The organism is Paludibaculum fermentans, from assembly GCF_015277775.1.
Taxonomy (GTDB): Bacteria; Acidobacteriota; Terriglobia; order Bryobacterales; family Bryobacteraceae; genus Paludibaculum; species Paludibaculum fermentans.
The window spans coordinates 8,206,775-8,264,445 of sequence record NZ_CP063849.1; the positions used below are offsets into that span (position 1 = coordinate 8,206,775).

The window sequence follows — 57,671 nt, forward strand, 5'->3', positions numbered from 1 at the left end:
GAGCAGCGCGAGAAACTCATCGTCCGTCGGAGCGTAGGAGAACTCCCGGAAAGTGGAGCCCGGAGCGGCCTTCAGCCGCGGCACGCCCAGGATGTTGCAGCCGCGCCCATAGGTGTCCCGCAGCCATTGCTGATGCCGCAGCAGCATCGACCAGTCGCGCCGCCAGTCCGCCAGGCCGCTCAATACCCCGTACCCCACGCCTTCCAGCTCCGCCTGGATCATCCGGTCAAAACTGTCCAGCCGGTACCCGAAATCGGACTTGATGTGCGTCCCGGGATGCAGCTCAGCATACCGCACGGGATCGTAGGTCTCCTGCCAAACCACTGAAAACGTGAGGCCCACGTCCTTCAGCGCCCGGTACTCGTCGACGCTCATCGGCTCCGCGCTCAGGCCCACCGTGTGCCCTCCATGCCGCTCGACAATCCTCCGCGTCAACGCAATATGCCGCACGATGTCGGCGTGCGTCAGCAGGGGGTCGCTCGCATAGACCAGTTCCACCGCGCGCAGCCCCTCGGTCTCCACCAGGAACTCCACTTCCCGCGCCAGGTCGTCATCGGACAGCCGCACGCGCTTCAGGCCCGGATCGCTGCTGCCCGCCCGGTAGTTGCAGTAGGTGCACTTCTCCTTGCAGATGCTGGTGACATACAACGGCGAGACCGGGAAGACAGTGTTTCCAAACTGCGAAAACTTGGCCTGGCGGCTCTGGGCCAGCAGGGCCTCCAACTGCGCCGGGTCGGAGCCAAACCCAGCACTGTCCAGCGGTTTGTCGGGGGCTGAGGACACTGCCCCCCAGAAGGAATCGAACGCTTGGGAGAACATAGGAATCGGTTACGTACCTGCTTCCAGGCTAACGGATTCCGGCCTCCCCGTGCTGATTCCGGACCCGCTCCCTCCGCAGGTCCGCCGCTCGCCTCAGCGGACCAGGTTCAGCCCGCTCACCGCCAGGTCCGGCGACTCTTCAAAGGTGATCGCCCACGGCTCCTGGAAAGCCTGGTGCCTGCGCCATCGCAGCCAGGCCAGGGTCCCCAGCAGGATAGCGCTGAAAACCGCGGCGCTCCGCGGCGAGTGTTGCAGCAGGATCTGGGACTCCAGCACCCCGGCCATCGAAGAAGTGAAGCCGAACAGGATGAAGTAGGCCCCCAGCCGCACCTTCAGGTTGGCCTTGCCCGGCAGCCACGAGCACGTGAATGGGATCTTGTGGAATTGCCGCATCAGGATCTCCAGCAACAGCGTGGTCTCCAGCAGGTAGAACCACGTGTGGATCAGCGCATTCACCCAGCCCCATGCCTGCGCATAGGCGGGCAGCGCCAGCAGCGCGATCGGCAGGATCCCGGCGCAGATCAGAAACTTCCGCGTGCCGGCCTCCACCGCCGGAGTCTTTTCGCCCACCGTCAGCCGGAACATCCAGTTGGCCCGCAACTCCACCGGCAGCGTGAACAACACCCGCAGCCCCGCCAGCAGGAAGAACGCGAGATCCAGCGGGATCGTGCACGTCACGGGATCCACCCGCAAGGTGCTCGCGGTGAAACCGGAGCGCGTCATGTTGGAAGCCTCCGTCAACACCCACGAGAGCCCCAGCCCGATGTAGACGGCCAGCAGCAGCCGGTGTCCGCGATGCCGCGAAATCGTTCTCCACGTGAACCAGAACACCGCGCTCTCCCGCTGATCCCGCAGCAGCGTGGCATTCAGCAGTTTTCGCACCGCATGGTGCACCGGGCCCGGACCGGCCGGAGCTTCCTCCTGCCCCTCCACGGCTTTGCGCATCGCCCGGCGATACCCCCAGGCGAAAGCGACAAACGCCACCGTGGCGGCGCCCGTGGTGCCCCAAACCGCCCGGGCCGCCAGCCCGCTCTCCAGCAACGGCGGCTGGTTCATTAGCGACTGCCACAGCGCCAGGAACCAGTAGGCCGGCAGCCAGTGCGTCCAGTTCACCGCGCCGCTGACCGCGGCCTTCAGGCCCGGAGTGAGGAACACCACCCCGAACGACGCCAGCAGCGTGCCGATCTGCAGTACCGCCGACACCTGACGGAACCGGGAGTAGCTCAGCACCAGCAGCAGCAGACCCTGCAGGGCCATCGCTCCGAAGAAGACAAACGCGGCCGACGACGTCAGCACCGCGGCCTGCACGGCAATGCCGCGGAAGACGCTCTGTTGGAACATCACCGCCGGCAGCAGCACGGCCGAACAGATCTGCATCGCCGTCACCAGCAGGAAGAAGTACAGCAGGATGGCGTAGAGCTTGGCCTCGAAGATCGTGCGCGTGGGAATCGGCAGGGAGCCGAGGATAAAGGCATCCCGCCGGTCCGTAAACAGCGCATCCCAGCCCAGCACGACAAAGAACCCGGTCCCCGCCATCACCAGCAGCAGCAGCGTCATCTGGTCCGAGGTGATGATCGCGTTCCTCACCGCCGCCGAGAGCTTGTCCGGCAGGAACGTGTGGCGCAGGAACAGGATCAGCGTCAACGTGAATCCGAAGCCGCCCAACAGGCCGAACGCGGTGACAAACACCTGGTGCAGTTCGCCGCCCGCCGCCACCAGTTCGTGATCCACGAAGCGGTGGACGAAATGCCGCACCAGCCGGTTGAAGCGGATCTGCTCCGTGCGTGTGGTGGGCCGGCTCATTGCCGCATCGCCTCCGCCAGGCGCTGGGCCATCTCGTCCGGATCCTGGCGCAGGGCCAGTTGCGTGAAGATCGCCTCGAGTGTCGGCAGTTCCATCAGGCCGCGCAGATTCTCTACGGAGTCGTTCGCCACGGCCTTGCCCTTGTGCAGGATGACGACGCGCGAGCAGACGCGTTCCACCGTCTCCAGTTCGTGCGAGCTGAACAGCACCGTCTTGCCCGACTCCGCCAGCGTCTGGATCAGCCGCCGCAGCACCAGCGCGGAATGCACGTCCAACCCGGAAAACGGCTCGTCCAGGATCACCAGCGCCGGGTCGTGCAACAGCGCGGCCGCCAGCAGGATCTTCTGCCGCATGCCCTTCGAATACGAGGCGATGGCGGTATAGCGGTCCTCCCACAGGCCAAACTCGCGCAGGAAGGCTTCAATCTTCAGCCACAACCGCTGGCGCGGGATCAGGCGCAATTCGCCGGTCAACTCCAGGTATTCGGCGCCGGTCAAATGCGGATAGAGGTACGGCTCCTCCGGGACATAGCCCAGTTGAGCCTGGAAGGCCGTCAGATCGGCGCGCACATCGGTGCCCTGCCACAACACGTGCCCCTCACTGGGTTCCAGCAGGCCGGTAATCATCTTCACGGTAGTGGATTTCCCGCTGCCATTCGGCCCGAGATACCCCGTAACCTGGCCGGGCAGGGCAGTGAAGCTGACATCGTCGACAGCGGGAATCCCGCTGAATCGTTTGGTAAGGCTGCGGAGTTCGAGCAATTCTGACCCTCCGCCGCGATTAGACTCCACCCGCCCCCCATCAGTTCCAGCCGCCCACCCCCCGCACCTCGCGCCGCAAACGGAGCCGCGAACGTGAGTGAGCGGATAGTCCAACGAAAATCCCCAGCTCAAACACCAGGTCGCCGCCCATCCCCGCGAATCGAGCTGCGAATCGCGCCGCGAATTGAGCCGCGAATGTAAATGAGCGGATAGCCCAACGAAAATCCCCAGCTCAAACATCAGGTCGCCGCCCATCCCCGCGAATCGCGCCGCGAATTGAGCCGCGAATGTAAATGAGCGGATAGCCCACCGAAAATCCCCAGCTCAAACACCAGAGCGCCGCCCGTGCCGCGCGCGTCTTGCATGCGTGTCCCACCCGCCAACCACCGGAACTCGCGTTCAGAACCGCGTACAGAGCCGCGACTAAAAGGAGCGGGGGAGCAACGCCAAGCCTCCAACCAACCAGCGAAAAAGCCGTTCTTCCCAACCCCCGCCATCCTCACCAGAAACACAAACAAGGGGCTTCAGCCCCGCTTCTTCCGCTTCTCTCGACTCTCCAAAGCCCCCCACTTTACCGGTCCCACACCGCCAGGGACCCTCCGTCCGAATATCGCCCGCAGGGCCCACCCCACCGCGTCCTCCCGGCCATCCCCCCGAGCCGCCCCCAACTCCGCAAACAGTGTGGACTTAGGAAGCGAGGGCCTGCATCCGGACCCGTCCACCCGTCCGACCCGGCCCACCCCCGCCCAGTCCCAGAGCGTCAGCGACGGGCTACTCGGACCCGCCCCCGTGATCGCCCGCAACCCCGCCATCCCGCCAACCCCGCCCGCCCCCACCCCAAGCCCACCGGGTCCCTCGCCTAATCCGGAACACCCCGTTGCAGCCAGTAGCCAAACGGAATCACCTCGCCGTGGCTCAACTGCAGTTCAAGGTACTTGGCGTATTGCACTCTCGCGATAACCGTCTCCGCCAGCAGGCGAAGCTCTGGCTCCTCGAGTTCGCTGACCGTCTTCGTGCCCGCCAGATAGTCGGTGGACGAACCGGCGTACTGCGCCAACAAGGTGCTGGACCAAGCCTCCATCTCTGGATCCGCGGGTAGCAATTGGCGGGCTTGAAACTCGGCCAAAAGGCGCGCGTAATACCCCTCCGCCTTCTCTCGCTCGACCCGGACATCCCAAGGCATCACCCTCGCCACCGGAGCCAGTGCCCTCTCGTGCAGGCCTTCCACAATCCGCAGGTCGGGACGTGGGAAGTGCTCCAGCGGCTCCGACTGCAGATCCATTCCGACCACCCAGCGAAGAATCCGGAGTTGCTCGCACCAGACGACTATCGAATCCTGGTCCGCACGTGCCGACTCGGTCTGACTCCGCTCTGTTGATACCCGCTCAGCCGCGTTTCCGTAGACACACCTATGATGGATGGTGAAGCTGCAGATCATTTCGGAAACTCGATGTTGAAGGCACTGGTGGCTTTTCTCGTAATGCTCCCAAGCTCGGGATGGGCCTGTTCCCTGGTCGCGTGCATAGACGGCGGCCCAGCGTTTTCTAGCAGCTTCACGGTCCAGCTGAAGTACGAGCGGAAGCCCTTGCGTGGCGGGACAGTGAGAATCATGTCCAACGGCGACCTCAGGTTCTCAGGCGCCACGGACGCTGACGGGACCCTGCGCGTCAGCAAGCTCGCGCCAGGAGAGTACTGGATGGAGGTAGAGTTCCTGGGTATCAATGCCGCCTATCACTGCTTTCACATCGCCCAGGATGTTTCCGTATTTGCAAAGCGGCGTGCCAGCTATGAATGGGGTCGCTTCGGGACCCCCACTCGCAGGGTGGCCGGCACTCTGGTCGATTCTCAGCCAGGAACCGGAGAATCCCCTCTGTGGAACCAGGTCCACAGGGTCAAGCGTCCCATTCGCGGATCGACAGTGATAATTCAGAATCCATTGACTGGGGTGGTGTTGAAGACGAAGTCTGACGCGGACGGTAACTTCGTCTTCGACCCGTTGCGAGACGGTCAGTACGTGTTGCGGGTCGAGGGCGGAGCCAGCAATCGAGATTTCGCCTTCGTCGATATGCTTGTTCACGTCAGCTCGAAGGCTCAGGGCGACAGGCTAATCCTCACGAAGTCTGATGCTGGCGCTGGCACTTGTGGGGGCACCTCAGTTCAAATAGATGCGGTGAACTGAACTCCTGCGGAGCGGCGGTCTCACGTCGCCAAGATCAATCTGATGCGCAGGTGCAATACTCAGGGACATACTGAAGGGCGCCCGAAGAACTGGCATTCTATGCAGGTCCTCCTGCCGCAGGCGCTGCAGTACAATGCAACGAGGCAATAAATGACAAGTCTATCGGTTTGTGGTGCTCCAAATGAATCGGAATTGCGGGAGGCTGCCCGGTACACCACATGGCGGCGATCACATGCGATTAAGTTCATGTTCGGCCTAGGGTGCTTCCTGATCCTAACGGGAATCGCCTCTTTTGCGTTGGGTCAACGCGAGAACGCCGTGGGGGTCACCGTCTTGGGCTCATCCTACGTCGCATTTCTGCTACTATCGCCTCGAATCTCAATCAGAAAGCAGATAAAGTCCACTCCGCATCTCTTCGAGGAAGGAGAGTATGACTTTGACGATAAACAGTTCCAGATCATACGCCCATCGGTACAGTTAGCGATGTCCTGGAACAACGTCCACAGCGCGGTTGAGCTCCAACGCCAGTTCGTAATCTATACGACCAAGACCTGCTTTTTTTCAGTTCCCAAGCGTTTCTTCTCGGATGACCAGCTCAGCTCAGTCCGTGAGCTCCTCACGCAGGTACTGCAGGCGCGAGGCAAGACTTTCCATGCCGCCTGAATAGGAACTGTTGATGTCTCCGGGCAACTCGCCCCTCACGCCGGAAAAACATCTTTGCTGGATCGGATCCTGCTCCCAGGAAATCCTGGAGTTCAAAGCTCTATCCCGTGCTGAGTGCATTCGGTTCGGGATCGCGAATGCCACTTGTCGCCACCCGCCCCCCTCAGTGCGTCATCGCATAAGCAATATAATTAATCCCCAGCCGGATCGCCAGATCCGCGCACCGCTCCGGATACTGCGGCTCATCCGCCCACTCCCACGCATCCCCCACATCCGAGTTATACGAAATCGCCACCATCAGCCGCCCTCGGTCGTCGTAGATCCCCCGCCAGTGCGCACCCTTTCCATCCTCCGGCCCCAGCGCATGAATCGGCCGCTTATAACCCTGCCGCAAGTGCGCCCAGCCCGGCAACTGATATCGCTCGTCCAGGTCATACACCGTGTGGAAAGCCGCGTCCCCATCCTCGATATCCACAATCGGCCGGTCTGGAAATGCCATCTTCATGGTCCGCGCAAAGAGGTCCCATTCATACTGGCCATGCAGGTCGTCGGCCATGAAGAAACCGCCGCGCAACAGGTATTCCCGCAACACCAGCGCCTCTTTCTGGGTCAGACCCCACTCCCCCACCTGCACGGCATAAATCCACGGCCAGTTGTAGACGTCGTTCGAATCCAGGTCCACCACCTGCTCGACCGACCGCGTATGAATCCGCGTCAACCGCCGCACAGCAAGCGAAAAATGCCGGTCCGCCCGCGGGTAGTCCTGCGTCCACAGCGACAGCCCCAGTCGGTAGTCGCCCTGGTAGCGCGGGTAGTACCCGTCGTCCACCCCGCCGCCGGGAAACATCAGCCGGGCAAACGCAAACTCCGTCTTCTCCTGGTGGTCGGCAGGTAGCGGAATCTCTCCGGGACTATACTCAACACCGGGAAACTCACGAAACGGCCGTTGGAAGGCGCAAAGCGAGGCAATCACGGCAAGACCGGAAACAGCGGCCCGGACTGGCTTGGTCCACTCCATCCCTCTCCGTTCCACAGCACAAGGACTCTGCCCCCTCCTGATTCGTGCCGCACGCCCATCGACGCCCATCTTTCGGATCGGGCGGGACGAGCCGGCGCCGGCGGCCCCCATTCCGCCGCGGACCGGCACTGCCCGGACCGATCCTCACCCCAGTTGGACCCTTGCCCCATAAATAAACTGTTGCAAGCACGAGGTTGCAATGAGTGTTCCGTGTATACTCGACTGATCCCCTGGGGATGAAAAAGAGGAGGAGATCCAATTTTGAAAGCTGTATTTCTGTTGGCAACCCTGGTTGTCCCTGGCTTGAGCTACGGAGCAACTCTGAACGCCGCCTCTGTGGCGAATAACGGAGCTGGCGGCATTTTCATGGCGATCACTGCCGCAGGTTCCGCGATCACAGTGACGAGCTTCGATCTGTTCTTTGATGGAGCGGCACCGGGTACATCTCCGGTGGAGGTTTACACACGACCCGGTACATATACTGGGTTTGAAAATAGCAACGCAGGCTGGACCCTGACACAGACGGTGGTCGCCAACACGCCGGGCACGACGGCGACTTTGGCCCCACTGACGCTGACAACCGGGATTACGATCGGGGCGGGACAGACTCTGGCGGTGTATTTGCAATCGACCAGCTTTCTAAACGGGATCTACTACAACGGGAATTTCCAGGCACCGCCGACGACGACCTGGAGCAATGTGGATTTGAGCCTGTTTAGTGACACAGCGATGATCGGCGATGTCGCGTTCAGTGGCAGTTTATTCACGTCGCGGACGTTGGCGGGCAACGTGAACTACTCGCTGGGCACGGCGGCGGTTCCGGAGCCAGGCACGGTTTCCCTGTTGGGCTTGGGCTTCGCGGGTTTGGTTTGGCTGCGGCGCAGGCGGGCCTAGTAATACCGGCGGGCGGGGGGCTCAGGCCCCCCATTCGCGCCGCCCCATCGACGCCGATCGTCCGGCTGTGCGGGGCCCATCGGCTCATGCACCGCTCCTTCCGATTTCGAGCCGGCGCTGTACGGACCGGCTGATTCCTCTCCTCTCCTCCCCTCTCTACTCCACGGCACATGGAACGGCCAAAGCCATCTGCGGCGGAAGGCCCGCCGCCCCACTTCCGCCCAGGCTGGCCAGGTAGTGCGACGGCGCCCACCCGGCCATTGCAGGCAAACCGCGAGCGGAGTGGCAAATCCTTGAAAATTGATCGCCAAAAAGGCGCGGTAGACTCCACGAATCGGCAGCACCGTGCGTCTTATGGGTTAGCCATGAGACTGCCTGTACTCGCCTGCGTCTGCCTGACCTGCTCGTTCGCCCAGAATGGCGGGGAACCGCCGCAACTGCTGCAACTGGTGAGGCGCGCGGGCGGCGACGCGCGGCCAATGCGGCCCTATGCGGAACTGCAGGCGCCGCTGAACGTGTGGGGACTGACAACCCTGACCGGCGTCTCCGAGGCTTGGGCGCTGGAAGCCCACGACTCCTTTGCCAGCATCGAGGAGTTGGACAAACGCCTGAATCCGGTGGACGGGCCGCGCGCGGGCAACGGCGACAGCGGGTTTGTCGCCGACGAGATTTTAGGGCCCAGCAAGGCGATGGTGGCGATCTATCGTCCGGACGCCAGTTACCGGCCGGACCAGGCTTTAAAAGCTCTGGCGCGGGCGCGCTATGTGCACATCACCATTTACCGCATGCGGCCCGGGATGGAGAACGGATTTGCGACGGTGGCCGGATACCGGCGCAATGCGTTCGACACGATGAACCTGGACCGCCCCGATATGGCCTATCAGGTGCTGGCCGGGGCGCCCTCGGGGACCTTCCTGCTCTTGGCGCCGATGGCTTCGCTACGAATCCTGGATGAAGGGCTATCGCGGCGTGAGGCGAGCGGGCGCGGGGTCGACAGTCCTGCCGCCAAGACGGTCTCGGAGACGATGCTCGTGCGCGAGCAGCGGCTCCTGCGCGTGGAGCCGGCCATGAGTTGGGTGTCAGATGAATTTGCGGCGCCGGATCTGGATTTCTGGCGAATGCGCTCCAGCCCCAAACAGTAGTGGCCCGGCTGCGGGCGCACAATCCGGTCCCATCTGTGTGGTTGCCCGCGAACTCGGCCATACTTGCTTCTCTCCACCAAGGGAATCACTTGGCATTCGCTATCAGATGAAGCCCCCAAACGTCCTACATTGGCGCGAGAGAGGAGTTTATCGGCTTATCTTCACCACTTCAAAGGCTGCTCCGCCGATGCCGAAATTGTGGGGACTAGAGGAATAGGCCAAATACTCGTTGCCGAGAAAGGCGGCCTTCACCCAGCATCGGCGAGGAAAGTACTTCCGAAACAACTCTTCGCCCGTGACAGCGTCCAGGACCACTGCTGACGATTCGATTGCACTGCCCGGGTAATCTCCATCCGTGCCGATAGCGATGAGACGCCCGTTGGGGCTGAGGTCCACCGAGTTGATTTGAGTCCCGCTCTCGACGCGGTGCCGGCCACTTCCTTGGGGTAAGTGCCATTCAACCATATTGCAGACGGGCAACCCGTACCAACCGATCCAGCCGCCTTGACGTAGCAAAACGCGCTGGACGACACTCTCAGGATCCTCCGGGTTTCCGATTGCAATCGGGCCGAGTCGCAACGCACCGTCGAAGCCCACAACCACCGCATCTCGATACCCCTTTCGAGCAACGATTACTGACCTTGCATCCGTGTCAATCCCGAGCAACCAGAATCGGTCCGGACTGAACTCCTTCGAATTGATACTCAACATCTCGCCAGTACGCATGTCTTTGAGGGCCACCTGTGCTGGGCCGCTCGAAGGTGACTCAATCATCCAGCCAACCCACTCACCATTTGCGGAAAGAGCCGGCCGCGAGGCGTCCGCGCCGTGTGGGGGTGAGATCAAGCGAGGGGTGGAGTTCGGTGCTGGCACGTACCACCACTCCTTGAAGTTCGGTGCCATACCCTCCCCAGGATCGCGGACAAATATCGCTGCCCCGCCTGTTGCGCCATAGAACTGGGTCTCCGAAACCTGTCTGATGCTGAGTCCGGCTTCGCGAACACTGCAGCCAGGCATGCTAAGGACTGCGAAGGTATGATCACGGCGATGCCGAACCCACACTTGGCCGTAAGTGGTCAATGAGCCGTAAGGTGGTATGTACAGGAATGGAGCTATTTCAAAGTTGGCGACATGACATTCTTCCTCCCACGCTGCCCGTTCCGGAGCAGGTCGATGCAGCCGTGTGAATGCTGGCTCAGCGACTCGAAACGACATCAGAAGAATCGACTGGCAGGCAACCGCGATGACAATGGGACTGGTGAGACTCAGTACTGCGATGCCTAAGACTGCAGTCCGGAACTGGCGGCGGAGAAGTTGGTGCACGACCAAGGCGGCGGAGACCTGCGTTGCCAGGATTACGCCGAGCACCGCTGGCAGAAGCAACCCTTCGAATCCTCCCGGCACTTCGATGAGGAATGAGCGCCGTCCCTCCGCAAAAGGATCGAGGCCTCCGAAATCGTATATCAGCTGAATGATGAAAGGCCGCCGGTGGGTAATCGGCGGCACTAAGTAAATCAGAAACGAAAACAGAACAGCGGCGGACCAACGCAAACCACCTGAGGTCATCGTCCGGATCCTGTTCGCTGGTCAGATGAAGGCATCGCCAATCGAGTATTCTGACACCGCCGCGATCGCTCAGGTGCCTCAACCCCATTCGATTGTCGGAGGCAAGGGCTAAGTGCTCCGATCAACGCAGTAGCAACGAATCCCCCAAACCTTTCGGCAGGGCCTCATCGCCCCCACGCCCCCAGCAACCGCACCATCTCCCCCCGCCGATGATGCCGGGCCCAATCCGCCGCCGTCCCCCGATAATCCAGATCCCGCACGCCCACATCCGCCCCGTTCTCCAACAAAAACCGCACCACCACCTCCCCATACCGCTCCATCGTCGCCATCCGGTGCAGCACCGTCACCCGGGAATCCAACCCCGGCACAATCGCATTGATCTCCGCGCCCTGCCCCAGCAAATACTCAGCCGCCTCCAGTCGGTTATTCACGCAGGCAAAGTACAGCGCCTGGCTCAGCACGTTCGCCCGAGTCCGCTCACACTGGAACGGTGACAGGCCTTTCAGCTTCCGCTCCAGCCCATACGGATCCGCCAGCGCACCCGCCCCCGGCTTCAACGATCCATCCGCCTCGAACCAGCCGCGCACCACATCCATCCGGCCCAGCCCCGCCCCAAATCGCAAGTCGAGTCGAGCCCCTCGCGCCGCCAGCAATTCAGCCACCTCCTGGAACGCAAAGTGCATCGCGTACCCCATCGGCAGCCCATCCCCATCCACGCCATCCACCTGGGCGCCGCCATCCAGCAGCGCCTCCACCACGCGCAGCACGCCGAAGCTGACCGCCGACGTCAACGGCTGCCCGCCATCCACCTCGACCTCCGCACCAGACGCAATCAGGGCCCGCGTCAGCTCGTACTCGTTCCCTCGCCGGTTCGTCCCGCGGAACACCGCTTCGGAAACACAGAACAGCGGAATCGAATCGTTAGGAGGTGGCTGCGGAGCCGCGAAGCCCGCCACCCAATGCCGGTTCGCCGCCGCCGGATCCGAACGCAGGATCTCCTGTAGCTGAGCGAGATCCCCGCTCCGCACCGCGGCAATCGCCGCCCGCACATCCGGATCCAGATGCAGATAGCTGTCGTACTTCTCCCAGTACGCGTACCCCTCCGCATTGGCCACCAGCAGCCGAGCGTCCCGGTGGGACAGCGAGGCCGCCCGCGGATCATAATTCTCGAAGCGTTCCCGGGCGTGCGCCGGCTGCAGCAGCCGCAGCTTGACCTGCGCGTCTCCAGCCGCAAACTCGGCCTGCAGTTGCGAAACCCGCGCCTCGACCTCGGTCTGCAATTCGACGTGCTGCTTCAGCTTGGGCCAGCTCGAAAACCCATACTCCCGGGCGATCACCAATTGAGCGTCGCTCAGCGTCGCCGCCTCCAGTCCGCCGCCCTGGGGATGCTGCTCGTGAAACCGCGCCAGGGCCTCCGGCGTGCCGCCGCGAAATTCCTTCAGCAGGTCCTTGGCCTGGTGTTTCAGTTGAATCAGGCTCGGTTGAGCCGGGAGAGATCTCTGCATAAACGAACGTCCTTTCGCTATGCCTGATGTCCGCTAGTGCAGGCCGAAAGAAAGTTCGTATCGGTCTCGAACGCCAACGAGTGGACTCAGTCCTTTCCGCGGACAGGAGGCGCCTCGCACGCCTTGACCCGAAGATAACATCCAGGCCCCCAAGCTGCAAACCCAACCCGCCCCCCAACGGAGCCGCCCCCAAACGGAGCCGCGAACATGAGTGAGCGGATAGCCACCAAAAGGCTCCAACGACCCCACCCGGGCGACCCAGTGTCGGCGCGTCTTCAACGCAGGCGTCCCCACTCGCTCGAAGCGCACACAATCCAATCACCGCCCCTTCGACAGAAGACTGCATGCCCGTCGATCGGCCGGCGCGCCATTCGGCCTCACCACGGTCCTTTTCGTTCTTCGTCAGCAGCGGAACTCACCAGGGGGCGAAGTCGGCCACCTGGCAAAGCGATGCTTCACAATCCTGCAAACGTATGCGATACTCAGACGTCTCAATATCGAGCGTCAAACCCATGGCTAAACCCGACTCCTTGCAGGGCTCCCTCGATCTCCTGGTTCTCAAGATTCTGTCGAGGCGGCCGCACCTCCACGGCTACGCCATTATGTCGGCCATCAGGGAATTCTCCGGTGAGGTGCTACGCGCCGACGAGGGTTCTCTCTATCCCGCCCTCCATCGTATGGAAGAGAACCAGTGGATTCGTGCCGAATGGACCACAAAGGAGACCGGGCACCGCGCGCGCATCTACGAGGTCACCGCCGCGGGGGAGAAACAGTTGGCCCTTGAGGAATCACGTTGGCACACAGTGATCTCAGCGGTGAATCGAGTATTGAGGACGGTGTAATCATGTCGTTGTGGTCTCGCATCTCCAATGTGTTCCGGACGGAAAGGCTTCACCGGGACATCGACGAAGAGTTGCAATCGCACATCGCGGAGGCACTTCGGGAAGGCCGGGATCCTGAAGAGGCTCGCCGCGCGTTCGGGTCGGTGCTCTCTCACAGGGAGTCGAGCCGCGATGTCCGGCTCCTTCCTTGGCTCGATTCGCTGTGCGCTGATGCCGTTTTCGGTTGGCGGCAACTCCTCAAGCGCAAGGTAACCTCGGCTGCCGCAATTCTCTCTCTCGCTCTTGCCATTGGGTCCTGCTCCGCTGCTTTCCGCCTCATGGATGCGTTGCTATGGAGGCCACTGCCGGTCGCTGCGCCGGAAAGGCTCTACGCCATATCCCGGGAACTCGCCGGCCGCGAGGGCAAGGATTCTACCAGCGACCGCTGTGCCTACCCGATGTTCCGGCAAATGCGGAGAGCTGTGAAAGACCAGGCCGATTTGATCGCTGTGTCGACCAGCGGTCGCATCGACATCACCTATGGGTCGGATGAAGAGACCGAGAAGGCCTATCAGCAATATGTCTCTGGGTGGATCTTCCAGTCGTTTGGTATCCGCGCAGCCGTTGGACGGCTCCTGACGGAAAACGACGATCTCACTCCTCGGGCACACCCCTACGCGGTTCTCTCTTTCGAATATTGGACGCGGCGCTTCGGAGCGGATCCGGCCGTAGTAGGGCGGACCTTTCGCGCGGGCAATGAGTTTTATCAGATTGTCGGAGTGGCCGAGGGACCTTTCACTGGCACTGAGCCGGGCATCGTCACGGACATCTTTGTGCCCACAATGATGATGAAGAACAATGCGATCGTCCGTTCGGACTACGAGTGGTTTCGGACCTTCGTCCACCTGAAGCCGGGCGTCCCTTTGGCGTTGGTCCAGGAGAAACTCCGTCCGCCCTTTCGGGCGTTCCTGGAAGAGCGGGCAGCGGCCTCCGCCGGAGTGCCCGAACAGGAAAAGAACGCCTACCTCAACCAGGCATTGGTACTGAACTCCGCCGCCGCCGGGGTTTCCGGATTGCAGCAGGGGTACGGGAAAGCTCTCCTGGTCCTCGGTGTGCTCGTTTTGCTCGTGCTTCTCATCTCTTGCGCGAATGTGGCCAATCTGATGACCGCACAGGCAATGGCGCGCCATCGCGAAATGGCCCTGCGGGTTGCCATCGGTGCCGGGCGTGGGCGGTTGGTGCAGTTGGTTGTGATGGAATGCCTCTGGCTTGCACTCTTTGCCGCGGTCTTCGGCGCCTGCTTCGCCTCGTGGGCCGCGCCTGTCGTGGCGGGCATGATCAGCACACCGGATAATCCGGTTCGCCTGATACTGCCCGCGGACTGGCGGGTGGTCGGATTCGGTGCGGCCCTGGCTCTCACGTGCACTCTGCTCTTTGGCCTCTACCCGGCTTTCCGCGCTTCCGCGGTCAAGCCTGCATTCGCCCTGCGAGGTGGCAGTGCACAACTCCGGCCTCGCATGATGCAGATGTTGATCGCCTCCCAGGTGGCTTTCTGTGTGCTCGTGCTTTTCGGGGCTGGACTCTTCCTTGTCACTTCCGAACGCCTCACTCATCAGCAAACCGGCTTCTCACAAGAACGCCTCCTCACCGTGGAGACGGTAACATCGCAGCCCCAACCATACATGGTCTGGAATCAGGTCGCCGCGCAACTCCGGACTGTGCCTGGTGTCGAAGCGGTCGCATTGTGTGAATGGCCGCTCATGACTGGCGGCGTTTGGGACGGACTCATCTCCGTCAATAAAGCCCCTCCCTCACCGGTTGCCTCTTACTTCCTCAGAGTCGACCCCGGCTGGCGGAAACTCATGCACATCCCGTTGCTCGCGGGACGGGATTTTCGCGAAGACGACTTTCTGTCTGGGGCGGCGGTGGTCAACCAGGCATTCGCCCGCCAGTATTTCGGTGGCCGGGACCCCGTCGGAAACTCCTTCGATGTCGTCGCTGTCGAGGGGCTCCGCGTCCCTTACCGGATCGTGGGTCTGATCGGCAATACCCGCTATCGAGATATGCGTGAGGCCATGCAGCCGGCGGCTTATTTCCCGTTCAGCGGCAACTATGGCCGGGCTTCGTTTATCCTCCGCACCTCCAGTCAAAACCCGATGACAATGGCAACGGCCCTGCGGCTCGCCGTGCAGCGAGCGCGAGCCGGATTTCGCGTCAGCAATCTGCGGACACAGACAGCTCTGGTCGAACAGCATCTGGTCCGCGAACGGCTACTCTCTCTGCTGGCGTTGTTCTTTGGCCTGGTTGCTTTGGTGCTGGCGGGTGTTGGCCTCTACGGCGTTCTCGACTATTCGGTAATCCAGCGTCGTCGTGAACTCGGCATCCGTATTGCCATTGGGGCTCATTCCGTCGATATCGCGCAATGCGTCATCCAGGACGTCTTCCGGGCCGTGGCGGGGGGAGCCCTGCTGGGCCTGGCCCTGGGGATCATCTCTGCAAGGTTCGTCGAGGCCTTGCTCTTCGAGGTCAAGCCCACGGATCTGGGTGCGCTCGCGCCGCCAGCAATCATCATCTCCGCCGTGGCGCTCTTCGCCGCGCTGCCGGCGATCATCCGGGCAGTCCGCATCGATCCCATGGCCATGCTGCGATCCGATTAGGAGACGCACGCCTCTTCATGCCAGGAGAGCGGACGAATTCACAGGATGCAGGCCCGGGCAGGGCGGCGGACCCGTGGTGCGCCTACAGCACGCGAATCCTTCCATGAAAGGAATCTGCGTGTACCACCGCCCTGCCTGGCTTCTCTTCGATTGGCGGCATCCATGCGCAGGTCGGCGCGAGCCGATGCATTCCACGATGGACGAGCCCCCGATACGCCCGCACCAAAGCCCCAAGCCGCCCAGCCACCCAGGAGCAGGAGATCAAACGGACCCAAACGCCACCGAATCACCAGGGCCCGCCGATCCGCCAAAGCGGCCGAAGCCGAAATAGCACCGCGAACGTGAGGGTTTGTGAAAACATCCCGCTTCGCCAAAACGGTCAAAAATGCACGCGAGAATGGCCTCGCCAAAGGCTCTGGGCGCGATCGCAGCGGGTCGCCCAATGGTTTCCGTGCCCCCTGCATGGGGCTTGATTGCGCGTTTTTGATTTCTTCACAGACCCGTGAGTGAGCGGATAGCCACCAAAAGGCCCCACTCAGACAGTCTCAAGACCCATTGCGAACACGTCTTCAACCTAGCGGGCCACGGCTCAGGCCGCGGCAGCAACCGCATCCCCCCCAGCGGCACACACCCAGCCACCGAGGCCGCGGCCCAAGCAGACTCCCCAGACGCAACCCCACCCCAGCCCATACAGAGCCATCGGAATCACTTCCCGGAAGCCCTCCGCCCGCAGACCCACCCGGAAAAACCACAAAATGCCGCATAAGCAAATCTTCATCACGCGCAAATCGGAAAAATGATCTGCCATCAAATCAACAACTTAATATCACCAGCCACCCCGTCCGCTTGGTCCCCCAGGACTATGCTGGTTGCGGAGAAACAGCAATGGATCAGTTCTGCAAAAGTCCGGACCGCACGGGAACGCCAGTTGGAAGCGCTGGCCGCCCGACCGGGCATGTCGCCGCGCCGCCCGCGCCCTCAGCCCCGGCCATCCCCGGTGTGTTCAACCTGACGGACGGCACCGCGCTAGCCCTGCGCCTGGAATTCCTGCAAAAGGAGATCCGAGCCTCCGAGCGCCGCGAGTCCGCAATCTTTGCCAATCAGCGGCAACGGGACTGGCGGGATTTCGGGCCAGGCACGCCAGTCCTGACTCTGGAGCAACGCAACCGCCGGGCGTGGCTCCTCTTCCCAAGGGAAGACCGTCTGCTCATCACCCGTCTCCGCCGGCGCCGGTACCGCCAGCAGCGGGCCAGCGCCCAGTTGGAATCTCATCTGGCCGCCGGTCCGCCCGCGACCAATCCAGAGGCCGCCAATTAGGAAGCCCCGCCATGTCCCAACCCGCCCCCGCAGCATCCCCCTGGGCATTGCCCAGGCCCCGCCGCAACACCAACCAAACCCGCCCATCAGCAAAATCTGAGCGAACAAACCCATTCGAGCAGTCTGCCCCGACACCGCCATCGGCCCCGCCAGCATCCCCGTGGGCATTGCCCAGGGCCCGCCGCAACCCAACCCGCCGCATCGGAATATTCCGTCGGAAGACTCCTGCGGTGGCGTCTCCGGCTCGTGCGAAGAAACCTGCGGCAAACACCCTACTACACCGAGCATTGGACCGCAGGTCCGTGGAACCACCAACAAAACCCGCACACCAGCAGAATTTGAGCAATCAAACCCATCCACCTCCACCCGGCCCCGCCCCGACCACGATAAGATACCCCCATACCTCCGGCGGCCTTGGTCCCGCCGGCCATCCCACTCTGGAGATCCGCTGTTGCTCTCTCTTTTCCTTCGCGGAGCCCTGCTCCTCTCGCTCCCGCTCCTCGCCCAGACCCACAGCACCTGGCGTGACTACGGCGGAGCCCCCGACGCCGCCCAGTACTCCGATCTCAAGCAGATCGACCGCGCCAACGTCGCCAAACTCAAGCCCGCCTGGACCTACAAGACCGGCGACGGCAGCAAGTACTTCTTCAACCCCCTCATCGCCGACGGCCGCATGTACGTCATGGCCAAGAAGAACTGCATCGTCGCCCTCGACCCCGTCAACGGCGCCGAACTCTGGACCTACACCCCCGAACCCGACACCAAAATCATCACCAACCGCGGCCTCAACTACTGGGAGAGCAAAGACCGCTCCGACCGCCGCCTCCTCTTCGCCAGCAACCACCGCCTCCGCGCCATCGATGCCCGCACCGGCCAGCCCATCGACACCTTCGGCACCCACGGCAGCGTCGATCTCAAACAAGGACTCGGCCGCGACCCCGAATCGCTCGCCCTCGTCCAGTCCACCACCCCGGGCCGCGTCTTCGAGGACCTCCTCATCCTCGGCTCCGCCACCAACCAGGGCTACGGTTCCGCCCCCGGCGACATCCGCGCCTTCGATGTCCGCACCGGCAAGCTCGTCTGGACCTTCCACACCATCCCCCACCCCGGCGAGGCCGGCTACGAGACCTGGCCCAAGGAAGCCTGGAAAACCGTCGGCGGAGCCAACGTCTGGGGCGAGATGTCCCTCGATGTCCGGCGCGGCATCCTCTACGCCCCCACCGCCAGCGCCAAATACAACTTCTATGGAGCCGACCGCGCCGGCGCCAACCTCTTCGGCGACTGCCTCCTCGCCCTCGACGCCCGCACCGGCAAACGCCTCTGGCACTTCCAGATGGTCCACCACGACATCTGGGACTACGACGACGCCACCGCGCCCAAGCTCCTCACCATCCACCACAACGGCAAGATCGTCGACATCGTCGCCCAGGTCACCAAACAGGGTTTCGTCTGGGTCTTCAACCGCGTCACCGGAGAGCCCATCTGGCCCATCGAGGAGCGCCCCGTCCCCCAGACCGACATGACCGGCGAGACCACCTGGCCCACCCAGCCCTTCCCCACCAAGCCGCCGCCCTTCTCGCGCCAGAAGTTCACCGTCGACGACCTCAGTCCCTACCTCACCCCCGAAGACCGAGCTAAGTTCAAGGACGAGATCCTCAGCGCCCGCAACGAAGGCCTCTTCACCCCGCCCGGCAAGCGCAACACCATCCAGATGCCCGGCAACAACGGCGGAGCCAACTGGAGCGGAGCCGCCGTCAACCCGTCGCAAGGCCTTCTCTACGTCGTCTCCAAGGACCTCCCCGCCATGCTCAAACTGGAGCCCAAGGGCGAACCGCGCAAGGCGCCTACCCCCGAAGCGGAGATGGTCCGCTACTACAGCGGCTTCGGCTTCATGCTCGACAGCCAGGGCCTCTCGCCCATCAAACCGCCATGGTCGTCGCTGACCGCCTACGACTTGAACGAAGGCACCATCAAGTGGAAGATCCCGCTGGGCGAGGTGCCCGAACTTGCGGCCAAGGGCATCCACGACACCGGCTCGCACTACCCCAAGGTAGGCCCCGTAGTGACCGCCGGAGGCCTCATCTTCGCGGGCACAAGGGACAAGAAGGTGCACGCCCTGGATGTCGACAACGGCAAGATCTTGTGGGAAGCCGAAGTAGGAGCCGCCCTGGAAGGCATGGCCGCGGTCTACGAAGCCGAAGGCCGCGAGTACGTAGTCTTCTGTGCCGCAGCCCAGGAGGGCCTGACGCCCGCAACCCAAAAGCCCATCCAAGGCAGCTACGTAGCCTTCGCCCTACCCAAATAACAGCACCACCCAGTCCGCCCAGTGAGAGGCCAACCTCTCGATAGGAGGGCGGACCCCCTGGTCGGCGCGGGGTCCCCCGACCCCGCCCTCGATCCCGCCCAAGCCCCACCCCGCAAACCCCCAAGTGGGACGGCGGACCCCCAGGTCCGCGCGGGGTCCCCCGACCCCGCCCCCGAAAAGCAGGGGAAGCCGCAAATTGAGCCGCGAACGTGAGTGAGCGGATAGCCACCGAAAGGCTCCCCTCAGGCAGGATCGCGACTCCTTGCCCGTCCGTCTTCAACGGGGCAGACGCCCGGCCCCCACGGCAGCCACACCCACCCCGTACCGAACCACAAGCGTCACCGCGGGGTCCCCCTCCGCGGCATCATTCATCTCCGAGGACCCCGGCCAGCCTGGAACCGCTCCCGGCTCTCCAGGTTCGCCTCAATCTCCTTCCGGCTCCGCCAGGCCGTCCGCAGCTCCTTCCGGGCCAGATACGGCAGTTGGTCCGTCTGGTGCCGGCTCCCCGGCTGCGACGAGTTCCCATACGACAGCAGCACCTTCGCATGGGCCGCCGGCTTCGTGAACTCGACCGCCGCCACATACGTCTCCCCATGCGTCTGCGTCCGGACCCCGTCCCGCAGCGGCCCGAACGTAATCACCCGGAAGATCCCCAGATTCCCGAAGCCCCCGTTCGCCGGCTGGTCCACCCCGGCCCACTGGATCCGCATCACCTGCCCCCACGGCACATCCAGCGCGCCGAAGTTCTTCAGGGTCTCCGCCGCGGCCTCATCCAACTGCGCCGCCGCCTTCCTGGGGTCCTTCAACCCCGAAGGCGTCGTCAGCGGCGACTTCAGGTCATACGGCACCGCGAACCCCGCCTGCGACCCCATCGCCGGCCCCATGAACCGCGTCGCCCACGCGGCAAACAGCACGGCCCCGCGACTCTCCGGCTGGGCCTGCCGGTCCCACTTCGTCAGCACGGCAGCAGCCTGCCTGGCCCGTTCCGGCCCATACTCCTCCGCGGCCTTCACCAGCTCAGGCAGGATCCGGTCGGCCAGCTCCGCCCGGGTCGAGTGCTTCTGCTCCACAAACCGGTCGAACGTAAACCGGGGCTCCTCGCTCAGCATGTGCAGCGACCGCTCCGCCCGGAAGCTGGTATTCACCGGAGCCGTATACGCCGGGTACTTCGCCGGATCCAGCGAGTTCGGCCAGGCCGCATTCCACGGCGGATCGTTGGTGTTGTGGACATAGCCCGAAGCCGGATCAACCACCTGCGGCAGCTCCTCATAAGCGTGGTACGAGGTCCACAGCGTCTCCGAAGTATCGCCCGGGACGACGCCCGCCCAGTAGCGCAGGTCCCCTTTCGAGCGCTTCGGCAGCAGGCCGTTGAACAGGTACTCGATGTGGCCGTCCCGGTCGGCATAGAGGATGTTGAACGTCGGCACCTGCAGGCGCTTCAGGGCCGTCTCGTACTCCGCGAAGTTGTGCGCCGTGGCCATCTGCCAGTACTGCTCCAGCAGGAACGGCCGGTCGAGCCCGGCCACGCGCAAAGCAACAGGCCCCGAAGGATCCTGCCGGATCACCGGCCCGTGCACGGTGCTGTAAGTCGTCAGCGGCTCCACCCGGAATCGCCCGTCCGGCTGCCGGACCTTCAGCTCGTGCGAGCTCCTCTCAAAGGCCTTCACCTGGCCGTCGAAGAGATACCCGTCGCCCTGGGCCTTGATGGCATACAGGTCCGCCGCATCGATGGAGTTGACCGTCTGGTTGAAGCCCACATAGTCGCTGAACACGAAGCGCAACACGGGGAAGCCCACCTGGCTTGCTCCATACAGGTCGATGCCGGGCGCCGTGAGATGGATCTCGTAATAGGTGCTCCAGTCGCCCCACGGCAGGTGCGGATTGCCCAGCAGCAGCGCGTGGCCCGCCGCCGTCCGCTTCGGAGCAATGGCCCATCCGTTCGACCCCACCGCCTCCGGAGTGTCGAGAAAGTGGGCGGCTGCCTCCTGCGGAGCGATCGGCCCGGCCAGCCGTGGCGAGGCGATATAGGTGAAGTGGACGATCCGGTGCACGTGCTGCAGCGGGTCCAGCGCGGTCACCGGCAGCACCCGCCTGGCCTCCTCCGACAGCGCTTCGGGATGCCGCGCGGCGTAGTCGTTGATCCCTTTGGCAAACGCCTCCAGATACCCGCGAAACTGCGGAGTCTGCTGCGCCAGCCACTGCGCGGAACGCTGGGGCACGCTGTTCGTCCACACCCACCGGTCGTTGGCGAGCCCGGCGGGTCCGAAGTACTCAGCGGCGCGCCCGCGCGATTCGCCATACAGCTTCAGCAGCAGGTTCCCATGGCTCTGGGCTTGGGCATACCCGTAGCAGTAGAAGAGATCCGGGGTGTTCTTCGCGTAGACATGGGCCACGCCAAAGCGGTCCCACAGGATTTCAGTGCCCTTCGCCGGAGAAGCGGCCCAGGCGAAGACACCGGCGAACAGGCCGAGCAGGGCGGCGCGCCATTGCATTGAGGGGGGAGACTCCTTCGCATGCGGCGGAGACATTGCCGCTCTGGCGACGGAGCCACGATCCAGGATAACCCGGGTCTGGACGCGCGAAGCCGTTCCGCCGATAGAGAGAGCGGTGCTGCCCCTCCTCGCCCTTCTGCTGCTCGCCAGCGACCCCGTGGTGCACGGCGGCGGAGCCGTCCTGCGTTCCGCGTGCTCGACGGACGCCGATACCGTCGCGCGGTTGGCCGAAGGCACGGCGGTGCAGGTGCGGTTCTCCATCTCGGGCGACGCCGGCACCTGCTACAAGGTGACCAGCGCATGGCAGGCCGGCTACGTCCTGGCGTCCGAGTTGGAAGGCTTGGAATCCTACCGCGCCGGACTGCGCAATGCCTCGGAGCTGGAACTGCCGAAGATGCTGCGGGCCGAGACGGCACGTTTGAAGGAAGAGGCAGGCGAACGGCCCGGAGCCAATGAGGTGCTCGCGCTGATCGAGTCGAACCAGCCGCGGCTGGCCCTGCGGAAGATGGAGTCCGCGCTCCAGCGGGACGGCCGCAAGGACCCTCTCACTCTCGCGTTGGCCGGCCTGGCCGCCTATCGCAGCGATGAACCGCGCCTCGCGCTGGAGTATTGGACGGAGTCGCAGGCCCTCGCGCCCAACGCGTCGGTCGACGCCCTGATGAGCAAGGCGCGCGCCGAACTGGCCGGCGATACTAGCCGCAACAAGCTGCGCGGCTACCGCTTCGTCCTGCGCTACAACAGCGACGAGATCGCCGAAAGCACCGCGGCGGAGGTGCTCTCGGCGGCCAACGACGAGTACGCGCGGCTGGACGCGGCGCTGGGCTGCGAACTGAAGGAGCAGATCCCCCTCGTGCTCCAGAACCAGCAGGCCTACCGTGCAACGACCGGAGCCGAAGAGTGGAGCGGCGGGCAGTTCGACGGCCGCATCCGCGTAGTGCTGTTCCGGCAGGCATTCCAGCGCGAAGCCCGCCAGGCGGTGACGCACGAGCTGGTGCACGCCTGCCTGACGGCGCGCGGCCGCTTCCCGCACTGGTTCCACGAAGGCATGGCGATGCGCTGGTCGGGCGAACGGCCCGCAGCGGCGGACGTGGCGTCGGTGGAGGGATTGCGGACTCCGCCCGCGCTCGGCGCGTCTCCGGATCAGGCACGCATCTTCTACACCTGGTCGTGGGTAGCCGTAGACCGCATGTACCGCCGCATGGGCGAACAGGGCGTCCGAGACGCACTCCGGAACCCGGCTTCCGTCACGGCATCAATGGGCAACTGATATACTGCCCGCTTTGTGACTTCCAACGCCAAGCGCATTCCATCCCACTGGCCCATGCTTCTGTTGCTGGCCGTGTCCGTGTTGATCAACTACATGGACCGGGGCAACCTGGGCATCGCCGCTCCGCAACTGACGAAGGAGCTCGGTCTGCGGGATTCGCAGATGGGCTTCCTGCTCGCCGCCTTCTTCTGGACCTACGCACTTTTCCAGATTGTGGCCGGCTGGTTGGTCGACCGCTACGATGTCGCGCGCGTCTATGCGCTGGGCTTCCTCGTGTGGTCGGCCGCCACACTGGCCATGGGCATGGTGACCGGTTTCGCGGCGCTGGTGGCGTTCCGCTTGCTTCTCGGCATCGGCGAGTCCGTGGCGTATCCGGCGTATTCCAAGATCCTGTCAAAGGGCTTCAAGGAAGAAGAGCGCGGACTGGCCAACGGCATCATCGACGCGGCGACAAAGTTCGGTCCCGCGGTGGGCGTGCTGCTGGGCGGCTGGATGATCGGGATCTACGGCTGGCGCTGGTTCTTTATCCTGACCGGCGGTCTGAGTCTCGCCTGGCTCGTGCCGTGGCTCTACTATTCACCGCGCGACACCACCGCCGGACAACAGAAGCAGGAAGGGCCTGGCTGGTTGGACCTCGTGGCCAGCCGCTCCGCCTGGGCGACCTTCATTGGACTCTTCTGCTTCAACTACAACTGGTACCTGCTGCTGACCTGGCTGCCGTCGTTCCTCATCCGCGAGCGCCACTTCACCATGGGCATGATGTCCATCTACAACGCCTTCCCGCTCTGCGTCACGGCTGTTTGCACCATCACGGCGGGCTGGATCTCCGACCGCATGATCGCCAAAGGCGCGGAGGTGGTGCCGCTGCGCCGCAACTTCATGATCGCGGGCCTGCTGCTGACGGCCATCATGCTGCCGTTCGCGACCGTGCCGTCGCACATCCTGTCGATGACGTTCCTGGTGCTGGCGTTCTGCGGTTTGGGCCTCTACACGTCGAACTGCTGGGCGCTGTCGCAGAATCTGGCGGGAGCGGGTGCTTCCGGCAAATGGACAGGTTTACAGAACGCGGTAGGGAATCTGGGCGGCGTGGTGGCGCCGGTTGTCACCGGCTATCTCGTCGAACGTACGGGTACGTTCCTGGCGGCGTTTCTCACGTCGTCCGCCGTGCTGCTCGCCGGCGTCCTCATCTACATGTTTATGCTGCAGGTTCCGCCTAAGTCTCGTACTCTTCGCTGATGAAGGTCATGTCGAAGGCGTGCGATAGGACGTCGAAGGTCAGCTTGTAGGGCTTGCGTTCGAAGCGGATCAGGTCGATGGCGTGCGTGATTACATCGCGCGCCTGGCAGCGCCGGAACCGCTTGCCGCTGCGCATGTACTTCTTGTCGATGTACTCCTCGATCGTCGGGTCGTCGCATTCGATCTTCTGGCTCTCGCAGAAGCGCTTGAAGATCTTGATGAACTCAGTGACCTCTGGAGACCGCACGAACATCTTGTACTGAATGCGGCGCAGGAACGCCTCGTCGCCCAACTGCTCCGGCCGCAGGTTCGTCGAGAAAACCAGGAAGCATTCGAACGGGACCTGAGCCTTGCCGCCAGTGCGGAAGGTGAGAAAGTCGATGCGCCGTTCCATCGGCACAATCCAGCGGTTCAGCACTTCCGCCGGTGTTACCTTCTGGCGGCCGAAGTCGTCGATGAGATAGATGCCGTTGTTGGCCTTGAGCTGGAACGGGGCGTCGTAGATCTTTGAAGCGGGATTGAAGCTCAGGTCGAGCATCTCGAGCGCGAGTTCGCCGCCCGACATGATGAACGGACGCTTGCAGCGAAACCATCGACCATCGAAATCCAGGTCGCGATGGAAGGCGCTGACTTCGAAATTGTCCTCGTCCAGCCGGGTGTGATAATTCGGATCGAAAAGCTGAATGATCTGGCCCTGGTACTCAATGGCGAACGGAACGTAGATGGGGTCCGACTCGATGTTGAACAGGCCCTCCGCCAGGTAGGTCTTGCCGTTGCCGGGCTGGCCATAGATCAGGAACGACTTGCCCGCATTCACCGCCGGGCCCAGGTGGCTCATCGTCGCCTCGTTCACGACCATGTGCTTGAAGGCGTTGGTCAGCATGTCCTTGCTGAGCCAGTCCGCGCGGTTGCGCTGCATCTTGACGCCGACTGTGTACTGCTCCAGCGGCACGGGAATCCGGCCGACATAGGAGTTGGACTCCATGTACTCGCGGGTGAGTTCGCGCGCGGCTTCCGTCAGGGCGAAGGTCGAGCTGATGTCGCCGATGCCCAGGCTGCTTTTAGCCATCAGCAGGTGCTGGCGCTTCATCGCCTCGATCAGGGGGCCGATGACGCTGAAATTCAGGCCCATCGAGCTGGCGAGCAGGCGGCCCGAAGAATCCCCCCGGAAGTAGAGGGTCTTCAGGATCATCTGCTCGACCATCGACTGCGAGAGACCCAGGTCATCCATGGTCTCGGGCACCGGCGGCACGAATTTGATCTCTTCCGCGTCGGCGGTCAGTGGAAGTACGGAATCGACACTCACCCCCGTCCTATCGGCTGGACCGGGAATCGGCTTGAGAGGAGTCTTCGACTTTGCTTCGCTATTTCGGAAGATTTAGCGGAGGCGCGCCGGTTATTCGCCCGTAATAGACAGCCCGAGATGACGATCGGCCAGCAGTGTGGGGATCCGGCGCAGGGCCAGGACGCCCAGGACGGCGAGCACCGGGCCGATGGCGCACAGCAGGAGGGGGAGCTGTTCGCCGGTCAGGAGCTTGGCCGAGGACGTCCGCCAGGCCGCGGGGAGGAATCTCGAACCGATCAGCATCAGCAGCACGACAAAGAAGAAGCCCATGCGCATCAGGTCGCGGGCGGCCTTGGCCGTAAAGACCTGGACGGAGACCAGGGCGGCCAGGCAGGCGCTGAGCCAGGCGACGCAGACGGTGAACAGCGCCAGGGCGGCGAGCATGCCCGAGGGCGGCAATACCATCCGGTCGCGGAACGAGGCGAGGGCGGCAAACGCCGTGCCCAGAATGAGCACCCAGCACAGCCAGCCGTACAAGGCGCCGCCGAAGGTGATCCCGCGGATGGTGGCCAGGTCATCCTGGCCCACTACGCCTCCGGCGACGAAGTTGGAAGCGAAGAGGATCGCGATCGCGGTGTAAGGCAGGATGATCGCCGGGTCGAGGAACATAAACCCGAACTTCCAGGGAATGAGGGTCCCGGCGGCCGCGAGACCGGCAAGCATGAGTAGGCCGCGAACTCCGCCAACCAATTGCCACAGCATCGACTTCGATTCTACCTGGAGGGGCATGGGAATCGCATGGGCAGTTGTGCCCGGGGCAGATGTGGAAGTGGAACTGGCGGAGAGGGAGAGATTCGAACTCTCGGTAGAGCTTTACACCCTACGACGGTTTAGCAAACCGCTGCTTTCGACCACTCAGCCACCTCTCCGCGAAGTGTGTGGGCTGGTCTTTCCGCATAGTAGCATGGATCCAGGCTTGTATGCGCGCTGTCCTCCTTCTGTTCCTCTCTTGTTCGCTGTATGCCCAATCCGTGGAAGACCGCACACGGGCGGCATTTACGGCCCAGATCCTGGGGGCGAACATGGGTTTCCCCTTCGAGCACAAGCCCGCCTCGGTGCAGTGGATCTCCGACCTGCCGGCCACATTCCGCGGACCTGCTCCGGTGGACGATGACTACTACTACGAGATAGTCGCTTTGCGGGCGTTCGAGAAGTATGGCCCGCGGCTGACGATCCAGCAGTTGGGCGCGCAGTGGAAGGAAGACAATGCGGGGTCGTGGGGCTCCTCCGAGCAGGCCAGGCTGCTGATGCAGCGGGGGATTCAGCCTCCGGATACGGGCCACCCGCGGTACAACCGTCTGTGGTTCACCATCGGGCCCCAGTTTTCCGCGGACATCTACGGGATGCTGGCTCCGGGGAATCCGGCGCTGGCGGCACGGTTGGCGCGGTACTACGGCCGGATCAACGGCTGGGCGGAGGCTGTAGAGGGGGGCGTGTTTGTGGCGGCGATGGTCTCCCTGGCCTATTCGGAGACGGATCCGAAGCAGGTTGTGGAGAAGGCGGCGGGGTTCATTGATCCGCGCTCGCCATACCGGAAGGCCCTGGACCACTTTCTGGCGATGGCCAAGGCGGGCCGGAATCCACGAGAGATCGCGAACGAGTTGGAAGAGCGCTGGCACATTGAGTATCCGGCCACGAACAACGCCGTGGCCAATGGCGCGCTGGTGGCGCTGAGCGTCTATTTCGGGGAAGGCGACTTCCTGAAGACGGTCAACCTGGCCGTTGCGGCGGCCGATTTCACCGATGCCGACTGCAATGCGGCCAGCGCCGGAGCCGTGGTGGGCGCCCTGCGCGGCATGAAGGGGCTGCCTCCGCTGCTGGTGGAGAAGCTGCTGAACCGGGTCGCCGGCAACAAGATGGGCCCGTTGACCTTCGATCCGCCGGTGGACGAGCGGATTTCCGGGATCGCGCTTAGAATCATGAACATCGCGCGGCAACCGCTCGCCGTGCCGGAGGTCAAGCCGGAGCTCTTCAGCCTGGAGGATCTGACGCGTTATTGGGATCCGCGCTGGCAGTTGGAGCGGGCCGGTTTTGGGGGCGCGGGCGGCGGGCTGGGTGGAATTCGAGGAATCACTTACCTGGACAACGATGTCCTGGTGACGTGGCCGAGGGATGAGGTTCGAGGGGTAGTGCTTTCCACGACGGCCGACCTGCGGGGCGGCAAGGTGATGAAGCTGGAGGTCGGGGCGGAGGAGAACCGGGCCTGGCGGCTGGAGATCTATGCCAACAACCAGCGGCTGTTGAGCAAGCTGATCGAGGGTCCGGCGATGCAGACGGTCACCCAGGCTCTGCCCGCCGGCGGCCCGAAGACGGTGATCCGGCTGTTCCAGCACACGCTGGTGGGCGACAAGCTGCCATCGTCGGCGCACTGGCGGAAGATCACGATTGGACCCGCAGCGCCATCACGGTGATGTCGTCGTGCTGTTCGGCTCCGGCGGCGAAGGTGTCGACCTGCTGGATGATCCTGTCGAGGATTGAGGCCGGCGCCAGCGCGGCTGCCGCCTGAAGCGAAGCCTGCCAGCGTTCGTCTCCGAACTCCTCGCGGTCCGGGTTGTGCGCTTCCGTCACGCCATCCGTGCAGACGGCCACCAGGTCGCCGGATTGGAGCTGGAGGTCGCCGCAGGAGTAGCGGGCCGTGCGGGTGAGTCCCAGGGCGAGGCCGCGGACGCCGGCCTTTTCGGTCGCGCCCGAGGAACGCAGCACCAGGGCATCGCCGTGGCCGGCGCTGGAGTGGCGCAGGATGCGGGTTTGGGGGTCGTAGACGGCGCACCAGAGAGTCGCAAAGCGGTTGCGCGGGGTGGCGTCGAAGACGAGCCGGTTCAGATGGCCCATGATCTCGCCGAGGTCGTTGACGCCGCCGGCGCAGAGGCCGCGCAGGGAGGCCTGCAGGCTGGCCATGAGCAGAGCGGCGGGCACGCCTTTGCCGCAGATATCGCCGAGGGCGACGATGAGGCGGCCTTCCGAGGTGAGGAAGAAGTCGTAGTAGTCGCCTCCGATGGACTGGGCGGGGCGGCAGCGGCCGGCATAGTCCAGGCCGGCGACGACCGGGGGATGGTGGGGGAAGAGGCGCTCCTGGACCTCGCGGGCGATCTCGAGTTCGCGGTGGATGCGCTCGCGCTGGGCGGCCTCGCTGGCGACCGCGGAGGTGAGGCGGGCGTTCTCGAGTGCTAGGGCCGTCTGGGACGCGACGGTCTGGAGCAGGCGGCGGTCGCTGCCGGAGTAGGGCTCCTCGCTCAGTTTTGGCCCCAGAACGAGGTGGCCGAGTTGGGTGGCTCCGGCGGTGAGGGGGAAGGCGATTTCGTGGGTTGGGCCGGGTCCATTGGCGGTAATCTCCACGCGAGGGACGTGCAGCGATTCGGAGATGCGCCGGCAGACGCGCTGTTTCAGTTCTATCGGATCGGTAATGCTGCGGACCTCCTCGCCGAGTTTCACGAGGACCTGCTCGGTTTCGACCTGTTCGCGAAAGAAGCGGCGGTCGATCCACTGCGCGGCTTTGCCGGAGCCCCGCTGGAGGAGGATGATGGCGGTCGCGCACAATGCGATGGCCTGGAGCCGCATGGGCCTGTGCGTCTTGGGGTCGTTGAGCGTCTCGAACGTAAAGTAGACGATGCCCATGATCAGGAAGCCGAGCAGGATGCGCATGGCGCGCTGGGCCAGGGCGTACTGCAGGCCCTGGCGCAGTACGACACGCACATCCATCGCCTTCTCCACCACCAGGACGTAGGCCAGGGTGGCGGGAAAGAGGAAGAGCATCAGAACCACGGCCGCCAGGACGACCGGGTTGATGGAGCCTACGGACACGTGAGCGATGGAGGTGTAGACGATGAGCGCGAAGATGGGGCTGAGGCTGACGTTGGCGCCCCAGAACAGGAGCTTGAGGCGGCGGCGGGCATCGGGGTCGGGCTCAGAGTAGCGCTTGAGCTGGAGGCACATGAAGAAGATGCCGATGGCCACGAAGCCCAGGAGGTTGACGACGGAACCGGCGTTTTCGACGAGCGCCTGAAGACCGGGCGGAACAGGGCGGCTGGAATGCTCCCAGGCCCGCAGGAGTGAATTGACCAGGGCGAACAGGAAGATGGGCAGGCCCAGCGCCCAGCGGGTCCAGGCGACCTTGCGGGGCTTTCTGGAGGGATCGGGGAAGTAGAGGCCGAACAGCAGCATCCAGAGGGGCCAACTGCGTTGGAGAAAAGTGGAATACCAGACGCCGAGTGCTCGAAACGGCTGGGGCCAGCCGTCGGCCAGGTTGCCGGCGCTGGATTCCAGATTGCAGAAACTGAGCATCATGGCGAGGACGAGCCAGGCGAGCGGGTCAGTGGGCCGCATGATGACCACGAAGAGACCCAGGGCGAGGCAGAACCAGCGGGTGACGAACTCCATGAACAGCGACATGAGCTGTTCGGACCTGGAGCGGGCGGCGCCGACGGCCGGCGCGAGGGTGATGGCGGCCTCCTGAGGGGACTGGCCAGGGTGTGAGTAGGTGACGCGCAGCGACGCGCCGGACGGAACGGTGCGCAGGTACTCATCCACCTGGGTCCGCTGCCGCAGGGGGCGGCCATTCAGGGCCAGGATCGTATCGCCTTCGCGGATGCCGGCCTGGGCGGCGGGCAGCGCGGCCTCGGCTACCTGTAGTGTGCCGGAACGGAAGTCAAACGGCCTGGCGGGTCCGCCGAATTGAAAGTGGGCGGAGTCAACGGTCTGGGCTAACTGATAGGAGAGCGTGGCGATTACCACCAATCGCACGGCCCTGCCTGCAAATGACATACCGCCTAAGGTACCGCAGTTTTGCTCAGTACCGGGGGAGAAAACAACCCCAACTGGGCGGCCAGGCGAGCGGATTCCGCTCCAAAGCCGGGCAGGCAGGCGGGCAGGTCGGCTGCGTGTTCAGCGACCCAGGGATCCGTCTCGGGCGTCGGCTCGAGGTGCGCTTCGAGTCCGTGCAGGCGGCGCCATTCCGAGTGCCAGCGGTCTCCGCAGGCGTCGAGATCGGCCAGCGTGCCCTGGCCGCGCAGGATGCCGGCCACGGCGGTGGCGAGTTCATGCGCCTCAAAGAAGCCGATATTCATGCTCTGGATGGCCACGGGGCCCGCGAGGTGGGCGGCGTCGCCGGCCAGCCACATGCGGTTCTGGCCGAAGCTGGCGGCCAGGCGGCGTTCAAAACGGACGACGGTGCGCCAGTGGATGCGGCCGATGGAGGACTGGAACCAGGGGGCGCGGGCGGCGATGAGGTCCGTGAGGTGCTTTTCGTCGAGGACGGCGGGGTATTTGTTGGGCGAGCCTTCGGTGCGGTCCTTGGGGCGTTCCGTGGGGAAGTAGCCGAAGCCGGAGCGCAGCAGCCGGTCTTTCATCTCTTCGGCGACAGTGTCGTGGTAGTCGGTGAGCTGGAAGCTCCAGCGGCAGAGGCCGCCGGGCAGCGGCCAGAGTACGTCGCTGGTGCCGTCGCCGAAAACCACGCGGGCTTCGTCGCCCAGTTTGGCGTCGGTCTCGAATTCGAAGACACCGTAGTATTGAGCGGGCGCGACCTCGGGGTACTCAATGTTGAGGGTGCGCCGCACGCGGGAGTTGTAACCATCGGCGCCGATCACAAACGGGACCTGGATGTCCCAGCGGCGGCCGACCACCCACTCATTGTGGGCGACCACATAGCCGCGCGATTCACGTTCCAGCCGATCGACCGTGGCTGTGACGTGGTTGGGCGCCGGCTGCAGGGCGGAGATGTCATGGCGCCAGTGAACCGCGGCGCCCGCTTCACGCAGGGCGTGTTCAAACATGTCCTCGATCACGTCCTGGCGGACCACGGCCAGACAGCCGAGCGGATCGCCGGGATCGCCCAGGCGGACCTTGGCGTGGAGGCCGTCGCGATCATAGAGCGCGAGGGTCCGGACGGCGTAGGCGCTGCCCATGACGCGGTCGAGCACGCCCAGTTCCCGCAGCAGATGCAGGGTTTGGGGGTAGAGCGCCAGGGCGTAGCTGTGTTTGCAGGCCCACACGCCGGAGTCGACAATCTCGACTGAAATGCCTTGTTTGGCCAAATCCAGGGCCGCCAGCAGTCCGACGGGGCCGGCGCCCACTACTAAAACCTCGGGATTCCCTTCAGCGAACATGGCATAAGTCTCCTTGAGACGGCCCAAGTATACACCCGGCGCGGGCGTTGGGAACCAGCTAAGTTGATCCAGTTGTCTGATTTTGACAGAGCTTACACAGCCGGCACCGGGTTAGGGCGAAACGCCCGTCTTCGCTCATAATGAAGGGGTAGGACCTTATGCCTTTTGCCACGATTCCGCAGGCCCTGGAGGCCTTTCGCCAGGGCCGGATGCTGGTTGTCGTCGATGACGAAGACCGTGAAAACGAAGGAGATCTGACACTCGCCGCGGAGTTTGCCACTCCGGAAGCCATCAACTTCATGGCCGTGCACGGGCGCGGGCTGGTGTGTCTGGCGCTGGCGCCGGAGATCTGTGACCGCCTGGCGCTGCCGATGATGTCGCAGAAGAACACCTCACAGTTCGGGACGGCATTCTGCGAAGCGATTGACGCGGCTGAGGGTGTGAGTACCGGCATTTCGGCGGCCGACCGGGCGAAGACCATCCAGGTGGCGATCGATCCCGGTTCGCTGCCGTCGGACCTGGCGCGGCCGGGCCACATGTTCCCGCTGCGGGCCAGGGAAGGCGGCGTGCTGGTACGCTCCGGGCAAACGGAGGCGGCGGTGGACCTGGCGCGGCTGGCGGGCATGCGGCCGGGCGGCGTGATCTGCGAAATCATGAACGACGACGGGACGATGTCGCGGGTCCCGCAATTGGTGGAGTTCTGTAAGAAGCACGGGTTGCTGCTGATCTCGGTGGCGGACATGATCCGGTACAGGATGGAGCACGAGCGGATCATGCGGCGGTCGGCCGAAGGGACACTGACGATGGATCTGGGGCAGTTCCGGACCATCTCCTACACGTCTACGATCGATCCGGAGACCCACTTGGCGCTGGTGTATGGAGATCCGGAGAAGGCCTCTGGTGCGCTGGTGCGGATGCATTCGCGGTGCACTTACGGCGACGTGTTCCATTCAACGGAATGCGATTGCCACCGGATCCTGCGAGCTTCGCTGGAGCGGATTGTGGCTGAGGGCGCGGGCGTACTGGTGTACCTGCACCAGACCGGGCCGGGGATCCGGCAGATCGATCCAGACCCGTCCGGCGGACTGCCGAGGCTGATCTCGCACACCCGGGCGTACATGCATTACGCGACGCCGGCGGGGCAGAAGCTGCTACAGCACGAGACGGGCTTCGGCGCGCAGATCCTGGCGGATCTTGGTTTGAAGCGGATCCGGCTGCTGACGAATCATCCGCGCAAGGTGGTGGGTCTGGAAGGCTTCGATATCGAGATAGTCGAGCAGTTGCCGTTGTAAGGCGGCCGGCTGGGCTCCTTAAAGACGAACAGGGCGCGGAGTGATCCGCGCCCTGTTGTGTTTCCGGGGGGTGGCCCCGAGGAACGAACTATGCGTTGACGAGCTGCTTCTTGTACATCTCGGCCATCTCGGAGAGCGGGATGGAGGTGTAGTCGCCAGCGTGACCGGCCTGGCCGAACTGGACCATGCGTTCCGCCACAACCTTCTTCATGGCTTCGCGCGCGGGCTTGAGGTAGTCGCGGGGGTCGAACTTCTCGGGGGTTTCGACGAAGACCTTGCGGATGGCGCCGGTGATGGCGAGGCGGTTGTCGGTGTCGACATTGACCTTGCGGACGCCGTTCTTGATGCCGAGCTGGATCTCTTCGACGGGGACGCCGAAGGTGGTCTTCATCTTGCCGCCGTACTGGTTGATGATGTCGATGAGTTCCTTCGGAACCGACGAAGAGCCGTGCATCACCAGGTGGGTGGTGGGCAGGCGCTTGTGGATCTCGATGAGGATGTCCATCTTGAGGACGTCGCCGTCGGGCTTGCGGGTGAACTTGTAGGCGCCGTGGGAGGTGCCGATGGCGATGGCGAGGGCGTCGCAGCCGGTGGCCTTGACGAAATCTTCCGCCTGGGCCGGATCGGTGACGTGATCGAGACCGGAGCCGCCGGAGCCGTGGCCGTCTTCAATACCGCCGAGGCAGCCGATTTCGGCTTCCACCGTGACGCCGCGGGCATGGGCGTACTCGACGACTTCCTTGGTGACCGCAACGTTGTGCTCGAAGGAGGAGGGGGTCTTGCCGTCTTCCATCAGCGAGCCGTCCATCATCACGGACGTGAAGCCCATGTCGATGGCGGAAATGCAGGTGGCGGGGCTGTTGCCGTGGTCGAGGTGAAGAACGGTCGGAATCTCGGGATAGATTTCGGTGGCGGCGAGCATCAGGTGATACAGAAAGCGATCCTGCGAGTAAGCGCGGGCGCCGCGGGAAGCCTGGACGATCACGGGCGACTTCGTTTCGCGAGCCGCCTCCATGATGGACTGAATCTGCTCCATGTTGTTGACGTTAAAGGCGCCAATGCCGTAGCCGCCTTTAGCCGCTTCGTCGAGAAGCTGGCGCATTGAAACGAGAGCCATGTAAATCTCCTTGGGCCGAATTAGGACCTATGAATCCTGTTTTCAAGTTTATTTTACTACACCTAGGACCCAGCAGGCATCGGTTCGCGAGGCTCAATTTCAGGCTCAAATGTAACCGATTGCAGGCGCATCGGTTGTCTTTGCCAGTAAGTAAGGGAGCGCCAGGCCCACTCAAACGGGCCGAACTGGAAGTGGCGGAGCCAGAGGGGGCTCCAGGCGAGTTCGGCCAGCCAGATGGCGGCGACCACGTAATAGACCTGATAGCGCTGGAGCTGGCTGTGGAAGCCGAGGACATTGAAGAAGAGGGTGCAGAGGATGCTCTGCATGAGGTAGTTGGTGAGGGCCATCTGGCCGGTGGCGGCGAAGACGCGGCGGAGGGCGGAGAACCGGGCTTGCTTCAGGACGAGAACGATGAGCGCAACGTGGCCCAGGCAGACCGCGATGCGGGCAGGTTCGTACCAGGCGCCGGCCCAGGCGTTGGCGAGGATGGAGAAGCCGCCATCGACCTGCAGGCGCAGTTGGGCATAGGTGAGGGGCAGGCCGATGCCGTAGCCGGCGGCGATCATTTTCCAGTAGAAGGCCGTGGAGCGCTCGCCGGTGAGGACCCCGGTTTTGACGAAGGCCATGCCCAGCAGCATCATGGCGAAGAGGTCGTATTGCATGGGCGAGTACATGGTCAGGCTGTGCCACCAGAGGACGATGGGCATACGCGCCCTCACTGAGTTGACGAAGCCGGTGGTATTGAGGGTCGTGTATTTCCGGATGGCCGCGGCGTCGGGTTTGTCGTGTTTGGCCCGCTCCTCCCACGTGGAGATTGCTTTTTCCTGGTCTTCCGTGAGGGTCTTGCCCGCCTTCTTGAGGGGCGTGGCGGCGACGGCGATGTCGTGCTTTTCGGTGAGGTCGCGGGCGTCGTAGATGCCGGAGGCGATCATGAAGACGACCTGCAGGGCCCACAGCCAGATGAGGCCACGGGCGGACATGCGGCGGAACGGGTAGAGCACCAGGCCCAGCAAGGCGTAGGGATAGAGGACCTCGCCGAACCACAGCAGGTAAGCGTGGGCAATGCCGAACAGCAGCAGCCAGAGGGTGCGCCGGTAGTAGATGTCGGCCACGAAGCCGCCGCCGCCGCGCTGTTCGCCGCGAGTGGTCAAGAGGTAGACGCCGGCTCCGAAGAGCAGGGTGAAGATGCCGCGCATCTTGCCGTCGAAGACGACGCCGGCCACGAGGAAGGTCCACAGATTGGCGCCGGTCGAGCCGCCGGCCACTGTGGGGTCGCTATAGACGGTGGGGTGGAACGCGAAGCCCACAATGTTCATCGCGAGGATGCCAAGGACGGCCAGGCCGCGCAGGGCGTCGACGAGGGCGAAGCGTTGATTTGCTTGAACCGGTGCCAGAGCAGTGGACACGGGGGTGTCCTCCCAGATGGATTTGGTTCAGGCTAGCACGAGTTCCGGCGGTTTACTTGTACCAGTCGAGCAGCTTCACCTGGACGCCGCTGCCGGCAAGGCCTTTCTCGAACAGCGAGAGGTCCGATTCGCGGTAGTGGTATGGGATGGCGACCTTTGGCTTGAAGGCTTTGACGGCGTCGGCCGCCTCTTCGGGCGTCATGGTGTAAGGCAGGTTCATGCAGACCAAAGCGAGGTCGATGTTCTTGAGCGCGCGCATCTCGGGGATGCCCTCGGTGTCGCCGGAGATGTAGAGGCGGAAGCCGCCGTAGGTGACGATGTAGCCGTTGCCGCGGCCCTTGTCGTGGAAGAGCTTGCCTTCGGCGGGGCCGCGCTGGAGGTTGTACATGGGAACGGCTTCGATGGTCCAGGCTCCCACTTTGGTGGTTTCCCCGTTGGCGAGGACCTGCGTGCCTTCGAGCTTCTCGGCGACGGCCTTCGGGGCGATCACCTTGGCGGAGGACTTGCGGACGGCGGCGAGGGCCTTCGGATCGTTGTGATCGCCGTGAATGTCGGTGACGAGGATGAGGTCGGCCTGGGGGAGGCCGGTGTAGTTGCCGGGGCTGGTGGGGTCGACGTGCACAACCTGCCCACCGGCTTCGAGCATGAAACTGGCGTGTTTGATGACGGTGAGCCTGAGGGGGCCCGCACTGGTTTTGAAGTCGGCGGTGGGATGGGTTTGGGCCGTGAGGGCGGCGGCGGCCGCGAGGGTCAGGAGAAGCATCCGCATGGGATTCAGTATAGGGCCATGCGGGGCGAGAGGCTGGCGCGGCTTTGGACGGCCGCGCCTTTGTGGAGATAGCGGCTACGCTTTGAGGTGTTTGGCGAGGAAGGGCAGGCCCTGCTTGCCGGAGAAGACATGGGCGCCGGGATGGATCTCGTGGCCGATGCGGTCCTGGGCACCGAAGGCTTCATAGACTTTGCTGACGTTGGCGAAGGACTCCTTGAAGGCGTTGATGGGGAAGATGGGATCCTTCACGCCTGATTCGCAGAAGAGCGGGCGGGGCGCGATGAGGCCGGCGACGTCGTACTGCTCGCACCACTGGAGGATGCCGGGGACGTAGTTGTCGATGCAGTGGGAGAGGCTGAGGATGGAGTCGCGGAAGGTGTTGAGGTAGCCGCTGACGAAGGCGGCGCTGATGCGGGGCTCGAGAGCGGCTCCGAAGACGGTGCAGGTGCCGCCGCCGGAGATCCCCATGAGGCCGATGCGCTTGGGGTCGAATTCCTTGCGGGTTTCGAGGTAGTCGACTGAGCGGATGATGTCCCAGACACGCCAGCCGACCATGGTCTCGCCGAAGAGCAGCGCGGCGCCGGCCGAGGGCTGGCAGGAGGACGTTCCGCCATTCTTGGAGCGGGCGGCGGCGTCGCGGCGGCAGCCGAAGCCGAGGGGTTCGATGGCCAGAGCGGCCATGCCATTTTCCACGATCTGCAGGGCGTAGTCATAAGAATAGGGCCCTTTGACCGTCCGCTCATTGCCCTTGTCGTCGATGCCGGAGATGTCGTTCACGCCGAAGCCGTGGCCCGGGATGCTGATGACGGCGGGCATGGGCTTCACCTTGCCCTTGGGGATCATGAGGTAACCGAAGACCTCGAGGCCCGGGCGGGAGGTGAAGATGACGGTTTCGCGCGTGTAGCCCGGAAAGTCTTTGGTCTCGAGGATGCGTGGCTGGAGGGGAGTGCGCTGCTGGGGGAAGCCGCCGACGAGTTCCGTGACTTTAGCGCGCAGCTTCTTCTGCCATGCTTCGGCGGATTTGCGATCAGTGGCCTGAAAGCCGAGGCGGCGCGGCATCTCCTTATAACGAAGGAGCGAGTACTCCAGGGAGTCGAAATCGGAATCTTTCACCTGGCCGGAGAACCTGGCGAGGGGTCCTTTGTAAGGAGGTTGGGTTTGCGCTTGAGTCTTCATGAGGGCCGGTAGTGCGGCGGCTAAGGCGAGGCGGCGGCGGGAAATCACAGGAATAGGTTTATCACGGATCGGGCCGGGCTGGAGCAGGCTCGACTTTTGGGGGGCTGAGGGGTGAAGAGGCCTGGAGCATTTTTGTGGCCATCCGCGCTGGGAAGCGCGAGCGTATCTGGGTACGTTGCGAAAGAGAGAGGGTGGGCAAAACGAGACCGAGTTGACTCGTAGCAGATTTTCGGGCCGCCCGGATGAGGTTTTTCCCAGACTACAGCCGAAGAAGCGATGGGTAGAAAATTGGTTGTTGAAAGCCCTCAAAAAAGCCTTAACTTCATTAGTGTCACAGCTTGGAGATATGAGAGGGCGGGTCTAAAGTGCCTCTCTAGGCCTGTGAGCTATCTTTTCCTGTGTTTGCCGCCGGCGCCAGTTATTGAGCTCGGAGCAGGGTGAGACAGGCACTCCGGGCCCGGCCAGATTTGGGCTGGCGACCCTAGCATAAAACTAATTAGATTAACTATTGATAATAAGTGTTTTCTCGGGTATATTCGGGCAGTAGTAACTGCGCCCGGAAGTTTCTTGGGAAGTTTCTGAGAGCGCTTTTATTCGCGGCAAATAGGAGGGGAATAAACATGAGGCTATTGACTAAATCAACGCCTGCGCAACTAATGATGCAACTGGCAGCTTTCCTGGTAGTTACGGCAGGAATGGCGCAGGCCATACCGATTTACGGAACCATCAGTCTTGGAGGCACGGCTGAGGTCACACAAACCACCATCGACTTCGCGCCGTTCGTACCCGGTGCAGCGGTGGATGGCACCGGGCAGGTGGTTGCCACCGGGCCAGGGGCCGGAGCCTTCTCGCCATTGGTATTTGGTGACCAGGGCGCCATCGTCGACCGCACCGTGGCGGGTGGTATCGTGCCGCCACAACCGGCCGGAGTACCGATTTTCGTCCTGAACTGGCTGACGTTCACCAATGGCGCATTTCGGTACGCCTTGGACCTGACGTTTATCGACATTGGTGCGTACGGGTCGGCAGATTGTACGACGGCTCCCGCAAATGGCCAGACATGCACTCCGTCGGCGCCAGCACCCTTCCAGTCGCCATACAGCCTCTCCAACTTCTTCGATTCGACCAGCGGATTGTCCTCGAACGCGAACTTCTCGGTTCGGGGCTTTATGCGGAACCTTGACACGGGCCTGAACGACTACGCCTTCAACGGGGTTTTTGGCGCGGAGTTCCTCGGGCAGCCGTACCAGTCTGTCCTTGCGACCGTTACCGCGGGCGGCAGTGTGGTGGCCAGTTACAGCGCCACTATCAACGCGACCGCGATTCCGGAACCTTCCACCGGGCTTCTGACGTTACTTGGCGCGGGTTTCGTGGCGTTCGGCGTCATGCGCCGGCGGCGGAATAGAGCATAGCGCCTCTCGCAGGCGTTGCGCACCCGGATCGAGCCGGCAACCGGCCGACCAGTAATTCGTTTATTAATGAACCGACAGGGGAGTGGCTACCCCTGTCGGATTTTTTTTGTTCGCCGGGTAGTACCCTACGAACCCTTACACCACGGCGCCTGAACTTTACCTATTCCCCGCCTGAATCCCTCTCAGTAATGGCGTACTTTCGCTATTTGTGTGCCCAAGAATCCAACGCTCATCTTCGTAAGTCATTGATTACTATCAACTGCCTGCGTTCCGGTTGAATAAGTCCCCGATTTCTCGAGGCTAACGGAATTCGGCCAATCCGACGATCACCGCTGCAGGCGACAGATCATATTCGCAGATTGGAAAGAGTTCCGGCCGCAACATTCGCTTTCACAATCCTGCGAGTTCTGATCTACTGGGAGGGCTCACGAAAGAGTCCTCGAAGTTTCACCCGAAGCTAAAAAGCATTCGGGCGGTCATGCCTAGCAGCTTTCGATGTCGCCGGCCCGCGTTTGCGGTGCTGGGATGACAGTTCGCGCGATATGACCAAGTAGAAACGCAAGAGGATGAATCGATGAGACTTCCATGCCAGGACCGCACGAGCGCAGGTAGACGGCACGTGGTACTTGCGCCCGAATCGACCGGAATCCCCGGTTCATTCGGGAGAATCGCGACCAGTCCCGAGGACTACCAGCGAATGTTAGGCGAAGTGCAGCGGCTACGAGGGCGGATTGCGATGGAAGAAGGTGCGCTGCAGGCATCCCAGCTTACTCCGGACGGGCGCGACGCCTCTGCATTCGATTCACTCGCATGGCATTTAGTGGCTCTCGGCGCGACCGGCAGAGTGGAAGGATGCGTGCGCATGCTTGTCCACCCTCGCCAGCCGAAGTTTGAGAATCTGATTGTCAGCCGAACCAAGCTGGCGGCGTGTCCGGATCGTGGAGCAAAACTGCGATCCGCAGTGGAGGCAGAGATGCTTTTCGCGCAAACTTCCGGCGCCATGGTGGTGGAAGTTGGCGGGTGGGTTCTGTCCGAGCAGATGAGGGGGACGGCGGAGGCTGTCCGCCTGGCCTTGGGGGTATGGGCTTGGGGGCGCCTGCTTGGCGGCGCGATCGGAATCGCGACGGCCACTACACGGAATCACTCGGCTCATATCCTGGGCCGAATCGGCGGACGTCCACTGGAGTACCGCGGCGAAGTGATCCCCAAGTATTTTGAGCCCAAGTATGGGTGCGATATACAGATCATGCGCTTTAAGAGCGACTCCTACAGCGACCGATTCGCTCCGATCGTGGATTCGATGACCGCTGAGTTGATCCAGTCGACGGTGCTGTCGGCCGGCAAACCTGCAGGCAGGTTTACGCCAGCCCTTGGCGCCGGGCTCCATATACCTCCGGCCGAGCTGGCTTTCGCCGGACTGGCGAACTAGCGGGGACCGGGCGGCGGGCACTGGGGCGGATTTCCTGCTCCGCCCGCAGTTTGACTGACTCCGCGCTAAAACGCCCCCCACTGGGTCTCGTCGAAGCCGAAGAGGATCCTGCCATCCCTGACGAGCAGGGGGCGTTTGATCAGGTTCGGATTGGCCGACATCAGGCGAATCGCCTCGGCCCGGGGGGGCGGGTTGGTTTTCATGTTCATCTCGCGATAGAGCTCGTTGCGAGTGTTGAGGAACGGGAGGTGGTCGGCTTTGCCGATCAACTTGTCGAGCTCAGCTTCACTCAGGCCTTTGTTCAGATCGATGGTCTCGGGCTCGATCCTGCGTTCGGTCAGGAAACTCCTGGCCTTGCGGCAGGTGGTTCAAGTGGGTTTCGTATAGAACTTCAGCGCCATGCGGGATGGGTTCCTTTCGTGAATGGACCTGGCTAGTAGCGGGCCACGCCCGGGTCGATCTGCGCGCTCCAGGCGTCAATGCCGCCCGTCATCGACGTGCAATTCTCCACACCCTGACGGCGGAGCCAGTTGACGACGTTCAGACTGCGAACGCCATGGTGGCAGAACACGATGACTACCTTTTCGTCGGCGAGTTCCTCCAGGTGCTGCAGCTGCTGGGGCACCGTGTTCATGGGGATCAGTTCCGCGTCATCGATAGCGCAGAGCAGGTGCTCGTTTGGTTCGCGCACATCGATGAGAACAGCCTCCCCGGCGTCCAGCTTCGATTTTGCTTCAGCGGGCGTCAACTCGTAGGACAGTTCGGCCATAGCCAATCCTTTCGCAGTCTGAGCGGGGTTTCGGATCTCACAATCATACTCATCCAGGCGGCGGAGTGGTACACGATTTCGGGGATATCCAATCTGGGGGATTTGGCGTAGAATCGACCTATGAAGGCCACACCTGCCAGCGTCCGGCCCTCTCTCTTCGCCAGCGACTAATGGCGGCCCGGGCCTTGCGCCCCGTGTAGCCCCTCGTCCCATCACTCCAGCTCCGAACAATTTGAGGAGGTCGTCATGCAGCTCGCTGAGCGGCAGGATTTGCCCATGCTTCGCACGCCCCTGCCTGGCCCGAAGGCCCGGGCGGTGGTTGAGCGTGACCAGAAAGTGCTTTCTCCTTCCTATACGCGCAGCTATCCGCTGGTGATTGCGCGAGGAGAGGGGGCGATTGTCGAGGATGTCGACGGCAACCGGTTCCTGGATATGAACGCCGGCATTGCCGTCGTGGCGACCGGGCATTCGCACCCGAAGGTAGTCGCCGCGGTGCGCGCGCAGGCTGAGAAGTTCCTGCACATGTCGGGCACGGACTTCTACTACGAAAACATGGTGGAGCTGGCGGAAAAGCTGGCGGCGCTGGCTCCGGGGCCGGATCCGAAGAGGGTGTACTTCGGCAATTCGGGCGCGGAGGCGATTGAAGCCGCTCTCAAGATGGCGCGCTACCACACGGGCCGCGACAAGTTCGTGGCGTTCCTGGGGGGCTTCCATGGGCGGACGATTGGCGCACTTTCGTTGACGGGGTCAAAGAGCGTCCAGAAGAAGGGGTTTGCTCCGCTGTTGGGCGGAGTGACGCACATCCCTTACGCCTATTGCTACCGCTGCGCCTACGGTAAGCAGCCCGACACCTGCGCGGTGGAGTGCGTGCAAGTGCTGGAGAAGCAACTGTTCCCGACGATCCTGCCGGCGGAGGAAGTAGCGGCGGTGTTCGTCGAGCCGGTGCAGGGCGAGGGCGGCTATGTGGTGCCGCCCAGGAAGTTCTTCGACGAACTGCGCGCGGTATGCGACCGGCACGGCATCCTGCTGGTGGCTGACGAGGTGCAGTGCGGCATGGGACGCACCGGGAAGCTGTTTGCCAGCGAACACTTCGGGCTGGAGCCGGACATCGTGGCGCTGGCCAAGGGGATCGCCAGCGGGCTGCCGCTGAGCGCGACGGTAGCCAAGGCGCAATACATGCAGTGGAAGCCGGGCGCGCATGCGTCGACGTTTGGCGGCAATCCGGTGAGCGTGGCGGCGTCGCTGGCCACGATTGAGCTGCTGGAGCAGGAGCTGATCGAAAACTCGGCTGGAATCGGGGCACATATGCGGCAGCGGATGGATACGTGGGTGAGCCGGTATCCGGTGATCGGGGATGTGCGCGGCCTGGGGCTGATGTTGGCGTTTGAGGTGGTGAAGGACCAGGGCAACAAGGAGCGGGCGCCTGAGCTGCGGAACCGGATCGAGCAACTGGCGTTCGAGCGGGGCGTCCTGGTGCTGGGGGCGGGGCAGAATTCGATCCGCCTGTCGCCTCCCCTGGTGCTGACCAAGGAGCAGGCCGACTACGCCCTGGACGTGCTGGAAGAGTGCATCCAGGCGGTTTGCGGCTAGACTATTGAGGTGACTCGACCGCTGATTCTGGACGTCGGCTGCGGCATCAACAAGTTGCCTGGCTCGCTTGGGATAGACCGCAATGCGCGCAGCCGCGCCGACGTTCTGTGCGACCTGGATCACTTTCCGTACCCGTTCAAAGACAGCTCATTCGACGGGCTGCAAGCCATTCATGTCATTGAACATGTCAGCGATGTGCTGAAGACGATGGAGGAGTTTCACCGGCTGGTGCGCGCCGGCGGGCGGGTGTTCCTGGCGACCCCGCACTATACGGATTTCTCCTCGTTCTGCGATCCGACCCACAAGTGGCACCTGAACTCCTTCTCATTCCGGTACTTCGGGGATGACAACGCCGGCTATGGCTACTATTCCACCGCGCGATTTCGTGAGAAGAAAGTGCGCGTGAAGCTACTTGCTCTGTGGAGGTATCTCGGCTTCGAGTTGCTGGTGAACGCCTTCCCGCGGTTCCGGCGCTTCTGGGAGCACTATCTGTGCTTCGTGGTGCGGGGCAAGGTGATGGAGTTCGAGTTTGAAGTCCTGAAATAGCCGCTTTGCTGTTGAGTCCGTTCTACCGGCTGTGCGACGGGTTGCGCCACCGGTGGCGCCTGCGCCATTGGAAGCCGGAACTGGCGTGGGGGCGGCGGGCCGAGGACTTGGCCCACAGGTATTTGCAGGCAAAGGGTTTCCAGGTGGTGGAGCGCAACTGGGTGGACCCGGCGCGGCGCGGGGAAGTGGACATCCTGGCCTGGGATGGAGACCGCCTCGTGTTCGTCGAAGTGAAGTCCAGGCGGAATGCCGATTTTGGCGATCCGGAGCGGGCGATTGGCGAAGAAAAGATAAAGAGGCTGCGCCGCGCGGCATGGTTTCTGCTGCGGCGCTGGCGGATCCCGGAGGAGAAGGCCCGATTCGACCTGGTAACGGTGCTTTTCGAGCCATTCGAGATCCGGCACATTCCCGACTCGTGGTCCCTCCACCGCTCAAATTCGGTATTCTGATAGCTCAGTCTGTTGAAGAACTGGTTTCACTGAGTTGCCTGACCTCCGCAAAGACCCGATCACCGGCCGCTGGGTGATCATCGCCACCGACCGCGCCCGCCGTCCCACGGATTTCACCAGGGAGCGGGTGGTCCCACAAGGTGGCCGCCACTGCCCCTTCTGCCCCGGGCATGAGAAGAACACTCCGCCCGAAATCATGGCGTACCGCGGATCCGGCGGGCCGAACGAGCCGGGCTGGTCGTTGCGCGTGGTGCCGAACAAGTTTCCGGCCCTACGGGTGGAAGGTGACCTGGACAAGCAGGGGCAGGGGCTGTACGACCGGATGAATGGGGTGGGCGCGCATGAGGTGATCATCGAGTCGCCGGATCACATGACGTCGCTGGCGGAGATGCCGGAGAAGCAGGTCGCGGACCTGTTCTTTGCTTTCCGGGACCGGATCGTGGATTTGCAGAAGGACCCGCGGCTGCGTTATGTGATGGCATTCAAGAATCACGGAGCGGCGGCCGGGGCTTCGCTGGAGCATCCGCATTCCCAGTTGATTGCGCTGCCGGTAGTGCCGAACCGGGTGCAGGAGGAATTGGACGGGTCGCTGCGGTACTTCCAGTTCCGCGAGCGGTGCATCTTCTGCGACATCATGCAGCAGGAGTTGCAGACGCAGGAGCGGATCGTCTTCGAGACGGATCATTTCCTGGTGCTGGCTCCGTATGCGGCGCGGTTTCCGTTCGAGCTGTGGATTGTGCCCAGGAAGCACAATTCGCGGTATGCGACGACCGAGGCTCCGGTGATCCACAACCTGGGCTGGGTGATGCGGACGGTGTTGCGGAAGCTGGACAAGGCGCTGGAGCAGCCGCCGTACAACGCGATTATCCACACGGCTCCGCTGCAGGTGGGTCCGCTGGAGCATTACCACTGGCATGTGGAGATCATCCCGAAACTGACGAAGCTGGCTGGTTTCGAGTGGGGGACGGGGTTTTACATCAATCCGACTCCGCCGGAGGAAGCGGCGCGGTTTCTGCGGGATATTGGGCTGCCGTAGAAGGCGGTGCGAGCAGGATGCCGGGTGATCTGACTAATTCTCGCCGGAGCCAGCTGATTCCTGGGTTGGGACGGGCACGTCTTCCGGGGTTTCGCGCTGAGTGACCGCTTGTCGGATTCTCCAATATTCCAGGACCGTGTCGACGTGTGCGCCAGTTTGGGCGGCGATGGTGTTCAGCATGCTGAATGCCTGTCCAGCCTGCTCTTCCAACAGGTCGTTGGTCCTACGGGCCACCTCCTGGTCCGCACTCTGATCCATCTGGGACTGAATCGGAAAGTGGATCGTCTTCAGCCGCTCCACCTCGATGCTTTCGGTGGACCATGCGCGACAAATCGCTTCGATCTCCGGGCGGAAACCCTCCGTTCCGGAGGTGCGCAGCAACCAGGCGAGGGCCGAGATTACCTTTGTCGCCGGTTCGGGATGGAGCCATCTGACATTCGCCAAACGTACGAGGATGGGCAGACTCCGATCCTCGTGGAGCAGGCTGCCATACCAGACCAGAAGCCGGAGAAAACAACTTCCAGTGGGCGTAATCTTCACTCGCTGGTCGGGAACCGTGATCCACTCGTCCAGGCGGGCGAGGAACTCTGATTCGCCAAGCAGGGCCAGCCGTTTGCGGCCCTCTTTCAGCCAGGACTTGCCTCCGGCTCCGCTCAGCCCCGTCGTGCTGTGTCGAAGCAGCCATTGCCACCGGAACGCCGTCTCGGAGGCCATGTTGTGGATGTCTGACTGCATTCGACTGGTGTAGCAATTGCGCTCAACGTTCCTCGGGTCGTGCCAAAGGATCCAGCTCAGTTTGCGCTTCACATTCTGCGCAGTCGAGGATCTTGTCGGGCGCAAGGTCTCCTTGTATGCGGCCGTGGCGTCGTACAGAGCCGTTGAATATGGTTGGTTCTTGAACGCCTGCTCAGCGAGGCGGACGGGTGGTTCCACATCGGACCCATGACCGCAATTGTGATGGGATCGGCTGAGGATCTCCACAGCCTGGGCCTGGTCCGGTTTAATCCCAGCCTCCAGTATGCTGCTGATCAGAATGCTATAGCAGGATACTTCCACTGGCCGGGAGGAGAACGAATCGCCGACCGCACTCAGCCGCCGGTATTCGTCGTAGGCATACAGCAGCAGCGGCACACGATTGCAGACACCAAGCCCCTCTGCAAATTCCTGGAATCTCTTCTTCTTTTCGCCAAGTCCCGTAGGCTTGTTGCCGATTTCCTGGAGCAGGGTGCTGAGGAAAATATTCCAGGAATTGATGTACATACCGGAATAATCGGTCGCTCCGGCCATCCCCTTGATGGTGACTGCCCAACTTTCCGTAGCCGCCGAACTCGACCGCGCACCCCGCCATCCGTTGGTCCCTTCGACGACGGAACCACCACCGGTTCTCCCTCAGGCCGCCAGCTCACACAGCCGGATATTGCTTACCCGGCGGCGCCGGCTCCGCGGTCGTCGGACAGGTTGGCCAAGGCGCAATCTGCGCCCACTACCATCTGGAGACCGCCCGAGGGGCCGATGAAGACCGTCCAGTCCCCTGTGTCCAGGCCTGCTTCCACAGATCCAGCAGCTGTTTCGCGTTGTGTCGCAGACTCGTCACACCCCCGTATCGGAGAAGGGAGGCCGAGCGCGAGACAATGAGGCAACTCGTGTGCGGCCTCATCTCCAACTAAACGAGTGGAGATCATTCCGAAACTGACGAAACTGGCTGGCTTCGAGTGGGGGACGGGGTTTTACATCAATCCGACTCCGCCGGAGGAAGCGGCGCGATTTCTGCGGGATATCGGGCTGCCGTAGGCTCCGCGGTCGCTGGTTGCGGCCGGGACGAGTTTGTTCGAAGCAGTACCGCGATTCCGGCAGCGGCTCCGATCACGAGGACACTGGCGGTCCCGAACACCAGGAACCAGTCAAGGTGAAGCCAGCTACAACTTGCATGTTGAATGCACTAGGAATTCAAATCGAGTGCATGCGTAAGGGCCGTTTTGACTCTCGCAAATGCGTCCTTGGAAAGCTTGCCGAGTTTCCTCTCCAGCCGGACCGTCGGAATTGACCCAAGGCCCTGCACGTTAGCGACTGATTCCCGGTCGAGGTAGGAAAGGCGTGGGAGCGGTACCTCGTAGGAGCTAGGGCGTTGCTGGGTAGTCAGCGGGACGTAGAGCACGAGAGCCCTAGGAGCGTCAGGGTCGTAACGCGAAACGATGACGACCGGTCTCGTTTTTGCGGCGAGCCCCAGGTCCGCCAGCCAAATCTCACCTGGATGCGGGTGCATCGAGGAGATCCAGGACTTCCTGCTCCACAGAACGCGAACGCAGGAGGTCGAGAACGCCGTGGTCCGCGAGTTCGATTACCTCTGAGATGCGCGCCCGCACCTGGGCCGCTGTCTCAGGTTTCCATTCCCGCAACTTCGCTTCGAGCTTTTCTGTCAACGCGTCCACTACGGTGTCTCCTTCTCTATTCTACCGCCGGCTGCAAGCCTCGACGGAGGAAGCTCCCCCCGAATCCTCCAGGCGAACCCTGGTCGCTGCACTTCCTGAATTAGGAATCACCTGCACCAGTTCGCTCGACCCGTGTTTTGCCTGGATCTGGGGCAGGTCTGATTCAGGCCATCAGGCCGCCAGTTCATACAGCCGGACATCGCTTAGGAGGCGGTGGAGGGTGGCGGTCCTGGGTCTTGATTCCAGTACGCAATGGTCGGTGCCCGCCAACCCTTCTACCCGTACGGTTCCGGAGTGCCGGCTGACGCGCCAGGCGGCGCTGGCTCCGCGGTCGGCGGACAGGTTGGCCAAGGCGTAATCCGCGCCCGCTACCATCTGGAGGCCGCCCTGGGGGCCGATGAAGACCGTCCAGTCCCCTGTGTCCAGGCCTGCTTCGACGGATCCGGCGGCTGTTTCCAGCAGCTGTTTCGCGTTGTGTAGCAGACTCGTCACACCACCCGTATCGGAGAAGGCAGGCCGAACTTGAGACAATGAGGAAACTTGTATGTGGCCTCATATCCAATTGAACGTAACGAACCTGGGCACGGCGCTGAACGTCCTGGCCGCCATGATCACCCCGGCCTTGTTGCTTTCAGCTTGCGGTACGTTCATTCTCTCGACATCCAACAGGCTGGCGCGCATTGTCGACCGCATGCGATCGCTGTCGCATCAATTGGATGAAATGTCGCAGGGCATGCTCGATGTGGCCCTGCGGGAAGAGCGGATTGAGCACCACAGAGGCGAGATTAAGCTCCAGGGAAGGCGCCTGAACCTGATTCAACGGGCCTTGACCCTTCTCTACCTCGCTGCCGTGAACTATGTCTGCACCAGTGTCGCCATCGGCCTGGCCTCGACCTTCACCCTGGTCTGGGTCTACTGGGTTCCAGTCGTGTTCGGGATCGGCGGAGCCTGCTGCATGCTGGTGGCGGCTGTCATGCTGGCCCTGGAGGCCCGGTTGGCGGTGAAGGATCTCTACGACGAGACCGAATTCCACCGCCGGCTGGCCCGCTACTATTCCGACCAGCAGCAGACGCGCCTGCCGGAAGCGTAAGTTTTCTCATGTTCACCTTGCCTGCGCCGATAGGCTCGGTGTGAACTCGTCAACGAGTTGGAATCTTCGGACCAAGCTGCTGGGCTCCGCCGGTGCGCTCGTCCTGGCGACAATTGCCCTAAGCTGCCTCTCCCTCTATTCCCTGCGCGTGCTCAGCGCGGCACTCGACAAGTCCACTCGGATCACCGCCCGGCGGATGGAACTCGCTGCCGCCCTGCAGACCGACTTCCAGCGCATGCGGTCGGCCTCGCACTCGGCACAGATTGGAATCGTGATCGCGCTGCTGGAAGACCAGTCCCCCAAGAAGGGGCAGTGTTCCGGGTGTCACGAGTCGGGGATGGTGGAGAAGCACAGGGCAGAGTTTGTGGAGGCAGCCGCTGGGGTCGACTCGCACATCCGGGAGTTGAAAGGCGTGCTTCCTCCAGACCAGGCGGCCCAGTTGGAATTGGTGGGCAGTGGGGTGAACACGTTCCGGTCCCAGTTCTCTGAGTACCGGCGGTTGGCGTCATCGGGGCAGTTTGAAGCGGCGCACACGATTGCGACGGATTCGATCGCGCCGCTGGTGCTGACTACGGGTGCGGCGGCGACGAAGATGGAGGCGGCGGCGCGGAGCTTCATGGAAACGACGGCGGAAGCGGGGCGGGGCACGGCGGCCCGCAGTTCCACGGCGGTGTGGGTGGTGGTGGGCATTACGATCGCGGTCGGAATTGGAGGGCTGATCGTGTTGCGTGGGGCGGGGCGGAGATTCGCGCGGGTCATTGCCAGGCTGGGCGGATCAGCCGGTCATGTGGTGTCCGCCAGCCAGCGGATTGCACAGTCCAGCCAGACATTGGCGAGCGGGGCGGCGAATCAGGAAGAAGCGCTGCAACTAACGGCCGGCGAAAACGGAAAGGTGACCGGCGCTGCGGGCGAGAATCGTAAGAATGCCGCCTTGGCAGCGGAGTTTGTCGAACGCGCCGACCAGCGCACCAACGAGGCTCAGCAGGCGCTGAACGAAATGCTGAAGGCGATGGAGGGGATCCACTCGTCCAGCAGGCAGATTGCGAAGATCCTCAAGCTCATTGACAACATCGCCTTCGAGACAAACATCCTCGCGCTGAATGCTTCAGTCGAAGCGGCCCGCGCCGGACAGGCGGGGCTGGGTTTTGCCGTGGTGGCCGACGAGGTCCGCAGCCTGGCGCAAAACTGTGCGAGCGCGGCGAAAGAGACGGCGCGCCTGATTGAGGAGTTGAGGCTGCGAGCGGAAGATGGGTTTCAGCGTGTGCACACGGCCGACAGCGCGATGAAGGCCATAGCCGAGGATTCGCACAAGCTGCGGAGTGTCGTTTCCGAGGTACACATGGCCAGCGAGCACCAGGTGAATGGCCTGGGCCGGTTGAGCTCAGCGCTGGAGCGGATTGGGGAAACGACGCGGGTGAATGCTCGCGACGCTGCGGTGAGCGCCGCGGAGGCGGAAGAGTTGGGCCGCACTTCAGCGGATCTGGAGGATACGGTTGAGGCGGTCTGCCAGTTGGTCGGGCTGTCGAAAGAGCGCCTGGGCTAGCGCAGACCCATGCCGCCGTCCACCTGGAGCACCTGTCCCGTGACGAACCGGGACGCTTTCAGGAAGTAGACGACTGCATCGGCGATGTCTTCGCCCGTGCCGGGTTGCCGGGCCGGCGTCGATCTGGCGAGGGCGATGATCGCCGGATCGTCCTTCTCCTGGAAGGGGATCACGCCTGGAGCTACGGAGTTCACACTGATGCCGGGCGCCAGTGCTTTCGCAAAGCCGCGCGTGAGCGCCACGACACCGGCCTTGGACGCACTGTAGTGGACGTGATCCGGCCAGACCATAAAGGCGCCCATGGAACTGATATTCACGATGCGGCCCTGGCCTCCGGCTGTGCGCTGCATCAACAGGGCTGCCTGTTGGGAGCAGAAGAAGTAGGCCTTCAGATTGACTGAATGGATGAAGTCCCAGTCGGCTTCGGAGACCTCGAGCACCGGAATCTTGGTGAAGCGGGCTGCATTGTTCACGAGGCCGTCCAGGCGGCCGACCTGTTGCTCGATCGAGGCGAACAGCTGTTCGATCTCGGCCACCTTCTCCAGGTCTGCTTGGAACAGCGGGGCGTTCCCGCACTCGGCGGCAGTTTCCTGGGCCTCGGTCCTGGAGTTGCCGTAGTGGATGAGCACTCGAGCCCCTTCGCGGTGCAGGCGGAGCGCGATGGACCGGCCGATGCGTTTGGCCGCTCCGGTGACCAGGATGACTTTGCCTGTCAGCTCAGACACTGGCTTCTCCGTGAACTTCGATTTCCTCAGGGTTGACGCCGGACAAGGGCGGCTCCGGCAGCAATCCGCGAGCCTGCGCCCAACCCCAGCCTAGCGCAGTGGTCGTGCTGAGCACGCCGGCAACCACGCCGATGATGCGCGGATCCACGGTAACTGAGGCGAGGCCGGCGACGAGCATCGAGATCATCATGGTGGCCCAGACCATCGACTCCATGGTCGAGAAGACCCGGCCACGGAATTCGTCGGGCACATGGCGCAGCATTTGGGTGAAGTTCATGACGGAACTCACGGCGACAGCGGCGCGCGATAGTCCGATGAAGAACAGGGCCAGGCCGTAGCTGCGGCTGATGCTGAACAGGACGTAGGCGCCGCCATGGATGATGTAACAGACCACGATCAGCCGCTTGTAGGCCTCGAACCGCAGTTTCTTGCCCCAGACGTTGGCCACGATTCCGCCCACGATCAGGCCGATGCCCGCCGCACCCCAGACCTCGCCGATGCCGGCAGCTCCGCGTTGGAAGACGACTTCGCCGAAGAGGCTGAAGAGGATCTGTGCGGCTCCTCCGCCGGTGGCCCAGCCGACGCCGACCAGGGCGATGGCGAGGATGAGCGGGGTGCGGCCCATGTAGGCGAGACCTTCGCGGTATTCCTGCCAGGGGCGCGCCACGCGGTCTTCGCTGATGTCGCGGCGCTCGGCCTTGAAGCTGGCGCCGAAGGGGACGCGGAGCAGGGAAATGCAGGCAGCCGAAACCAGGAACGAGAGGGCGTTGAAGCCGAAGGCGACGTTGTAACCGAGGCCCTTGGCCGTAGCGCCGCCCAGGAAGGCGCCGATGGCGACGGAGGTCCACTGGGTGGTCTGGGTGAGCGAGTTGGCGGTGTGCAACTCCGCTTTACTGGCGATGACGGGCAGGATGGAGGCGCGGCCGCTGGTGAAGAACGGCGACGCGAACATGAGCAGGGCACTGAGGAAGATCAGCAGGCCGGTGCTGCGTTGTCCGGTGCAGAAGAGGAAGCACATGGCGATGGCCGCGCGGACGAGGTCGCTGACGATCATGGCCTTGCGGCGATCGACACGGTCGAGCACGACACCGGCGACGGGTCCGGCGGTGATCATGCCGACGGCGCGAGCCAGCATGACTCCGCTGATGGCGAGGCCGGAGTGGGTTTGATCCATCACCAGGGCGAAGACAGCGATGTTGTTGAAGTTGTCGCCCACTTCGCTGACCACCTGGCCCATCCAGGTGCAGCGGTAGTTCCGGTTGTTCCGGAGGAGTTTGAGGAAGCCGGCCATGCTGCGTTACCTCTTCCCGGTGAGCCACACGCCGCTGAGGACCAGCAGGCCGCCGGTGGCGACGCCGGGCGTGATGGGTTCGCGCAGGATGAGCAGTCCGGCCAGGGCGGCCACCACGGGCTGGATGTAGGAGAACGCGGCGACGCGGGAGGCTGGCAGGTGGTTCAGGGCGTAGGAATAGATGAGGTAGCAGGCGATGGAGGAGAGCAGGGCCATGTAGGCGAGGGCCCACCAGCCGGACCAGGGAACCTCGGTGTACTTGAAATCCACCGATTGCCAGAGCAGCAGGGGAGCGCCGGCCAGGGCTCCGGCGCTGTAGCCGAAGGCGTTCACCGTCATGCTGTCGTGGCGGCGGGCGAGTTCCTTGCCGAAAACGGTGTAGAACGCGAAGGAGAAGGCGGCCAGGAAGACGAAGGCGTCGCCGAAGAAGGAGGCGCCCTGGGCGGTGCGGCCGGGCGCGAGATTCAACACGGCGATGCCGCCGATAGCGGTGCCCATGCCTGCCAGCTTATACATACTGATGCGTTCCTGCCCCCGGAAGGCGGCCATCAGCATCACCTGCAGGGGGGTGGTGGCGATCATGAGGGCGGCATGCGCGACGCTGGTGCGGTTCATGCCGACCACGAAGAGCACCTGGTTCAGGGTGATGCCGAAGATGCCCAGGACGCAGAGGGAGGCGACCTCTTTGAAGACCCACGGTTCGCTGGGCTTAGTTTGGCGGCGCTTCATCCACAACAGGATGGGGACCAGCAGGACGGCCGCGGTGACGGCGCGCAGCGGGCCAATCACAAGGGGCGGAAAAGCGCGCAGGGCGTACTTGGCCACGATGTAGTTCAGGCTCCACACCAGGGTCATCAACGAGACCAGGCCGTAGAGCCGCCGGCGGGAGGTGTTCACTGGGCGGAGTGACTCTCGTGCCGCGTACGCACGCTCTCCAGGAAATCGAGGTCGAGTGGATAGCCGAAGCCCGGCGCGTCGCCGGTGACGATGGTGCCGCGGGGGGTGACTTCCACCCAGGGATCGATGATGTCGCGCTTCCAGTAGCGGCGGCTGGCTGAGACGTCGCCGGGCAGGACGAAGTTCGGCAGGGTGGCCAAGGCGATGTTGTGGGCGCGGCCGATGCCGCTTTCCAGCATGCCACCGCACCAGACGGGAATGCCATGACGCTGGCAGATGTCGTGGACCTTGATCGCTTCGGCGAAGCCGCCCACGCGGCCGAGTTTGATGTTGATGATGCGGCCGGCCTTCAGGCGAAGGGCCTGTTCCGCGTGGTGCGCGGTGCGGATGCACTCATCCAGGCAGATGGGGGTGTCGAGCGCAGCCTGCAGTTGGGCGTGGTCGATGATCTCGTCATGCGACAGGGGCTGCTCGATCATCATGAGGTTGAACTCGTCCAGCTTCTTCAGGTGGTCGATATCGGACAGCGTGTAGGCGGAGTTGGCGTCGGCCATCAGCAGGATGGAGGGGAACTCGCGGCGGACCTCGCGGATGACCTCGACGTCCCAACCGGGCTTGATCTTCATCTTGATGCGCTGGTAACCGGCGTCCACTTCGGTGTGGATCTTGCCGAGCAGCTGCGCGACCGAATCCTGAATGCCGATGGAGACGCCGCAGGGAATCTCGGGGCGTGCGCCGCCGCCGATCAGTTTCCAAAGGGGGATGCCGGCCAGGCGGGCTTCCAGGTCCCAGCAGGCGGCTTCGAGACCGCCGCGCGTCATGCGGTGGCCCTTCATCCCGGCCGTGCACTGGCCTACTTCAGAGGCCGAATTGAAGCTCTTGCCAAGCACTGCCGGCACGATGTAGGCGTTGAGGAGTTCCCACGCACCTTCGGTCCATTCCTCGTTGTAGTAGGGGTGTTCGCCGCAGGTGACCTCGCCCCAGCCGGAGACGCCACCGCAGGAGACCTCCACCAGAATCATCTGCCGCGAATAGGTGCGGCCAAAGCTGGTCTCGAAGAAATGCACCAGCGGCATTTCGATCCAGTGAAGACGGACGTGCTCTATTTTGAATCCCATGGTCCTAAAAGGTATGTGCCGAATTCCGGCGTTCTTTCGAATCCGATGACGGCCAGGCCGCGATTGAAGTACTCCAGGAAATGTTCGCTGACGCCGGCCTGGATCTCGCGCGCGCGGCGTGGGTCAGTGGCGCGAATCTGGGCGATGTCGGACGGCACGGGGATGCGCTCGAGCACGGGCGGCTTTTCGTAGGGCTGGCCGGTGACGATGCGGTTCACGCGATCGCTGTCGATGTACCACTCGGCCACGCAGCGGTCAGTGGGCAGTCCGCCGTGGAGGTGCGAGGTGGTGGTGCCGTACTGATTGAGGACGAAACGGCGCACGACGGCGCCGAGGCGCTCCATGTTGAAGTAAGCGTTCTTAATCTCGAGCGGATCAAAGGTCCACTCGACCAACCCGATGCCGCGCGCCTGGGCCTCTTCCCGCTGCTTCAGCTTCAGCATGCGGCCGACGCCGAGATTCCGGTAGGGCTCGAGCACGCCCATCATGTGGCTGTGCAGATAGGTGCTGTCGCCGCGCTTCAGGCCGGGAATCGCCAGGAGGAAAGCGATCATGCGGTCGTCGTCAAAGGCTCCTATCACCTGCCCGCCCACTTTGGTGGCGACCACGAACAGGCGCTGGGGTAACAGCTCAATATCTTCAAAGCCCCAGATCTCCTTCTGCAGCCGGACGGCCTCGCCCAGGTCGGGCAAAGCGGTCAGGTGGCGGAGTTCGATGGGCCGTTTGTCTTGGCTTCCTGCCACAGTGCTTCCATCTCCTCGAGATTCGATTGCGAAAAATCGCGGCCGCGCGCCGCCAGTTGTTGCTCGACGTGGGCGAACCGTTGGCGGAACTTGGTGTTGGTGCGGCGCAGGGCCTGCTCCGGATCGACTTTCAGAAAGCGGGCCACGTTCACGATGGTGAAGAGCAGATCGCCCAGCTCGCCCTCCACGTCGTGGATGTTCTCGCGGCTGCGCGCCTCGGCCAGTTCGTCGAGTTCTTCGCGAACCTTGTCCAGCACCTGGTCGATGTCGGGCCAATCGAAACCGGCGCCGGCGGCTTTGCGCGAGATCTGGGCAGCCTCGGTCAATGCCGGCTGGGCCTTCAGCACGTTGTCCAGCATCCCCTTGGGCTTCTCGCCTTTGTCCTTCTTTTCCTGCTGCTTGATCTCGTCCCAGCGGCGCAGCACCTGTTCGGAGGTTTTGGCGTCGCCGGCGCCGAAAACGTGGGGGTGGCGGCGGATCAGCTTCTCGTTAATGGCGTCGAGCGAGTCCCCGATGTGGAACAGCCCTTCCTCGGCGGCCATCTGGGCATAGAAGACGACCTGCAGGGTGAGATCGCCCAATTCCTCAGCCAAACCGGGGAAGTCGCGCCGGTCGATGGCGTCCATCACTTCGTAGGTTTCTTCGAGGGTGTACGGCTTGATGGAATCGTAATTTTGTTCACGATCCCACGGGCATCCGTCGGGAGCGCGGAGGCGGGCCATGATCTCAACCAATCGCTGGAATTTCTCACCAGCGGATGGATTGCTTGGGTCTGACATTGCGAGGGGAAATTCCAGCGTAACATAACGGAAATATGGACCTTCACGTTGCAGAGACAGCGGCCGACTTCGAGATCGCCCGCGAGTTGTTCCGCGAGTACGCCCAAACGCCCGGAGTGTCGGTGTGCGTGGTGGGGTTTGAGGAGGAGTTGTCCTCGCTGGAGACCGCGTATGAGGCAGTGGTACTGGCGGTTCACGAAGGCTCAGCGGTTGGTTGCGGCGCCATGCGTCCGTTGGGCGGCGGCTCGGCGGAGATGAAGAGATTGTATGTGCGGCCGTTCTTCCGGGGTCTGAAGGCGGGCCGGGCGATGGCGGAGTGGTTGATTGAGGCGGCCCGTTCGCGGGGGTACTCGGCTCTGCGGTTGGATACGCTGCCTTCCATGGAGGCTGCCCAATCCCTATACAGGGCACTGGGATTCCAGGTGATTCCGCCCTATTCCCAGGCGAATCCGGCGGAGGCGATCTGCTATGAACTATGGCTGCGGGCGGCCGAGTGAGGGGGGTGGTCGCGTTTGTGGCTCTGGCGAGGCTGGCCGCGGCATCGCCATACTTCGGGGTGCAGGTGGTGGACGACCAGACCGGCCGGGGCGTGCCACTGGTCGAGTTGAAACTGCAAAACGACGTGAAGTATTTCACGGATTCCAACGGCTGGGCCGCGCTGAATGAGCCGTCACTCATGGGCCGCGAGGTGTTCGTCGAGGTGACCAGCGACGGCTATGAGTATCCGGACAAATTGGTCTTCGGCCGGGGGTTGCTGCTGCGGCTGAGTCCCGGCGGGCGGGCCACGGTGAAGATTCGACGGAAGATGCTTGCTGAGCGGTTGTATCGGGTGACCGGAGAAGGCATCTACCGCGACACAGTCCTGCTCGGGCAGAAGGCTCCGATTCGGGCACCGCTGCTGAATGGCCAAGTGCTGGGGCAGGACACGGCTACAACGGCGCTCTACCAGGGCAAGCTCTTCTGGATCTGGGGCGACACCATCGGGCCGGACTTCTGGAACTTCAGCGTGTCCGGCGCCACCAGCGAATTGCCCGGACGGGGCGGACTGGATCCCGGAACCGGTGTGGATCTCCACTATTTTGTGGAGGGTAAGGGACGGTCGAAAGGCATGCTGCGATTGCCGCGGCCGGGGTTGGTGTGGATCGAGGGATTGATCACGGTGAAGGACCCGGCGGGCCGCGAACGGCTGCTGGCAACCTATACTCGCCAGGATGGATTGAAGCCTCCAGACGAGTGCGGCGTGGCTTTGTTCGACGATGCGAAGGCGCAGTTCGAATCCTGGGTCCAGATGCCGTGCAGGAAGAGCCACTACTCCGCGCATCCGTTCCGGCACGACGGGTATTGGTACCTATACCCGTGGCTGCGGGTGAAGGAGGATTGGGCGGCGATTCAGGACCCTGCCCAGTGGGAAGAGCGCAAGGTGCAGCCTCCGCCAAAGGCCACGCGCATTTCCTGTGTGGTGTGGAATGAGTACCGCCGCCGCTGGATCATGCTGCTGGAGAAAACGGGCGTGGTTTCTTACGCCGAAGCCACGGCTCCAGAGGGGCCGTACGGACCGGCGGTGGAGATCCTCCGGCACGAGCACTACAACTTCTACAACGTAGTCGCGCACCCGTACTTCGACCAGGAGGGCGGGAAAGTGATCTATCTGGAGGGGACTTACACCGATTCATTCAGCGACGCCAAACAGAAGACCCCGCGCTACAACTACAACCAGGTGATGTACCGGCTGCGGCTGGACGATCCGAGACTACAAGAGGCGCAACGCTAGCCGCATTGCGCCCCTCCTCCGGCTTGCTTGATCGGAACACAGTCGGCAAACCCGTCTGAAATTGGCTCACCTCCTCCAGGTGAGCCGCCTCCGAGCAGGCCAGGACTTTGCGGATCCGAACGTCCATACAGCCGGTACCGTATCGTGCGGTCAGCGCCGGAATCGTTACATGGCGGCGCGAAAAAAACCAAAGGCGTGGCCTAGACTGGATAGGATGCTGGAAGTTCGCCGTGCGAGCGCCGCCGAGGCGCCGATTCTACTCGACCTGATCCGGGCGCTGGCCGATTACGAGAAACTGGATCCGCCAACACCGGAGGCGCAAGGCCGTCTTGTGCAGGACATCTTCGGCGACAAGCCGCGCCTCGACGCTTTTCTGGCCTTCGTCGATGGGCAACCCGCCGGC

Annotated in this window: 50 protein-coding genes, 1 tRNA gene and 2 pseudogenes (2 of these 53 running past the window's edge); 24 read left to right on the plus strand and 29 right to left on the minus strand. The window is 63.2% G+C overall.

Translation table 11 applies throughout. The annotated features are described in order from the left end of the window. The 4 genes from IRI77_RS32510 to IRI77_RS32525 form a co-directional block, all read right to left on the minus strand. On the minus strand, window positions 1-783 hold the 5' portion of the coding sequence (locus tag IRI77_RS32510; protein ID WP_194449100.1) for a radical SAM protein. Its footprint begins 279 nt before the window's first position; the window shows 783 of its 1,062 coding nt (coding positions 1-783); its start codon is at window positions 781-783; the stop codon falls past the left edge of the window. A 129-nt stretch (window positions 784-912) separates the two neighbouring features. Further along, complete coding sequence (locus tag IRI77_RS32515) at window positions 913-2,622, minus strand: hypothetical protein (RefSeq protein WP_194449101.1); 1,710 nt, start codon at window positions 2,620-2,622, stop codon at window positions 913-915. Continuing rightward, window positions 2,619-3,383 carry an ABC transporter ATP-binding protein gene (locus tag IRI77_RS32520; protein WP_194449102.1) on the minus strand — a complete coding sequence of 255 codons (765 nt, stop codon included), beginning with the start codon at window positions 3,381-3,383 and terminating at the stop codon, window positions 2,619-2,621. Before IRI77_RS32520 ends, IRI77_RS32515 begins: the two co-directional genes overlap by 4 nt. Before the next feature lie 859 nt (window positions 3,384-4,242). Then, a complete protein-coding gene (locus IRI77_RS32525; RefSeq protein ID WP_194449103.1) occupies window positions 4,243-4,665 on the minus strand; it encodes a hypothetical protein in 423 nt (140 codons plus the stop codon). 168 nt (window positions 4,666-4,833) lie between these two features. Between IRI77_RS32525 and IRI77_RS32530 the strand changes: the two genes are divergently transcribed. Further along, the gene (locus IRI77_RS32530) at window positions 4,834-5,562 is read left to right on the plus strand and encodes an MSCRAMM family protein (RefSeq protein ID WP_194449104.1); all 729 of its coding nucleotides are present in this window, start codon (window positions 4,834-4,836) and stop codon (window positions 5,560-5,562) included. Window positions 5,563-5,808: 246 nt separating this feature from the next. Then, a complete protein-coding gene (locus IRI77_RS38765) occupies window positions 5,809-6,225 on the plus strand; it encodes a YcxB family protein (protein WP_407674126.1) in 417 nt (138 codons plus the stop codon). A 163-nt stretch (window positions 6,226-6,388) separates the two neighbouring features. Here IRI77_RS38765 and IRI77_RS32540 read toward each other — a convergent pair whose 3' ends face one another. After that, window positions 6,389-7,243: a DUF4159 domain-containing protein gene (locus IRI77_RS32540; protein WP_194449106.1), complete on the minus strand. Its 855-nt coding sequence runs from the start codon at window positions 7,241-7,243 to the stop codon at window positions 6,389-6,391. 261 nt (window positions 7,244-7,504) lie between these two features. Here IRI77_RS32540 and IRI77_RS32545 point away from each other — a divergent pair, with 261 nt between their 5' ends. Beyond that, window positions 7,505-8,137 (plus strand): PEP-CTERM sorting domain-containing protein, encoded by a 633-nt coding sequence (locus IRI77_RS32545; RefSeq protein ID WP_194449107.1) that lies wholly within the window; start codon window positions 7,505-7,507, stop codon window positions 8,135-8,137. Window positions 8,138-8,502: 365 nt separating this feature from the next. Beyond that, the gene (locus IRI77_RS32550; protein WP_194449108.1) at window positions 8,503-9,279 is read left to right on the plus strand and encodes a hypothetical protein; all 777 of its coding nucleotides are present in this window, start codon (window positions 8,503-8,505) and stop codon (window positions 9,277-9,279) included. 147 nt (window positions 9,280-9,426) lie between these two features. Here IRI77_RS32550 and IRI77_RS32555 read toward each other — a convergent pair whose 3' ends face one another. Further along, a complete protein-coding gene (locus IRI77_RS32555; protein ID WP_194449109.1) occupies window positions 9,427-10,845 on the minus strand; it encodes a hypothetical protein in 1,419 nt (472 codons plus the stop codon). A gap of 164 nt (window positions 10,846-11,009) precedes the next feature. Further along, window positions 11,010-12,350: an ankyrin repeat domain-containing protein gene (locus tag IRI77_RS32560; RefSeq protein ID WP_194449110.1), complete on the minus strand. Its 1,341-nt coding sequence runs from the start codon at window positions 12,348-12,350 to the stop codon at window positions 11,010-11,012. A gap of 512 nt (window positions 12,351-12,862) precedes the next feature. On the opposite strand from IRI77_RS32560, the gene IRI77_RS32565 reads away from it, so the two are divergent. From IRI77_RS32565 to IRI77_RS32580, 4 genes are all read left to right on the plus strand, one after another. Beyond that, a complete protein-coding gene (locus IRI77_RS32565; RefSeq protein WP_194449111.1) occupies window positions 12,863-13,192 on the plus strand; it encodes a PadR family transcriptional regulator in 330 nt (109 codons plus the stop codon). A gap of 2 nt (window positions 13,193-13,194) precedes the next feature. Next, window positions 13,195-15,828 carry an ADOP family duplicated permease gene (locus tag IRI77_RS32570; RefSeq protein WP_194449112.1) on the plus strand — a complete coding sequence of 878 codons (2,634 nt, stop codon included), beginning with the start codon at window positions 13,195-13,197 and terminating at the stop codon, window positions 15,826-15,828. Window positions 15,829-16,713: 885 nt separating this feature from the next. Further along, window positions 16,714-17,145 carry a hypothetical protein gene (locus tag IRI77_RS32575; RefSeq protein WP_194449113.1) on the plus strand — a complete coding sequence of 144 codons (432 nt, stop codon included), beginning with the start codon at window positions 16,714-16,716 and terminating at the stop codon, window positions 17,143-17,145. Between the two features lie 451 nt (window positions 17,146-17,596). Continuing rightward, window positions 17,597-19,450, plus strand: coding sequence for a pyrroloquinoline quinone-dependent dehydrogenase (locus tag IRI77_RS32580; RefSeq protein WP_228486439.1), 1,854 nt, complete (start codon window positions 17,597-17,599; stop codon window positions 19,448-19,450). 368 nt (window positions 19,451-19,818) lie between these two features. On the opposite strand, the gene IRI77_RS32585 is transcribed toward IRI77_RS32580, so the two are convergent. Beyond that, complete coding sequence (locus IRI77_RS32585) at window positions 19,819-21,942, minus strand: acylase (protein ID WP_194449114.1); 2,124 nt, start codon at window positions 21,940-21,942, stop codon at window positions 19,819-19,821. A gap of 115 nt (window positions 21,943-22,057) precedes the next feature. Between IRI77_RS32585 and IRI77_RS32590 the strand changes: the two genes are divergently transcribed. Both IRI77_RS32590 and IRI77_RS32595 read left to right on the plus strand, forming a co-directional pair. Continuing rightward, window positions 22,058-23,209, plus strand: coding sequence for a gluzincin family metallopeptidase (locus tag IRI77_RS32590; RefSeq protein WP_194449115.1), 1,152 nt, complete (start codon window positions 22,058-22,060; stop codon window positions 23,207-23,209). A gap of 54 nt (window positions 23,210-23,263) precedes the next feature. Further along, the gene (locus tag IRI77_RS32595) at window positions 23,264-24,445 is read left to right on the plus strand and encodes an MFS transporter (RefSeq protein WP_194449116.1); all 1,182 of its coding nucleotides are present in this window, start codon (window positions 23,264-23,266) and stop codon (window positions 24,443-24,445) included. On the opposite strand, the gene IRI77_RS32600 is transcribed toward IRI77_RS32595, so the two are convergent. The 3 genes from IRI77_RS32600 to IRI77_RS32610 form a co-directional block, all read right to left on the minus strand. Further along, window positions 24,423-25,751 (minus strand): ATP-binding protein, encoded by a 1,329-nt coding sequence (locus IRI77_RS32600; protein ID WP_194449117.1) that lies wholly within the window; start codon window positions 25,749-25,751, stop codon window positions 24,423-24,425. The two genes, IRI77_RS32595 and IRI77_RS32600, sit on opposite strands and share 23 nt — an antisense overlap. Window positions 25,752-25,841: 90 nt before the next feature. Next, window positions 25,842-26,519 carry a hypothetical protein gene (locus IRI77_RS32605; protein WP_194449118.1) on the minus strand — a complete coding sequence of 226 codons (678 nt, stop codon included), beginning with the start codon at window positions 26,517-26,519 and terminating at the stop codon, window positions 25,842-25,844. Window positions 26,520-26,566: 47 nt separating this feature from the next. Beyond that, window positions 26,567-26,659, minus strand: a tRNA-Ser gene (locus IRI77_RS32610). A gap of 51 nt (window positions 26,660-26,710) precedes the next feature. On the opposite strand from IRI77_RS32610, the gene IRI77_RS32615 reads away from it, so the two are divergent. Further along, entirely contained in the window at window positions 26,711-28,201 is a 1,491-nt protein-coding gene (locus tag IRI77_RS32615) for an ADP-ribosylglycohydrolase family protein (protein ID WP_194449119.1), read from the plus strand. Here the strand turns inward: IRI77_RS32615 and IRI77_RS32620 are convergent. Beyond that, on the minus strand, window positions 28,170-30,530 hold the full coding sequence (locus IRI77_RS32620) for a SpoIIE family protein phosphatase (RefSeq protein WP_194449120.1): 2,361 nt from the start codon (window positions 30,528-30,530) through the stop codon (window positions 28,170-28,172). The two genes, IRI77_RS32615 and IRI77_RS32620, sit on opposite strands and share 32 nt — an antisense overlap. A 26-nt stretch (window positions 30,531-30,556) precedes the next feature. Continuing rightward, a complete protein-coding gene (locus IRI77_RS32625) occupies window positions 30,557-31,891 on the minus strand; it encodes an FAD-dependent oxidoreductase (protein WP_194449121.1) in 1,335 nt (444 codons plus the stop codon). 158 nt (window positions 31,892-32,049) lie between these two features. Here IRI77_RS32625 and ribB point away from each other — a divergent pair, with 158 nt between their 5' ends. After that, on the plus strand, window positions 32,050-33,183 hold the full coding sequence (gene ribB / locus IRI77_RS32630) for a 3,4-dihydroxy-2-butanone-4-phosphate synthase (RefSeq protein ID WP_194449122.1): 1,134 nt from the start codon (window positions 32,050-32,052) through the stop codon (window positions 33,181-33,183). A gap of 88 nt (window positions 33,184-33,271) precedes the next feature. On the opposite strand, the gene fba is transcribed toward ribB, so the two are convergent. The 4 genes from fba to IRI77_RS32650 form a co-directional block, all read right to left on the minus strand. After that, complete coding sequence (fba, locus tag IRI77_RS32635; RefSeq protein WP_194449123.1) at window positions 33,272-34,300, minus strand: class II fructose-bisphosphate aldolase; 1,029 nt, start codon at window positions 34,298-34,300, stop codon at window positions 33,272-33,274. A gap of 62 nt (window positions 34,301-34,362) precedes the next feature. Beyond that, window positions 34,363-35,706 carry a DUF418 domain-containing protein gene (locus tag IRI77_RS32640; RefSeq protein WP_194449124.1) on the minus strand — a complete coding sequence of 448 codons (1,344 nt, stop codon included), beginning with the start codon at window positions 35,704-35,706 and terminating at the stop codon, window positions 34,363-34,365. A 52-nt stretch (window positions 35,707-35,758) separates the two neighbouring features. Continuing rightward, window positions 35,759-36,475, minus strand: coding sequence for an MBL fold metallo-hydrolase (locus tag IRI77_RS32645; protein ID WP_194449125.1), 717 nt, complete (start codon window positions 36,473-36,475; stop codon window positions 35,759-35,761). A gap of 75 nt (window positions 36,476-36,550) precedes the next feature. Next, window positions 36,551-37,699 (minus strand): alpha/beta hydrolase, encoded by a 1,149-nt coding sequence (locus tag IRI77_RS32650; RefSeq protein WP_194449126.1) that lies wholly within the window; start codon window positions 37,697-37,699, stop codon window positions 36,551-36,553. Between the two features lie 572 nt (window positions 37,700-38,271). On the opposite strand from IRI77_RS32650, the gene IRI77_RS32655 reads away from it, so the two are divergent. Both IRI77_RS32655 and IRI77_RS32660 read left to right on the plus strand, forming a co-directional pair. Beyond that, on the plus strand, window positions 38,272-39,063 hold the full coding sequence (locus tag IRI77_RS32655; RefSeq protein WP_194449127.1) for a PEP-CTERM sorting domain-containing protein: 792 nt from the start codon (window positions 38,272-38,274) through the stop codon (window positions 39,061-39,063). Between the two features lie 862 nt (window positions 39,064-39,925). Continuing rightward, window positions 39,926-40,492, plus strand: coding sequence for a hypothetical protein (locus IRI77_RS32660; protein WP_194449128.1), 567 nt, complete (start codon window positions 39,926-39,928; stop codon window positions 40,490-40,492). A gap of 65 nt (window positions 40,493-40,557) precedes the next feature. Here the strand turns inward: IRI77_RS32660 and IRI77_RS32665 are convergent. Together IRI77_RS32665 and IRI77_RS32670 are read right to left on the minus strand one after the other, a co-directional pair. Continuing rightward, window positions 40,558-40,848, minus strand: a pseudogene (locus IRI77_RS32665) (arsenate reductase family protein); the annotation flags it as partial. 77 nt (window positions 40,849-40,925) lie between these two features. Continuing rightward, the gene (locus tag IRI77_RS32670) at window positions 40,926-41,261 is read right to left on the minus strand and encodes a rhodanese-like domain-containing protein (RefSeq protein WP_194449130.1); all 336 of its coding nucleotides are present in this window, start codon (window positions 41,259-41,261) and stop codon (window positions 40,926-40,928) included. A gap of 276 nt (window positions 41,262-41,537) precedes the next feature. Between IRI77_RS32670 and IRI77_RS32675 the strand changes: the two genes are divergently transcribed. From IRI77_RS32675 to galT, 4 genes are read left to right on the plus strand one after another with little or no spacing between them, the layout of a single operon-like run. Then, the gene (locus IRI77_RS32675; RefSeq protein WP_228486440.1) at window positions 41,538-42,851 is read left to right on the plus strand and encodes an acetyl ornithine aminotransferase family protein; all 1,314 of its coding nucleotides are present in this window, start codon (window positions 41,538-41,540) and stop codon (window positions 42,849-42,851) included. A 9-nt stretch (window positions 42,852-42,860) separates the two neighbouring features. Then, window positions 42,861-43,397, plus strand: coding sequence for a class I SAM-dependent methyltransferase (locus tag IRI77_RS32680; protein WP_228486441.1), 537 nt, complete (start codon window positions 42,861-42,863; stop codon window positions 43,395-43,397). Window positions 43,398-43,402: 5 nt separating this feature from the next. Further along, window positions 43,403-43,846 (plus strand): YraN family protein, encoded by a 444-nt coding sequence (locus tag IRI77_RS32685; RefSeq protein ID WP_228486442.1) that lies wholly within the window; start codon window positions 43,403-43,405, stop codon window positions 43,844-43,846. A 34-nt stretch (window positions 43,847-43,880) separates the two neighbouring features. Then, window positions 43,881-44,882, plus strand: coding sequence for a galactose-1-phosphate uridylyltransferase (galT, locus tag IRI77_RS32690; RefSeq protein WP_194449132.1), 1,002 nt, complete (start codon window positions 43,881-43,883; stop codon window positions 44,880-44,882). 33 nt (window positions 44,883-44,915) lie between these two features. Here galT and IRI77_RS32695 read toward each other — a convergent pair whose 3' ends face one another. Further along, a complete protein-coding gene (locus tag IRI77_RS32695) occupies window positions 44,916-46,142 on the minus strand; it encodes a hypothetical protein (RefSeq protein WP_194449133.1) in 1,227 nt (408 codons plus the stop codon). A 411-nt stretch (window positions 46,143-46,553) separates the two neighbouring features. Here IRI77_RS32695 and IRI77_RS38770 point away from each other — a divergent pair. Continuing rightward, a pseudogene (locus IRI77_RS38770) lies at window positions 46,554-46,673 on the plus strand (galactose-1-phosphate uridylyltransferase); the annotation flags it as partial. 148 nt (window positions 46,674-46,821) lie between these two features. Here the strand turns inward: IRI77_RS38770 and IRI77_RS38775 are convergent. The 3 genes from IRI77_RS38775 to IRI77_RS32715 all read right to left on the minus strand — a co-directional run bounded on the left by IRI77_RS38775 (window position 46,822) and on the right by IRI77_RS32715 (window position 47,803). Continuing rightward, window positions 46,822-47,145 carry a type II toxin-antitoxin system PemK/MazF family toxin gene (locus tag IRI77_RS38775; RefSeq protein WP_194449134.1) on the minus strand — a complete coding sequence of 108 codons (324 nt, stop codon included), beginning with the start codon at window positions 47,143-47,145 and terminating at the stop codon, window positions 46,822-46,824. Continuing rightward, window positions 47,126-47,311 (minus strand): hypothetical protein, encoded by a 186-nt coding sequence (locus IRI77_RS32710; protein ID WP_194449135.1) that lies wholly within the window; start codon window positions 47,309-47,311, stop codon window positions 47,126-47,128. Before IRI77_RS32710 ends, IRI77_RS38775 begins: the two co-directional genes overlap by 20 nt. Window positions 47,312-47,482: 171 nt before the next feature. Beyond that, window positions 47,483-47,803 (minus strand): hypothetical protein, encoded by a 321-nt coding sequence (locus IRI77_RS32715; protein WP_194449136.1) that lies wholly within the window; start codon window positions 47,801-47,803, stop codon window positions 47,483-47,485. A 52-nt stretch (window positions 47,804-47,855) separates the two neighbouring features. On the opposite strand from IRI77_RS32715, the gene IRI77_RS32720 reads away from it, so the two are divergent. Together IRI77_RS32720 and IRI77_RS32725 are read left to right on the plus strand one after the other, a co-directional pair. Next, on the plus strand, window positions 47,856-48,401 hold the full coding sequence (locus tag IRI77_RS32720) for a DUF2721 domain-containing protein (protein WP_194449137.1): 546 nt from the start codon (window positions 47,856-47,858) through the stop codon (window positions 48,399-48,401). Between the two features lie 40 nt (window positions 48,402-48,441). Continuing rightward, window positions 48,442-49,944 carry a methyl-accepting chemotaxis protein gene (locus tag IRI77_RS32725; protein WP_194449138.1) on the plus strand — a complete coding sequence of 501 codons (1,503 nt, stop codon included), beginning with the start codon at window positions 48,442-48,444 and terminating at the stop codon, window positions 49,942-49,944. Here the strand turns inward: IRI77_RS32725 and IRI77_RS32730 are convergent. From IRI77_RS32730 to mazG, 6 genes are read right to left on the minus strand one after another with little or no spacing between them, the layout of a single operon-like run. Continuing rightward, on the minus strand, window positions 49,941-50,669 hold the full coding sequence (locus tag IRI77_RS32730) for an SDR family NAD(P)-dependent oxidoreductase (RefSeq protein ID WP_228486443.1): 729 nt from the start codon (window positions 50,667-50,669) through the stop codon (window positions 49,941-49,943). The two genes, IRI77_RS32725 and IRI77_RS32730, sit on opposite strands and share 4 nt — an antisense overlap. Continuing rightward, a complete protein-coding gene (locus IRI77_RS32735) occupies window positions 50,662-51,960 on the minus strand; it encodes an MFS transporter (protein WP_194449139.1) in 1,299 nt (432 codons plus the stop codon). Before IRI77_RS32735 ends, IRI77_RS32730 begins: the two co-directional genes overlap by 8 nt. Window positions 51,961-51,966: 6 nt before the next feature. Then, window positions 51,967-52,857, minus strand: a complete 891-nt coding sequence (locus IRI77_RS32740) for a DMT family transporter (protein ID WP_194449140.1) — start codon at window positions 52,855-52,857, stop codon at window positions 51,967-51,969. Further along, window positions 52,854-53,975 (minus strand): o-succinylbenzoate synthase, encoded by a 1,122-nt coding sequence (gene menC / locus IRI77_RS32745; protein ID WP_194449141.1) that lies wholly within the window; start codon window positions 53,973-53,975, stop codon window positions 52,854-52,856. The genes IRI77_RS32740 and menC overlap by 4 nt, the downstream gene beginning before the upstream one ends. After that, complete coding sequence (locus IRI77_RS32750; protein ID WP_228486444.1) at window positions 53,960-54,718, minus strand: GNAT family N-acetyltransferase; 759 nt, start codon at window positions 54,716-54,718, stop codon at window positions 53,960-53,962. The genes menC and IRI77_RS32750 overlap by 16 nt, the downstream gene beginning before the upstream one ends. Further along, the gene (gene mazG / locus IRI77_RS32755; RefSeq protein ID WP_267239358.1) at window positions 54,673-55,440 is read right to left on the minus strand and encodes a nucleoside triphosphate pyrophosphohydrolase; all 768 of its coding nucleotides are present in this window, start codon (window positions 55,438-55,440) and stop codon (window positions 54,673-54,675) included. Before mazG ends, IRI77_RS32750 begins: the two co-directional genes overlap by 46 nt. Window positions 55,441-55,532: 92 nt before the next feature. On the opposite strand from mazG, the gene IRI77_RS32760 reads away from it, so the two are divergent. The 3 genes from IRI77_RS32760 to IRI77_RS32770 all read left to right on the plus strand — a co-directional run. Next, window positions 55,533-55,994, plus strand: a complete 462-nt coding sequence (locus tag IRI77_RS32760; protein ID WP_194449143.1) for a GNAT family N-acetyltransferase — start codon at window positions 55,533-55,535, stop codon at window positions 55,992-55,994. A gap of 17 nt (window positions 55,995-56,011) precedes the next feature. Next, a complete protein-coding gene (locus IRI77_RS32765; RefSeq protein ID WP_194449144.1) occupies window positions 56,012-57,268 on the plus strand; it encodes a hypothetical protein in 1,257 nt (418 codons plus the stop codon). A gap of 214 nt (window positions 57,269-57,482) precedes the next feature. After that, window positions 57,483-57,671, plus strand: the beginning of a protein-coding gene (locus IRI77_RS32770; RefSeq protein ID WP_323745266.1) for a GNAT family N-acetyltransferase. It continues 291 nt past the right edge of the window; 189 of the gene's 480 nt are visible here — the first part of the coding sequence; its start codon is at window positions 57,483-57,485; the stop codon falls past the right edge of the window.

Excerpts from the sequence above, each read along its gene's own strand:
- IRI77_RS32515 (WP_194449101.1), bottom strand. The coding sequence starts at position 2,622 with ATGAGCCGGCCCACCACACGCACGGAGCAGATCCGCTTCAACCGGCTG.
- IRI77_RS32525 (WP_194449103.1), bottom strand. The coding sequence starts at position 4,665 with ATGGATCTGCAGTCGGAGCCGCTGGAGCACTTCCCACGTCCCGACCTG.
- IRI77_RS32530 (WP_194449104.1), top strand. The coding sequence starts at position 4,834 with ATGTTGAAGGCACTGGTGGCTTTTCTCGTAATGCTCCCAAGCTCGGGA.
- IRI77_RS38765 (WP_407674126.1), top strand. The coding sequence starts at position 5,809 with ATGTTCGGCCTAGGGTGCTTCCTGATCCTAACGGGAATCGCCTCTTTT.
- IRI77_RS32540 (WP_194449106.1), bottom strand. The coding sequence starts at position 7,243 with ATGGAGTGGACCAAGCCAGTCCGGGCCGCTGTTTCCGGTCTTGCCGTG.
- IRI77_RS32550 (WP_194449108.1), top strand. The coding sequence starts at position 8,503 with ATGAGACTGCCTGTACTCGCCTGCGTCTGCCTGACCTGCTCGTTCGCC.
- IRI77_RS32555 (WP_194449109.1), bottom strand. The coding sequence starts at position 10,845 with ATGACCTCAGGTGGTTTGCGTTGGTCCGCCGCTGTTCTGTTTTCGTTT.
- IRI77_RS32560 (WP_194449110.1), bottom strand. The coding sequence starts at position 12,350 with ATGCAGAGATCTCTCCCGGCTCAACCGAGCCTGATTCAACTGAAACAC.
- IRI77_RS32565 (WP_194449111.1), top strand. The coding sequence starts at position 12,863 with ATGGCTAAACCCGACTCCTTGCAGGGCTCCCTCGATCTCCTGGTTCTC.
- IRI77_RS32570 (WP_194449112.1), top strand. The coding sequence starts at position 13,195 with ATGTCGTTGTGGTCTCGCATCTCCAATGTGTTCCGGACGGAAAGGCTT.
- IRI77_RS32575 (WP_194449113.1), top strand. The coding sequence starts at position 16,714 with ATGGATCAGTTCTGCAAAAGTCCGGACCGCACGGGAACGCCAGTTGGA.
- IRI77_RS32585 (WP_194449114.1), bottom strand. The coding sequence starts at position 21,942 with ATGCAATGGCGCGCCGCCCTGCTCGGCCTGTTCGCCGGTGTCTTCGCC.
- IRI77_RS32595 (WP_194449116.1), top strand. The coding sequence starts at position 23,264 with ATGCTTCTGTTGCTGGCCGTGTCCGTGTTGATCAACTACATGGACCGG.
- IRI77_RS32605 (WP_194449118.1), bottom strand. The coding sequence starts at position 26,519 with ATGCCCCTCCAGGTAGAATCGAAGTCGATGCTGTGGCAATTGGTTGGC.
- IRI77_RS32615 (WP_194449119.1), top strand. The coding sequence starts at position 26,711 with ATGCGCGCTGTCCTCCTTCTGTTCCTCTCTTGTTCGCTGTATGCCCAA.
- IRI77_RS32625 (WP_194449121.1), bottom strand. The coding sequence starts at position 31,891 with ATGTTCGCTGAAGGGAATCCCGAGGTTTTAGTAGTGGGCGCCGGCCCC.
- ribB (WP_194449122.1), top strand. The coding sequence starts at position 32,050 with ATGCCTTTTGCCACGATTCCGCAGGCCCTGGAGGCCTTTCGCCAGGGC.
- fba (WP_194449123.1), bottom strand. The coding sequence starts at position 34,300 with ATGGCTCTCGTTTCAATGCGCCAGCTTCTCGACGAAGCGGCTAAAGGC.
- IRI77_RS32645 (WP_194449125.1), bottom strand. The coding sequence starts at position 36,475 with ATGCGGATGCTTCTCCTGACCCTCGCGGCCGCCGCCGCCCTCACGGCC.
- IRI77_RS32655 (WP_194449127.1), top strand. The coding sequence starts at position 38,272 with ATGAGGCTATTGACTAAATCAACGCCTGCGCAACTAATGATGCAACTG.
- IRI77_RS32660 (WP_194449128.1), top strand. The coding sequence starts at position 39,926 with ATGCTTGTCCACCCTCGCCAGCCGAAGTTTGAGAATCTGATTGTCAGC.
- IRI77_RS32670 (WP_194449130.1), bottom strand. The coding sequence starts at position 41,261 with ATGGCCGAACTGTCCTACGAGTTGACGCCCGCTGAAGCAAAATCGAAG.
- IRI77_RS32675 (WP_228486440.1), top strand. The coding sequence starts at position 41,538 with ATGCTTCGCACGCCCCTGCCTGGCCCGAAGGCCCGGGCGGTGGTTGAG.
- IRI77_RS32695 (WP_194449133.1), bottom strand. The coding sequence starts at position 46,142 with ATGTACATCAATTCCTGGAATATTTTCCTCAGCACCCTGCTCCAGGAA.
- IRI77_RS38775 (WP_194449134.1), bottom strand. The coding sequence starts at position 47,145 with ATGCACCCGCATCCAGGTGAGATTTGGCTGGCGGACCTGGGGCTCGCC.
- IRI77_RS32720 (WP_194449137.1), top strand. The coding sequence starts at position 47,856 with ATGTGGCCTCATATCCAATTGAACGTAACGAACCTGGGCACGGCGCTG.
- IRI77_RS32735 (WP_194449139.1), bottom strand. The coding sequence starts at position 51,960 with ATGGCCGGCTTCCTCAAACTCCTCCGGAACAACCGGAACTACCGCTGC.
- menC (WP_194449141.1), bottom strand. The coding sequence starts at position 53,975 with ATGGGATTCAAAATAGAGCACGTCCGTCTTCACTGGATCGAAATGCCG.
- mazG (WP_267239358.1), bottom strand. The coding sequence starts at position 55,440 with ATGGCCCGCCTCCGCGCTCCCGACGGATGCCCGTGGGATCGTGAACAA.
- IRI77_RS32760 (WP_194449143.1), top strand. The coding sequence starts at position 55,533 with ATGGACCTTCACGTTGCAGAGACAGCGGCCGACTTCGAGATCGCCCGC.